Genomic DNA, 53544 nt, shown 5'->3' on the forward strand with positions numbered 1-53544 from the left:
GAAACTGACGGTTCTTCCCTCTTGCTGCCACAGGTCATCCTCGGAAATGCCCTGTCACCGAGATTATCGTGTCTCACTTGAGGGGTGCAGTCCAGTGCACTTAACTTCGGCTTCGCGAACTTCCTACTGTCTCCGCAGGCTTCGGTCCGCGCTTGCCCGGTTTCAAGGAACGCCGGGTCAGTCGTTCGAGGCCGGCGATGAAGCGATCGTTCCCGAGTGGCCGACCAATGCTCTCTGCGGCGCGCAACCGGGCGAACAGTTCTGTGTCCGGTTCGCCGTCGAGCAGATCGGCGAAGCGAGGGAAGCGCTCCCGGACTGGCGCCAGGGCGGTTACCCCGTCATCCTTGCCACGCAAATGGGCGCGCGCGCTCGACCAGCGCCAATCCTGCGCCCGTTCCGCCAGGCGCGCCCGCACAGGATTGAGTGACACGTAACGTAGCGCCGCCGCGAGATGCTCTTCGTCCATGGCGACGGCGCCGAACCTTCCTTGCCAGAAATGTCCGGTGCGCTTGCGCCGCGCCTGAATAGTGCCGGCGTAGACACGATGCAACCGCGCCAATGCGCGCCGCAGCCCGTCGGGGTCGGACGGCACCAGGATGAGGTGCACGTGATTTGGCATCAGGCACCAGGCCCAAACCTCGACCCCCGCCGCCCGACAATTCGCAGCGAGCAGATCGCGATAGAGCGCGTAGTCGTCGTCGCCGAAGAACGTGCGCGCCCGGCCATTGCCACGTTGAGTGACATGATGGGGATGTCCGGGGACGACGACACGAGCAAGACGGGCCATGCCGCATCATGCCCGCGAAACCGTCCGGCGTCAATTTAGTGCACTGTCACCGTAACACTTGCGAGGAAAGAACCGTCAGTTTCCGACGGCGTTTAAATTGAAGGCGATCAAGCGTGTCGAACGAGGCGACGGTGCGTGAATTGAGTGCACTGGGGTCAATGAGAAAGATCAAAGATAAGCCGAAACATTTCCACTTTGTTAGACGGCGAACCAAGCCGATCCTTGATCTGTTCGCGTGAGTATTGGGACAATGCCCAGCCAAGCGGCGCGTCCAGCGCTCCCGCTAGCGAGAAATGGTAGTAGCTATCTCCTGGCTGCAAGCTCTCCTTGAGTTGTCGGGCGGCGCTGATGCCGCTGATCGAGCGCGACTGCAACTCCACATCCAGAGTTCCGGGGTTCGAGACTGCTTTCGGCAACGGAAACAGAAACCGCCGCAATTGGAGCTTTCCGTTGTGACTTGAAATCCTGTGATACTCCGCGTCAAATGTTGGCCATCCGAAGCGCCAAATTGGCGTGAGATATTCTTTTCTCTTCTCCAAGACATCCTTACACTCGTCGACCCGGTCTGTTCGATCATCAATAAATCCGGCAGTCTCACAGTTTGGATCGCTTGTGATCTGAACAACGAGGATCCGCAGATTGATCTTTCTCTCGGCCGCTACGGCTTTGGCCTTGAGATAAGCGTCGCGCGCCGTGGCGGCGCCGAAATTATCGTAGAACCCCCCGTCAGCTACGCCCTCGTATGTCTTACAACCCGTATCAGGCGCATTGCTAGCAGTCTTGAACCATCCCCACTGTTCCACGAAAGGAAAGCGAGCACTGTTATTTGCCGCGGCGCTGAGGGGCAGGTCCACGTGCTCAGCGATGTTCACCTTACACGGGCCTTTTGCATTGAGCCAATCCTCGGTGTGCAAGTTGCTGATGGGCAGACGATCACCGCCAAAGACAGACGTCGTGTTGAGAACCAAGGAAAGTCCGCTTTCCTGATCGCGCCACAAGCGACCGAATGGAGAGGCAAAGGGGTTGGGACTATCGTCCGAGGCGGACCTGAGGGAACGCCATCGAGCCTCCAAAGTTTGTTCGAGCGCCACACTGCGAGGCGGAAGAATCGGAGCAAAAAAGTTTATCACGTCTCGCGTAACCATTGCGCCGATCAGTCCTGCCAGAAAATCCCGCTGATGGAATTTGTCTGCGCACGCTTCTAACGCCACAACCTGCTCGTCAATTGCACAATGTCCGGAGGGGCTCAGAAGCACTCGAAACAGCGAAAGCCCGACTGAGCCGCCCGACACGCCACTCGCGAGAAACAGATCGTTCCGGGCCCGTGGGACTTGATCGATAAGGTGCGTCAGAACCGTTGACGTCCAATAGCTGGCACGGATGCCGCCACCAGCTGCGGCAATAATGACAATCGTCTTCGATTGAGTGTCCTGCTGATCGATGACTTTTTGGAGCGTCGTCGCGAAGTCCGATCGCGGATTGTAGGCTGACGTTCCGCGGATAATATCGTCCGGCGGCAAAGGAAGTGCACAGCTCGTAAGAAGCTTCAACGCCGATAGTCCCAGGACGATCGGTAACAGGACAGAAAGCAACGTCTTGCGCGAGTTTTTTATCCAAGACGCGAGTTCCAGGATCAAGAGGAGCCAGCCCGACAATCCAAGCGACAAGATGAGTGCAGGACCGAGCCACTCGCCAAGCTCCGCAGGGACAGCGCCGATTGCCACGACAAGAACGAAGCCACCAATACCGGCGACAAATCGCCGACGCAGCAACACGCTGGTCAAAGCAGCGGCCAGCGCAAAGAGAGCAATTGTTGCCGCAACGGTGCCGATAACGCCAACGAAGTAACCAACACTATAGACATCGTCGGGGAGCAATAAAGCGAATGCTGTACTCGCAAACATCGCGGGCAGAAACGAGGTTCCGGCCGCCGCCGAGACCAAGTTGCGTTGGTCCTCGGTCAATCCGAAACGTCGAGGCCCACCTGGATTTCCATTCCAAAAGAGCGCCACGCCGCTTCCAAAGCATACGGCCGTCAGAATTCCAATCGCACCGCACAGACGGATAGCAGCCCAAACGTCGCCCTGAGTCGATCGCCAGATATCGAGGCCCTGATCCGTGAAAACCAAAACGTAAACAAATACGGTCGCGAACATACCGAGAAAGGGACATATGACGAGGAGAGATCGAAGCGTAGACACGAATGGGTCGGGTGGAGGAAATCCGATGGATTCGATTTCCAGTGTCGCGCCCCGAGTCGCATTAAATTCGACGCCAATGATGCGGCCGAGAAACCGCACTGCTTTTTTATCCAGCTCATAGTCGCGCTTGGGAGGACGGGTCGGCCCCTTGCCGTCTCGTGCAAGGAGGCTTTGAAGCAGCCAAAGAAGCTTTTTTGTCTGCTGGACATCGAGGTTGAACGTCTCGCGGAAGAATCCTTGACGAACAGCGATTGTGCTGTTGCGATCGTCTGGCTGAACGTTGCCAGGATCCTTTGGCACCTCAATTCTTTGGCCGGCGGCATCAACAATTTCGACAACGTATTGACGTCCGCCTCGACTGGGAAAAGACCCGGTTGCCACGGCGAGCTCCCTCAGGTTTCCGGACTCGTCAATGTGCTGCACTCGCTAGTGCTTAAAGCGGAACCTTTGACTGAAGCTATCTTGGCAGAGCAGAACATGCCTTCTGTCGATTGTCTGTGAAAGGCATCACAAGTGAGGGGGAATTCGCGCCAAGCGACGGAATTACGGTGCTGGACCGCAATTTCTAATTTCCGTAATTTCTAGATGCTGGTACTCCACGGCACCAGAACCTCGCGATAACCATTCGCGGTCCGCTCGATATGAGCAAGGGCCGGGAATGGGTAATGAAAACCCTGAACCAGCATCTTCTCCGCTACCAGCATATCGTAGATTCTGCGACGGGTGGCTTCGGCCATGACCGGGTCCTGATCGATCGCGGCGTGCCAGCTGGGATTTTCGACAAACAGCACCGGGATATGGGCGACGTCGCCCTGAACGAATACGCTCTTGCCGCCCGAGGACAGAACGAACGACGTGTGGCCAACGGAGTGCCCCGGTGTCGCAACAGCGGTGAGCCCTGGCACGACTTCGTTGCCCGGCACGACTTCGGTGCCGGCCTCGAATGGCGTCACTTTGCCGCCGAGCGCTCCGATGATCCGCCTTGTGTTCTTGAACAGCCCTTCAATCCGCCCCTTCGGAGCACGGCTCATCTCGCCGTCGTCCATCCAGTACTTGAGTTCGGCGGCCGGCACGAAAATCTCGGCGTTCGGAAACGCCGGCTCGTTGTCCGCGGTCAGCAGGCCATCCACATGGTCGACGTGGAAATGGGATATGACGACGGCATCGATATCCTTGCGATCGAGGCCCGCAGCCTTCAGGTTGGCCGCGAACTGGCCCGCGGTCCCCTTCGTGCGCTCAACCGCGGCATCTCCAAGACCGGTGTCGATCAGGATCAGCTTCGGGCCCGTGTTGACGACGATCGGCGTGAACGGGACGGTCAACCCATCCGTGTTACGAAACGCCGCTGTGAGAGCGGCCTTGACCTGATCGGTGCTGGCATTCGTCACGAAGCCTTCAACCGGAAACTTGAGCGCGCCATCCGAAATCACGCTGACCTCGAAATCCCCCACATGGTACCGATAGAAACCCGGGGCCTGCTGTCCGGCGATCGGGGCAGCAGCACGGGACGGCCCGGCAAATGGCAAACTCGTTGCAGCAGCCAGTGTCGCGCTGCCAGCCAACATTCCACGACGAGACACGAAGGTCATGACATCTCCAACATTTGCGGGCCAGGGGAGCCACCAAATACTGTAGATGAGCCTATTGGACTTGCAACGGCCCATCAGCGCACCTTCACGGCCTGGGTCATCGACCTCGAGTTACGGTGCAGTCCAGTGCACTCAACTCAAAATGTCAGCAGGAATGCCGATGAAGTGTCTTCGAATATACGCAACCCCGGACGGTGAATCTCACTTCGGTGAAGTGGAAATCCCCATGACGGCAAAGCTGACCGTCGCTCCTGGTGCTAAGCCGTTTCAAGTGTCCAAGCGCTATCCCGCGTCAAGCATGGAGTTTACTCAAATTCCTGCCGGTATGCGACAGGTTGATTGGCACACCGTTCCGGCGCGGGTATTGACTGTCAGACTGACCGGAGCGGTCGAATACGAGACGAGCGACGGCGAGGTGCGGCACGTCTCTGCGGGCGAGTTCGTGTTAGTGGAGGACACACACGGAAAGGGCCATCTGTCTCGTCACTCCTCAGACGAGCAAACCGTTCTTTGGATCAGGCTACCCGACGGCCTCGATTTGCCGCCCGCATAGTCCGCAGGGAGCGCTATCGCCCACGACGCTGAAAGTCTGCAAATGGCCTATCGTGGCATTACTGCGGTTGCACAAAGGCGGTCGGTATCGGGGCGAAGCGGATATCGCCGAAGATTTATGAGTACGTGCCTTAGGCTGCAATCCGCTGCTCGACGGGGGCCGTCAGGTGCTTGAGCACTTCTGCATGCTCCAGGTCGGGAACCGCGATGGCCGTGTGGCTGTAGATCGCATGGGTCCGTGATTTTGCGATTCTGTCCAGGACCTCGCTGCCTTTGATGACGTGGAGGCCCATGCCTTCCTCGGAGGGGAAGATCGCCAACACCACGTCATAGGCCGCGATGACGGCCCTGAGCGCTTCAGCCTTGTCTTCGGCGACATCGACAAACACGCGAACATCAGCTGCGAGTTCACGCAGCTCGTCAAAATCCAGCACTGTGGGGTACTCCAACGCAACGATACTGAAGAGAGATTGGAGGCGTTGGGTTACTGAAGTCTCAACAACGCACGCTCGGCCACAAGTTTCACGATGAGGTGACTCGTCAGGCGGGATAAAGCCGATCGGATGTTGTATTCAAGGCTGGAGGTAGAACTGATCTTGACAGGAGACACAGGCAACATGGTGGGCGACACGAACGTTCGGGCTGGCCAGTGCCATTGCGGCGCGGTGCGTTTCGAGGCGACGCTCAGCGACGGCTTCAATTCGATCCGCCGCTGCACCTGCTCTTACTGCCGGATGCGCGGCGCGGTCGTCGTCATGGCGGAGATGGGCGGGATCAAGTTTTTGCAGGGCGAGGATGCGCTGACGAGCTACCGCTTCCATACCGGATCGGCGCAGCACTTCTTCTGCTCTCGCTGCGGTATCTACACCCATCACCAACGGCGATCCGACCAGAGCCTGTATGCCGTCAACGTCGCCTGCCTGGACGGGGTCAGCCCATTCGATTTCGCCGAGGTGCCGGTCATGGATGGCGTCAATCATACCAACGACACCGGCAAGCCAACGCGTCGCGCAGGCACCCTCCGATTCATCCCGGCGGACTAACTCTCGCTGTCAGCCGACAACCGCCCGGCAAGGCTCTCGCCTGCAAGCGCACGCCAAAGCCCACCGCAGCGGAGCCTGCAAAGCACGGCGACGGTGGGAACATTTGGAGTGGAGAGGGGGATTCAGGCCCGCGTCGGCAAACCTGGCGATGCGCTCGAGAGCTACCGCGTCACTTATCAGGTCACTTCGTCATGTCACTTGGTCATGTCACTTGGCGTAGCCCTGAGAACGGAGCCACGCGATCTTGCGGTCTCCGTTGATCCAGTCGTCGGCATCGGCCTTGCTGACGAACCCTTTGATTTCGCGCTGTTCGCTATCGGGGTAATCAGCCAGTATTTTCCAGTCGCTGTCTGAAATGCGGACGGTTTTGAAGGTCACTTTTGTTTTAGCCATGCCGCACTATGCAGGAAATGCTCGCAAAAGACCACCGCCATCGGCGCGGAAGTGCGCGGCTCGCTTCGGAATCGCGTCAATCCGCTTTTGGTCAGATCGCCACGCCGATAAGGCCGGCGAAGACGGACAGGTTGATGATGGCTTCAATCAACGGCATGACCGGTCCTCAAAGAAAGACCCCGTGTCGGGGAGGCGAGCGCGGGGTCTTCCCACTGTGAGCAGGCGGCGTCTGCTCGCGAGATAAATGAATGCTGAACCCGTTCGTTCCTTACGTGGTGTCAAAAGCGGAAAGCGCTGGTGGACAGCGGGGCGTTCCGGCGGGAGCGCAAGCGGACAGTCAGTCCTCTTGCTCGGCTTCTTGCTCGGCCTCGCGTCGTCCCGGGCGGCTTTCCTCAGGGCTTCCCTGACGTCCTCGTCCACCGCCTGGTCGGCGTGGCGCTCGGCGTTCTCGGCCTGCCGCAAAAGGTCTTCCTTGCTCATGGTTCGGCCTGTCGTTTTCTCGATAAATCCATAATTTGTCTGCGCCGCCCGGGTTCCGCCTAGCTCTAGCGGCTTGCCTCTTTGTTCTCTTTTTGTTCTAATTCGGTCTCCACATTTCGGGGGCTGACCATGCCGGACCTGGACTTCATCAGGCGGGACATCGAGCACATGCGCATCCAGGCGGGGCGCCAGCGGAGAGAGATCCTGCAGCTTCAACGCGCGGGATCGGGACCGTCTCGGCCGAAGCCCTGCTGTCCCGGATGCAGGCCAGGATCGACGACCTCTGTGCGCAAAGGGACGCGCTGAAGAAGAGCCAGCCGAACCACAACCAGGGCCGGGTTCTCGGAGGCCGGACATGGTAGCGCTCCGCTGGTTCGACGATGAGCGCGAGCTGTCGCCCTTCCTGAAAGCCCTCGAGGATGTTCGACGCAAAGCCACGCGGGAAGGATGGTGCTATGCGCACGTCCAGGCCATCATCGTTTCGATCGACCAATATGCGGAAGCCGCGACGGGCAATCGGGAGTATTTCCTGAACAAGCCGTATTCAATCGGTGGTAGCAGGAAGGCCCGGAGACATTCCCTAAGGCTTTTCAAACTAATGCGGTTGCGGCAATTCGAAGCTCATCATTGGCGACGCTCGCACGGGACGTCGTCATGGGCGCGCGGTATTCCTGCGATCTTTATCCGGAAAAAAGACACGGAACTGAAGCCGAACTGCTGCTTGCGTTTTTGGCCTCGATAGGTTCTAAGCCCGGTTGCTTCATGACCGTAGGCATGAACAGCAGCGCGCCGGGTCGTTTTGCGGCGTCCCAGGCAGAGTTACATCGTAACTCGCGCGCATCCAATTCAGAGGACTTTAGACATGGCGAAGATGACCAAGACCCAGTTGATCGATGCAATCGCTGAGGGCACGCAGCTTTCGAAGAACGACGTGAAGACGGTCATCGAGTACATGGCGACTGTCGGGTACAAGGAGCTCAATGAGTCCGGCGAGTTCGTCATTCCCGGCTTCGTGAAGATGTCGGTCGTGAACAAGCCTGCGACCGAAGCCCGCATGGGCGTCAATCCTTTCACCAAGGAGCCGATGCAGTTCGCGGCCAAGCCCGCGAGCAAGTCGGTCAAGGCGTCGCCGCTGAAGGTCGCCAAGGACTCCGTCTGATCCGGCCATCGCGCGCCGTCTGCGTGCCGGGGGCACACAGGCAGGCGGCGCGATGTTCGCAAAGAAGCGAAAACCCCGCCCGGGGAAGGCGGGGTTTTCTGATGGGGGTGAAGCCTGGGGAAAGCTTCAATAATAAGACGCGCCAGCGCGAAAAAAGTTCACGGTCTGAAGACAAGATAGTGCTCGGCGATTGCGATCGCGAGCAGTCCCACGATGGCAGCGATCATCCACAGGAATCGCCGGCCGCTTTGTCCGGGCGCGCTCTGAGGCTTCCCGCAATAGGGACAGACGGCCAGGCCGATCGGGATTTCCTTTTCACAGAACTCGCAATTCATCGGCTGATCTCAGAGAAAAACCCCGCGCGGGGGCTGCGGGGTTCTTCAAAGCTGGCGGTCGCGTCGCGCAACCGACAGCACCACTGATTTCGGTTTGACAATGCGCAGACGGGGACGTCGTTCCAGTGCTGCCGCGGCGAACGCCACGACGCTCTCCTCAGCAAATGGCTCAAGAGAAAAACCCCGCGCTTTCGCACGGGGCTCTCTAGCTGACGACAACGGGATTTCAGCGCCTGGGCCGTCAGCCGTTCTTCTAACTTAAGGTTGAAAATCCAAAAAGCAACAGCGCCGCGGTGACGGAATATGTTCGTCAGGCGGCGCTGCCATATGACTGGGCGCTGAAAATCCCGAGCCTCCATGGGTCCTTGCAACGCCGAGAAGGTTCAAGGCGACGTGATGAGGAAATCTCGCAGGAGGGGCTGGACTTTATGTTCTCTTTTTGTTCCAATGAATTACCATGGAGGTGACTCATGACCATCGAGAAACAGCGCGAAGTGATCCGGCTCTGGAATCAACTTAGAAAGCTCGAGGGCCCGGCCGCAGAAGAACTCCGGATCCAGATCCTCGAATGCTTTTCGGAGAAGGGCAGCGCAAAACGCGCGGGCTCGAGAGCCGTCGCGGCCCGTCGACGACATGCGGCAGCACCTGCGTGTCCGCTCTAGCTCAGGCGGACTCGATCGGACTGCTTAGGAACAAGCGCCAGGCATCGGCGTTCGGCCTGCATGACATGCCCGCAATGCGCCAAGCCGATGACGGCGAGCTCGACCAACACCTTCCGGTGTGAGCCGTGCCGCGAGATCATCATCGTGTTCGCGGTCGTCTCGAAATTCCTGCCGCCATCAAGTGATCAGCCGCAGCTTCATCGATCATTAGGAATCGCTTCACGGTGATTTTCTCGACTCCGATTCGTTCTTCGAGAACGAAATGGAGTCGGATGCAGAACAAGTCGTGGCTGATAACGTCGACGCAGTTCGCGTGCCGTAAACAGCCGGCGTGATGGTTCGCGCAGTCCCGTTCTCTCCGTCACGACAACACTTGTCGGCTTCGATGTGAGTGGAAGCGCGTTCGCGGGATGCGAACCAGTTGTTAAGAGTCGCTCCGTGCCGATTTCTTCGATTCCGATTCGTTCTTTGAGAACGAAATGGAGTCGAAGCTGGAACAAAGCCGGTCAACGAACCGCAACAACGCTCTCGCTTCCATCTCGACGCTCGTCGTCGCCGGCGCTATCGTGGCCCGGACGGTGGGGGCATCATGAAGAACGGGCTCTACTCCATCCACATCCACATGCTCGACGGCGTGAAGGGCCGCGACAGCGGCGTGCTGGTGCTGCGGGATGGCGTGCTGCTCGGTGGCGGGCCGTATTTCTGGTCGCGCGGCTCCTACACGGTCGGCAACGGAACCTGGAAGGGCGAGCTTGCCACCAACCAGCATTCGCCGTTCGCCGATCCGCTGATCCGGCCGCTGTTCGCGGGAGCGGAAGCCACCAGCGGCTTTTCCGGGACGTTCAGCGAGGACGGAGCCGAGGTGTTCGGCACCGTGCTGGTCGCGGGCCATCGGAGCCTGGGTTTTCGCGCGACGCTGAAGCGGCTTGCCGAGATCTGAGGCGCGGGGCGCGCGCGCAAACTCCTAACGAAAGCCTGCGCGGATCGCGATAACCCTATTCGGTTAGGTTAAAAGCCCAATCGCGTTGCAGTCGCTCGCCATTGGGATAGGTGTCTGGCAAAGACAATCAAGAAAACCGCATTGCAAGAAAACCGCATTGCAAGAAACGATTTTGCCATGACCCCGTTTTTGGAACCGTCCTTTTATCAAGGCGACCGACAGACTTACCGGCGCGTCGCCGTCGTCGGCACGCTGTTTTGTCTCGCTTTCGTGGTGATCAGCTTTTCGCTGCGGCCGCAGGTCGAGGACACGCATGTCGCGGTCAAGGCCGACCGGCTGGTGCGCACTGCGGGCCAGGCGCCGCGCGCGAACTAGCGCTCGTCGCTGTAGATGTCGTCGCCGGCGGACGTCTGTCGGCACGAGGCGCCGCGGGTTGCAAGCGCCACGAAGCCGGCATAACCGGACAGGTTGAGCAGGACTTCAAGCCACGCGGGCATGTTGGGCCTCTTCTCGCGTGAAGGTGACCTCAACGTGCGCGCGAGGCGCTTGTTCCAAGCTTGCCAAAAGAAACGCCGCTCAGAGCGGGGAGGAGGGATCGAGCCGCCGGCCCAGCGTCGCGACCGACTCCGCGGACGGCGACTGCTTCAGGAACTCGGCGATGGCGCGGGCGAGCTCGCCGTCGCTCATCGGTGAAGGCGGTGGGCGCAGGGCGCCGACGCCAAAGTTGTGGACGATCTCGTCATAGTGCTGATCGCTCGTCTTGGGAACGAGCCTGCGGATGCGGGCCAGCAGAGCGGATAACGGCAATTTCTCCTCCTCGATCCTCCGCCCCCGGTTGGCAGCCATTTGCGTCTGCTGCCATTTTGTCCCGTGAAACTGAAAACCCCGCCAGCACCGCGGAGATGCTGACGGGGTCTTCGTGCTGTCGCCTCGACCCGGATGGCGGAGGCTTCCGCACTTGAAGATGCAATCACCGGCGCGCGGTTTCGTTCCCTCCGTCCCCGCATTTTTTCTACCGCTCGAGTTCCGCGCTTGCGCGCAACCATCGCAGGTCATCGACGTTGTCTCTTCAGATGCGAAGGAGGACAGCCATGAAGAAGACATTGGCAGTATTGGCCACCGTTGCGGCGGTTGGCGTGACCGCGATCGCGGCGCCGGCACCTGCCGCGGCGCGCGGCATCGGACCGGGCCTTGCATTCGGTCTGGCCGCCGGTGCGATCACCGCGGGTGCCATCGCGGCGTCCCATCCTTACGGCTACGGCTACTACGGCCCGGGCTATGGCTATTACGGTGGCCCCGCCTATTACGGCCCTGGCCCGTACGCCTATTATGGTGGCCCGTACTATCACCGCCACTATTACCGCCATTGGTAATGGCTGAATTGAAAAGCGGTAATGGCTGAATTGAAAAGCCCGGAGCGATGCTCCGGGCTTTTTCATGTGCGCATATCTGACGCGATATCTTACGGCCAGAGCGAGGGCCGTTCCACCTTGCGTGCGTTCTCGAGCGTCGACACGAAATACTCTTCGCGCTCGCGCTTGAACTTTTCCTGTGTGGCACGGAAGGCGGCAACGCGTGCGGCGATTTCATCTCGTTCGCGTGCCTTGCGTTCTTGATCTTCGGTCATGTCCATCTCCCCTGTGTTCACGCTTGGACTATGTTCACTACTGAACTCAAGCGCAGTCGCCGCATCGCGCTTGAGTCGCATTGGAGACATGCATTGACGCTTCTGATTGGGGCGTCAATGGGGAGGAGGCATTGCAGGATTGTGATAAGCGAAGGTCGGAAAAAATTGCCGACCGCATTGCGCATCACGGTGGATAAGAGCGTCAACAATCTTGTCGCTTGCCCATGTTGCAGCTAGCCGAAAAACAAATCGCCAAGACAAATCGCAAAGACAAATTGCAAAAGCAAATCGCAAAAGCGAGCGGGAGGCTGCGATGGCGAAGACCGATCGTGACTCGCTGAGCATCGAAGAGCTCGCCGAGCTGTCTGCCGGCAGGGCAGCGCAGACATCCCGCGGATGACGGCAACATCCGCTCCGGGCATGCTATAGAGCCGTGCCCGCGACCATGGATGGCTTGCCTATGATTGCATCAGATCTTCGCAGCGGCGTCGAACGGCTCGGCGACATGATCGCCGAAGCGAAGACCATCGTCCCGTTCACCGGCGCCGGCATCTCGACCGAATGCGGCATCCCGGACTTTCGCTCGCCGGGCGGACTCTGGACCCGCAATCGTCCGATCCCGTTCGACGAATTCGTCGCGAGCAAGGCAGCGCGGGACGAATCCTGGCGCCGCCGCTTTGCGATGGAAGACACGTTTGCGGCGGCAAAGCCCGGCCGTGGCCACCGCGCGCTCGCCTCGCTCCATCGCGCCGGCAAGGTTCCCGCGGTCATCACCCAGAACATCGACAATCTGCACCAGGCCTCGGGCTTCGCGCCCGATCGCGTGATTGAACTCCACGGCAATACCACTTATGCGCGTTGCATCGGATGTAGGCAGGCCTATCAGCTCGACTGGGTGAAGCGCCGCTTCGACCAGAATGATGGCGCCGCGCCCAACTGCACCGCATGCGATGAGCCGGTGAAAACCGCAACGATCTCATTCGGTCAGGCGATGCCCGAGGATGAGATGCAGCGCGCGACCGAGCTGTCGCAAGCCTGCGACCTCTTCATCGCGATCGGTTCCTCGCTCGTGGTGTGGCCCGCGGCGGGCTTTCCGATGATGGCGAAGAACGCCGGTGCGCGTTTGGTGATCATCAATCGCGAGCCGACCGAGCAGGACACCGTCGCCGACCTCGTGATCCGCCACGACATCGGCGAAACGCTCGGACCTTTCGTTGGCAATTGAGCCGTCGTCTTTGATTCGCGGCTGTGCAAGCTGTTCATAGGTTCCGGCGAATCTCTTTTTTATCTATGCCTCGCAACCGGGAGTGTTATCTTTTGATTCGAAAGATTCGCGTCGCGTCATATTGAGAAGGTTCTCGAAGGACGCGTGATTCGACGCCGCCACTGAGGCGGGTTGCATGGCATGTGTGGGGTCCGGGGTTATGGGGTCGTCGGACGGATTTGAGTCCAAGAAGCTGGGAGTTCCCGCAGCCGGCGAACACGGCGGCGGTCGCGATAGCGCGCTCAGTCCCTTCACCGGGCTTGGTGAGGCCAGCGCCAACCTCGTCGAGGTCCACGGCGTCATCAAATGGTTCGACGCCTCAAAGGGCTACGGCTTCATCGTTCCCGACAATGGCTGGCCCGACGTGCTCCTGCACGTTACCGTGCTTAGGCGCGACGGCTTCCAGACTGCCTACGAGGGCGCCCGCATCGTCGTCGAGTGCATTCAGCGCGCCAAGGGCTACCAGGCCTTCCGCGTGGTCTCGATGGACGAATCGACAGCGATCCACCCGGCACAGATGCTGCCGCCGCGGACCCATGTCACGGTCACCGCGACCAGCGGGCTCGAGCGGGCCCAGGTCAAGTGGTTCAACCGGCTGCGCGGCTTCGGCTTCCTGACCTGCGGGGAGGGCACCCCCGACATCTTCGTGCACATGGAGACGCTGCGCCGCTTTGGCATGACCGAATTGCGGCCCGGCCAGTATGTGCTGGTCCGCTTTGGACCGGGCTCCAAGGGCATGATGGCGGCCGAGATCCATCCCGAGACGGGATCGCCGGGATTGCAGTCGCACTAAGGCTGCTTACTCCCGCAATCGTGAGCAAGGGCGCGCGGTCAGGATCGTGCGCCTTTTCTGGCTTTTGTCGTGATCGCCGCGTAAGGATTGCCGCAGTCCCACGCCTTGAGCGCCGTTCCGAGTGCATCCCATGAAGCTTGATCGAAACACTGTCTGGTCCCTTGCCAGGGGCTGGCTTGCCGCCATCCTCGTCGTCGCCGGTTTCGCCATCGCAAGCACGCCTGTCCGTGCCGCCAGCTTCCAGCCGTTGGAGATCGTCACCAAGACCGGCGTGCAAGTATTTTCGGTGGAGATGGCGACCACGGACGAGGAAAAGCAGACCGGGCTGATGTACCGCAAGGAATTGGCCGACGGCAAAGGCATGCTGTTCGACTTCAATCCCGAGCAGGACGTGTCGATGTGGATGAAGAACACCTACGTCTCGCTCGACATGATCTTCATCCGCACCGACGGCCGCATCCTGCGCATCGCGGAAAACACCGAGCCGCTGTCGACCAAGATCATCTCGTCCCAGGGCCTTGCCCGGGCCGTTCTGGAGGTGCCGGCGGGCACGGCGCAGAAATACGGCATCCGCCCCGGCGACCGCGTCGGCCACCCGCTGTTCGGCAGCAAATAGGGCCGGCTTGCGGGGCCATTGTCGCCTTGCTGACGGCTTCGAAAGCTTGCTGGCGCCTTGGCAAGCTTGCTGGCGCCCTGGGAAGCGTGTATCGACGGGGCTCACCGGACATTCGGGGTATAGCGCAGCCTGGTAGCGCGGCAGTTTTGGGTACTGCAGGTCGTTGGTTCGAATCCAGCTGCCCCGACCAAATCATAGCATTATCAATGGCTTAGCAGTCTCGCTTTTTGGCGCGGTAGTGCCAAGGTGGCCTTCGGGTGGCTTTTTAATTTTCGGTTGGTCTTATCGCATTCTCAATCAAGGCCTTTTGCCAAGCGAGGACTTCGTCGAGAAAGAAGCCGACCCGCATCGGTGCTATTGAATACATCTTTGGAAATGTACCGAGCTTCACCTTCCGCTCGATTGTGGCCCGGCTTACCGGGATCCTCTTCAAGACATCCTTGATCGAAATCATTTGTCGAACCTCCGAGGCTGGGCTCGATGGTGCTGGTTCTGCTCGTTTCATTTGCGCTCGCTTCATCCGCGTCTCCGATCTGAACGGCCGCGTTTCGCAGCCGACTCGCTGCCGACATCGGGCCGGCCTCCGCGCTGAGACTCACAATCTCGGCGTGACGACGAGACAAACCCGCCCGAATTAATATGTCGACTATGGACCGTGGTTTTATAAACAACAAAATGTTCGCTTCCGTGAATGGACGGACGGGGACTCGTTGCCTGGAATTTGCGGAGACATCGCGTCGATCGCGGCCTCTCTCAGGAGAAGCTCGCCGTGGACGCGCAGGTGGATCGCACTTACGTCAGCAGCTTGGAACGGGGGATCGAGAACCCCACTGTGTTGGTACTCGATAGACTTGCAGCGGCACTTTCAATTCCCATTTCGGAGCTGTTTCGAATGCCATTGCGGGGCGAGCGACCTCCCAAGCCGCTTTCCGGTGGGCGCCGCTCAAAGCAAAAGGGCCGGAGCGCGAAAGCGTGAAACGCAAATATTGCAATATGCAACAGGGATTTCGTCTTCAACGCATTGAGTTGATTGTAAATTGTCCAATTTCACGGTTGCGAATCCGTTGCTGATAACGCTGCGCTCGTCCTGCCACGACGTTCCCCAACGGCTGCGGGATCGGTACGCTGCACCAACGCTCAATCTCAAGGAGTTGTGGGTATGGCTCTGACGATCATCTGCGTGACTGGACCCGGCCGTACGGGCAAGAGCAGCATCATCAAGGAATTCACCGAGAGACATCTCAAGTACAAGAGAGACGGGGGCGACGTTCTCGGCATATTTCCAATGCCGCGACGGAAATACGCCATCGGCGTTTCCGGAAGCGGGGACGCCCTCAAATTCATCCTTCGAGGCGAGGAGTTCGTGACTCGCTACGATGGACTCAGAGCGATGATTGTCGCCAGCCGATCAGAGGGAGAGACCATTCAAGAGGTGAGGCGGTTCGCGAAGGCTAAGAAGGCGTCTCTCTATGAGATCGAGACGACGAAACTCGCCGAGAGTCGGCAGCACGCTGCGATATTGAAGAACGTCGCGAGGATCAAGCGACTTCTGCCTCGTTGAACATCCGCGCGGGACATTTTTGATCCTGCCGGCGTTCCGCCGAGAATTAGGTGTCGTCGCCCAGGTCAGTGCGGACGGGATATCCCCGACGTTTCGCTTCCTTCAGGTAATCAATGATTGACTGCGGGAGCGGTCGCTTTTCGCCGCGCCTGCGCCGTCGGGTTGCTTCAATCTCCTCCTTCCGGATCACTGCTGCCTCGTGGCTAAGGCCGAACATTGTCTTGATGTCCTCCACCGATGCCCCCTCCGGGATGAGGTGCTCAGGCGCAAGGATGCGGGGAGCCAACCGGCGAGCTTCCGACTCTTGAGAGACGATGCGCTTCACTGAGACCTCAACGGCCGACTTCACGGGGCTGCGGTTCAGGTGCCCCTTGTGTTTGAGCAGATAGTGGGACAGTTCGTGGGAGACCGTCATTCGCGCGCGCGGTTCTCCTCGCTGCATAGCAACGAAGACGCTTTCCCGCATGCTGATCTCGATGTCGTCTGAGTACCACTGCGCTTCCGCATCGGGCATTTCTTCGTCAGGCACGCGCCTGTAGCCGAAGCCGGGGTCGACATGTTTGAGCTTGGAGATGATCGTCATCATGTCCGGCTTAATCTGGTACTCGAGGCCGACCTTCCGGAGAAACGTCCGTGCAATGTCCTCAAGCTCTTCGTCGGTCTTGTGCATCGGTAATATCCCCACAGGCATAATACCCCTTATGGTAGGAGGTGGCGGTTCCCACCACGAAATCAAGGGTCACAAGAAATTTATATAAGTAAGCGCTACTGACCGATCTCTGGAAATTGCCCGCGGCGTCCTCGTCGCGTTCGACCTAAGACTAGATCGACTCGCAGATCGGCGCTCAAGAGATGAAGCCCGACGAAGCCGCTCAGAGCATGAAGTCGTTCGACGATAAGAAGCGTCAGGAGACGATCAAGGGCTTCTACTTGCACAAAATGAATTCATTCGTGCAGCAGCTCAAGGTGCCCAACCGTGAAGCCGGCACTCACCAGGAAGTCTCGATCAACACATACGCGATCGACAAATAACCGGCCACCTGACGATCACGACGGCGACAGCGCGCGGCGCGACCGAGATCAAGGGTAACTGCGCCCGCTAGAGCCGGGTCACCATACGCAGCAACTGGTTGGCGAAGCAGATCATGTCGACGACCTCGCGCGGCTCGTCAAACTTGACCTCCTCGTGCGCCGCCGGATTGCGGAAGATCGAGAACGCGCCGGTGAACAGTTCGCGCGTCGCCGCGCGCTCCTTCTTGTCGGCGCCCTTCATCAGCGGTCCGCCCGGTCCGAACGCCTTGTTCATCAGATCGACGCCGCTCTCGCCGGCCAGGCTCGCGTCCTTCGCGCGGACCCGCACCTCGACCTCCTTGAAGGCGCGGAACACGGCGGTGTCGTAGTCGCCACGCACGAACAGCGGCTTGACCTGCGCCATCACGATTGGATCAAGCCCGTCCGGAAACATGGATTCCTTCTTCCAGGCGTCGAAGTTCGTCTCCTGGGCGACGCGACGGCCGGCGCGCGTCACGAAGAAGCCGTGGCCGTGGATGTCGTTCGGACGGTGCGCTATGAATCCCTCGCGCGCGAGCCAGCCCCACGCCTCCATGAAGCGCTCGGCGATCTGACCGTTTTCGACCATCAGCATGAAGTTGAAGCGGTGCGTCTCCGCCTGCGGGCGGGCCATGTAGCGCAGCATGTGCACCCCAGGTCCTCGGGCTCCATCGTCAGGATCTGCTCCCGCGGCGGAAAGTTGCGCATGAAGGAATCGATTTGGTCCTGGTTAGCCATCGGCCCTCAGCGTTTGGGACAGGGCCACGACTTGGTCAGGGCCTCGGCGAACATGATCGGCGGCAGGCCGTCGCGTTTCGCCGGGTTGTCCTTGAGGTAGGCGCAGAACACGTCGGTCACTTGCTCGATCGTCGCGCGCCGCGGCATGCAGTATCCGACGACGCGCTGCAGGGCGAAGTCCACCTGGGCGTCGTTCTTCGGCATGTCCTTGCTGAAGTTGCGCGTGTCGTCGATGACGGCGGCGGCGTGGGCGGCGGAGTCGTGGAGGCCGGCCACATAGCTGAAGGCGGCGCGACGGTCGTTGCGGCACCAGTCGTAGACGTCGTTGCCGGAGTAGAACGCGGTCGGCGGGACCTCGGCGGCCAGCGCCGGCGGCGCGAGGCAGACCGCGATCAACGCTGCGGCAGCGGCCCTCATCGCTTGGCTTTCTTCTTCGCCGGCTTGGGTTCGGTCGGGACGAACACGCCTGTCTTGGCCCAGTCGGTGCCGATGCGGTTGACCTTGCAACCCGCCTTCTCAAGCCGATTGGCGAAGTCGTTGCGGCTGTCGAAGTCCTCGCCGAGCGCCGGGATGTGGCGGCCGAACACGTCGGAGAACGGCTTGATGCGGCCGATGCGCACCATGACGGTCTTCTCGACGTGACGGGCCATCGCCATGCCGGCCTCGAACAGCACGTTGGGGCGTGCCTGTCCCTGCGGTTTGCCTTCGCTGTTGCGCTCGTCGGGACCGACGAATTGGTCCTTGAGCTGCACAAGATCGTCGGGCGACAGCATCACGACCACGGCCTGCGCCTGGTCCATGACCTCGTCGATGACGTTCCCGACGTAGGGATTGTTGCCCTTGGCGGCCGCAAGCGCCTGCTGCCATTCCTGCGGGGCCAGGCCGAGCGCGCGGAGGAAGTCGAACATGGACTTGCGCAGCGCTCCGTCGCGGCCGTGGACCACGAACACCGTGTTGTCCTTGGTCCGGCGCTTCTTCGCCGGCTTGAGTTTCGAAGACGCTGCTCGGCGCCTGGGAGCGGCGCGCTCGACCACCTCGCCGTCCGGATCGGTTGGGTCGTATTCCCGGCCGACGCTGCCACGGCGGAGTGCACCCCGGATCTCGCCACGCTCCTCCGGCGTTGAGAAGCGATGGACGTTGATGTCGTTGCGCATCGCCAGCACCAGGGCGGCGAGATGCCGGTCGAGCGCGGTCTCGTTGGAGATCCGTTGGATGCGCGGATAGACGGCCTTCACGCCAATCCCTAGCTTGTCGGCAATACGCTCAATCAGGGCTTGGTTGATCTTCGCCAACTCAGGCTGCCTTCTTCTTGCGGGGCTTGCGGCCGCCCTTCTTCTTCGCCCGGAAGCGCGCGAGCCGGACGTAGCCCTCCGTCACGCCGATCAGCGCGGCGATGTCGCGGTCCGAGAACCCGACGTTGCCGAGGCGAATCGAGGCGTCGTCGGCCTCCATGTCCTTGACCACCAACAGGCCCAGAAGGGCGGCGATCTTGTCGAGCGCCGGCGTCGCCTGCTGCCGTTCGCCCTCAGCGGCGAGCGCGCGCCTTTTTCTTGCTGCCTTTTTTGCCATTACCCTTCGCCTTCGATTGGTTGTAGCGGGCGACGCGGACGGATTCCGCGGTCGACCCCGCCGCCTCCGCCGCGTCCTTCGTCGGCAATCCCAGGCCCTCTAGGAACTTCACCTTGTCGAGGACCTCCTTGTACTTGGCGGGCTCGCGGTCGGTCGCACGGTCGAGCGCCAGCCTGGCCAGGCTGCGTCCGATCACGGGGAGCCACGTCGCGTATTCCGAGTCCTCTTCGGCCATAGGTATACCTGCGGTTGAGCGAATCGCAGAAAGGGTGACGGTCGCCGGTTCCGGAGTCTAGAGTTCCATGTCCGGAAAAGCGGGCTATCCATGGAAAAGTGACTCTGATTCAGTGAGTTAAGTCCATATTTCTGGACTACATCTCCGATCGGCGAAGCGCCGGGCTGCGCGACCCACCTTCCATTCGATTGCGCTTCTGGAGCGCTAAGATTGGCAGAGGTCACGTTTGCGCGTTTGGCCAGTCCGGCCGCAAACATCACGGCCGCTGGTTGCCGCGTTTAATTTGCATCTTGCCAACACGTGCTGCTCAAACACGACTTGATTCCGGAGCCGGAGAAGCTGCGCAGCAAAGTCCCCGTGAGCCCGCAGCGCTGAAGATCTATAAGGCCACCCGGGGTGGCCAACTTGCGAGACTGTTTGCATTCCGGTGAACGTGGTGAAGAGGTGGAACTTAACAACTTCAATGACCTACCTGTTTCAGCTCGTTTCAACATCGCCACCAGAATGCAAATGCAAACGTTTTGGGTACTGCAGGTCGTTGGTTCGAATCCAGCTGCCCCGACCAGTCCCGACGTTGATGTCCTCAGCCTCGGTGTCCTCAGCCTCTCGCGGCGCAACCTGGCCTCAGGACAGCACCCAGTTTGCCAGGCGCCAGGCGAGCCAGCCGAGGGCGCAGATCCAGCCGACCATCGCGATCGCCGCGATCCCGAGCCAGCAAAGCGCAAACAGCGATGTTCCGGGCTCTTGTGCCTCAGGCAGTTTCTCGGTCGTCTCAACGTGGCTCACAGCAGCTCCCTGCGTTGTGGCGTGCTGTTCATTGGTCTCCACTTGCTGCTGATAATTCACCGGCCCCCCCTCCACCTCACGGGGACGTGAGACGCTTCGGCTGGCCATGCCGACGCGCGCTTGCGTCCGCTCTGAACAGTCGGGAAGAACCTGCAACTCGTTGCAACACAATTGGTTGCTGCCGGCTGGCCGGAAATCGATGGCGGCGGACGCGTACCCGTCTCAGCGCCCACGGGCACGCACACCCTTTGCGAGTGTGCTTCCCGAGTGACACCTCGAATCCAGAAAGAATGGTAGGTGTTGCGAAACCACTTCCGGGGGAAATCAGCCAATGAAAAAATTGCCACTCGCGATCGCCATTCTGGCGATGAGCGCCAGCAGCGCGTTTTCCGCCGATCTCGCCGCACGGCCCTACACCAAGGCGCTGCCGATGATCGCCACCATCTATGACTGGAGCGGCTTCTACATCGGCATCAACGGCGGCGGCGGCTCCGCCCACACCTGCTGGGATCTGGTCGGTTTCGGCGCGGAAGGATGCCACAGTGCAACAGGCGGTACCGTCGGCGGCCAGGTTGGCTATCGCTGGCAGTCGGCCAACTGGGTGTTCGGCCTCGAGGGGCAGGGCAACTGGGCCGACTTCTCGGGCAGCAATACCACGCCGGTCGGCGGTAACCCGCTTGGCGGCGGAAGCATCCGGACCCGGATCGATGCGTTCGGGCTTGTCACCGGCCAGGTTGGCTATGCCTGGAACAACGTCCTTGCCTACGTTAAGGGCGGCGCCGCGGTCGTAGGCGACAAGTACGACGCGATCTTCGCCGGTGTCGTGGTCGATACCGCCAAGGGAACGCGCTGGGGCGGCACGGTTGGCGCCGGCCTCGAGTTCGGTTTTGCGCCGAACTGGTCGGTGGGCGTCGAATACGACCACATTTTCCTCGATAGCCAGAACACCACGCTGACGGCGGGTCCGGGCGGTGCCGCCGTCGGCACCATTCATGTTCGCCAGGACGTCGACATGGGCCTGGTGCGCCTGAACTATCGTTTCGGCGGCCCGGTGATCGCGAAGTACTGAGTTGAGCGGGGCGGCGGTGCCAACGCCGGCCGCCCCGGCCAATCAGTCCTCACTGCTCGCACTGATATTTCGTCGCGGTCATGACGCCTGTTTCTGGCGTGTGCCGCGTTGAAGGAGAGGGTGGCGCGCGCAAATTGTGCCGCGCCCGGGGTCTTCTTCAGGCGAGGTTATCATGTCGATCAGTGCAATTGCTTCGTCCTCCGCAGCGGTGACGGCGACCCCGTCCACATCAGCGACGTCGTCCGCAGCGTCTTCGTCGACGTCGGCAACATCATCAACGTCCGCGACGTCGTCGACATCAGCGACCTCGTCGACCTCAGCAACGTCCTCCTCGCAATCGGCGGGTGGAAGTTCTGGCTCCGGAGGCGGCGGCAGCTCGTCCAAGAGCATCGTCAGCGAGGTCTCGACCACCTCCAACGGGATGACGACGACGACGATCACCTATTCCGACGGGACCACCGAGGTGCAGACATCGCCGGCCAACTCGCAAGCCAGTCAAGGCAATCAGTCGGGACAGACCTACAATTCGCAAGGCGCGCTTAGCGCCAACGCCAACAGCGCTTCGGCCGCGAGCAGCGGCGTCTGAATGGCAATCAATCGCTGACACCAAAGGCAGCTCAAACGCTGCGCCGAACCCTCAGCGATTGTTCTTCGTGAAGCGCGATTTCTGCGATTCTTGCTGGAGTTAAAGCAGTCAACCGGCGCAGAATTAGCAAAGCTTCATCGAACCTTTGGGGGTCGCCGCAGACATATGGATGTTGGGGATTTCAGCGCCCAATGCCTAAACGGACGCCGCCAAGCGATGATACTCCGCTTGCGCGGCGTTGCGCTTTTTAACCGACTGCCCGCTCAGTTCAGGGCGTACCAACCGGCCGGGAATGGGATCAGCGGCCAGACCCGATAATTGTCGTTGGCGCCTTTTGGCAATTTAGCGGTGGCCGGCTTTGCAACCGGCGTCGGGGGCGGCGAAACGACCGCCAGATGTAAATATCCACATTGCAAATTCATGATCATCAACCTGCGCAGTCAATTCTTTTAAAAATCAGTCTGAGTTCGAAATCACCCAGCACGCTCCCTGCAAACGGCGCGCTCATTCTCAAATCGCGCACGCATCATAGGAAAGATAGGCAAGCGTTTCAACCGGCGAGGCGGCTTTGTGCGCGACAAGTAAGGTTGATCGGTTAGGTTAAGCGCGATCCGTCGTTGCAGCCGTTTTCGCGGCTGTTATCAATCCAGTCCGGCACGCGACGATGGGCGATCAGCAGGCTTACACAAGATCACATTCGTCGCGGCCTTCGTTTCGCGCGAGTTGTCTGTCATGACTTTCGATCTCACGTCCAAAACTCTCAGTCCGCGGTCGAATTGGACCGAGATCTGGCACCTCTGGACCGTGATCGTGCCGCGCCGTTCGATCAACGGGCGGCTCGTCTACGGCAAGGTCTGGCGCCGCCACGACGGCCGCGACTGGATCTACAAGAAGTTCACCGAGTACGACGGCGAAGCGGCGGCCTGAGCTTGCGCCGCTGCCGCCTGGCTCACGCGGCCTTCTCTCAAGCGGCCTTCTCTCAAGCGGCCTTCTCTCAAGCCGCCTTCTCTCAAGCAGCCTTCTCTCAAGCAGCCTTGGCCGCCGTCGCCGCCGGTTTGGCCGGCGGTGGCTTCAGCGGCTTGTCCTGCCGCTTCGACCACGAAATGTAGTAGGCCACCGTCGTCATGATCGCGATGCCGGCGATGCTGACGAAGAGCTGCGCGAACACCGAGCCCGAGCTCATCGACAGCTCGAAATGGCCGACGAATGACAGGAAGACGCCGACGCAGAACACGGCGAGCGACTGCTGGCCGCACACGATGACGGGATCGAACACTTTCCACTCGAGGCCTGGCCAGTCTTTCGGCAAGAAGCGGATCACGAGGATGACGATCACGACGAAGTGGATGAAGCGGTAGGGCGCAAGGTTGGTCTTGTCATTCGGGTTGAACGCCGAGAACAGCCATTCCGGGAACATCGCGGCGAGGCTCGGGAAGCGGCCCGCCATGGTCATGATCAGTGCGAACAGGAGATAGCCGAAACACAGATAGATCGTGATCGGCGAGTTGATCAGCTTCCCCGATCGCCGTGCGCCGCCCATTGCGCACCAGGCGCCGAACACGAACAGCACCTGCCAGCAATACGGGTTGAAATACCATTGGCCGGCCGGATAGGCGTTCAGATTCCAGCCGAAGTGCCGTGCGGAGAGCCACAGGATAATGGAGACCACCATCGTCAGGTCCGGCTTGCGCAGCATGAACCACAGCACCGGTGGAAACAATCCCATCAGCACGATGTAGAGCGGCAGCACGTCGAGGTTGAGCGGCTTGAAGCGCAGGAACAGGCCCTGCCGCAGCGTCTCGGTGGCGTTGTCGACGAGGCCGGCGACGTTGAACTCGTTGATCATCTCGGAATCGCCGAAGCGCAGCGCCAGATAGCTGATCGAGGCGATGTAGATCACGAACAGGATGATGTGGGCGACGTAGAGCTGCCAGACGCGCTTGGTGAGGCGGGTGGCGCCGACCATGAAGCCGCGCTCCAGCATCATCCGCGCATAGACGAAGGAGGCGGTGTAGCCGGAGATGAAGACGAAGAGGTCGGCGGCGTCGGAAAAGCCGTAGTTGCGGGTCGTGATCCAGTTCACGATGTTGTCGGGGATGTGGTCGAGGAAGATCGCCCAGTTCGCGACGCCACGAAACAGGTCGAGCCTGAGGTCACGGCCTTTTTCAGGGAGCGTGGCGTTGATGTTCAGGAAGGCCATGCGACGGGAGCTTTCGAAGGGGACGGATACGCCGAAGTCTGCGAGGCAGTATCGCCGGGCGGGGTCCCGGCGCGGAGGGCGGGTACGCGATTGTCACGGTGCAGCATAATGACTATACCCGTCGGCGAGGTACCGGGGGGCCGGAATCACCGATCAGTTCCCGAAAAGTGTCTCTATACTATGCCCGCGGTTTCCACCAACTGCTACCGTGACGCATCGAAATCGAACGAAAAGACGAAGAGGGCCGGACAGCCAATGACCGCACGCATTTTCAAGCCCGCCAAGAACGCGATGCAATCGGGCCGGTCCAAGACCAAGGAATGGCAGCTGGATTACGAGCCGGAGCAGCCGCGCGCAGTCGAGCCGCTGATGGGCTGGACGTCGTCGGGTGACATGAAGCAGCAGATCACGCTGCGCTTCCACACCAAGGACGAGGCGGTCGCCTATTGCGAGCGCAAGGGCATCGCCTACCAGGTGATCGAGCCGCAGGAATCGCTACGCCGGCCGGTTGCCTACGCCGACAATTTCTCGTTCCGCCGCGGCGAGCCCTGGACGCATTGAGCCTGTCCATATCGGAGTGAATCGTCATGCCCGGGCTTGTCCCGGGCATCCACGTTCTTCGTGCTGCGTGGCTAGGCGTGGATGGCCGGGACAAGCCCGGCCATGACGACCGGAGAGCTATCGGCTGCCTAAGTCCCCTTGGAGCCCTTGGCACTCATTCCGTCGCGTGCTTCGCTCTCGCGAGGCATGACGGGATCATGACGAGGTGGGTATGGGCGGGCGTCTCCAGCTCGACGGCATCGATCTAAGGATCTTATCCGAGCTTCAGCAGGACGGGCGCGTCCGCAACAACGAGCTGGCGCTTCGCGTCGGCGTCTCCGCGCCCAATTGCCTGAGGCGGCTGAAATCCCTGTTCAGCCGCGGCGTGATCCGGGCGATCCGCGCCGTCATCGACGAGCGGCTGCTCGGCTATGAGGTGGTGTCGTTCGTCGCGATCCAGCTCGGCAGCCAGGCCCAGCCGGTGCTGGAGGCCTTTGAGAGCTCGATCACCGCGATCCCGCGCATTCAGCAGTGCTGGCGGATTTCGGGCGACACCGACTATCTGCTGAAATGCGTGGCGCCGAGCGTCGAGAGCATGCGCCAGCAACTCCTGCATTTCGCCGCGATGCCGAATGTGAAGAACGTCCGCAGCTTCCCGGTGCTGGGCGTCGCCAAGGACGTGCCGTTGCCGGTGCAGGAGGCCGCGGCGGCGGGGTAGGGGCCGCTGGCCTCGCCTTGTTCCTGAAAATTCGAAATGTTGGAGGTGGCGTGTCGCCAAGCCGATTCGGATAATGTCATAAAAGCTTAGTAACTCACCTAACTGTGACATGTGATTTAAACAGTCCTGCAATGCACTGAGCCGTGATTGTGGGGTGCGGTGCCGAGCCTACATCCGAACTGTGAACCCTTGGCGTGCGTCGCATGCCGCGGACTCTTTTGTGGGATCCTGAAGCAGGAAAAGACACCATGACCTCGACCTCGAAGACGTTTGTCGCATCGGCTGCGACGCTGTTTGCCTCTGCGTTTCTGATCATGACCGCTCCGGCTGCGAAAGCTGACGATTTCTGCATCACCAACGGCGCCCAGGCCGCCCACGGCTGCGGCTACCCGACGATGGAAGCTTGCCGGGCGGCGTCTGCTGGTATGGGCGGCTCGTGCTCGCAGAGCGGTGGCGCAAAGACCACGAACGATGCTCTCGCGTTCCAGCCCAAGCAGACGCGGTCGCGCACCAAGCTTCGCTCCGGCGCGCAGACCAACTCGAACTAACGCCTGAAATCGAGACCGGTTTCGCGACTTTGCGGCCTCCGGGTTTGATCCCGGGGGCCGTCAATTTATGACAACCAGGCGACAGCACGCTCGTGCGCGCCCTAGCGATACCTGCCGCGAAACTCGCGTGGGCTAGCGCCGGTCCAGCTGCGGAAAGCGCGGGAGAAACTCTTTTCGTTGCGGAAGCCGGCGATCTCCGCGATCCGCTTGATCGGCACCCGTCCGCGCATCAGCTCCTGCTTGGCGAGTTCGAGCTTCGCTTCCTCCTTCAGATCGCGCAGCGAGGTCGCTTCCTCGCGCAAGCGGCGGTGCATGGTGCGGGTGGAGAGCGCCAGCTCGCTTGCGACATCCTCCGCGCCGAGAATGCGTCCGCGCGCATCACGCAGCACACGCCGGACACGCTCGACCAGCAGGCGGTCGCGGCGATAGGGCAGCACGGTCAGGCGCAGCGCGCCCTTGAGCATGTTGTCAAGATCGGTCGCGCTGCGGGTCAGCGGCAGCGAGAGATAATGCTTGTCGAAGACGATGCGGGCGCCGTCAGTATCGAAGCGGACGGATTTGCAGAAGATGGTGGGGTAGACCGAGACGTGTTCGGGCTCGGAGTAAGGGAATTCCGCCGCGCGGAGCGCGATTGCGGAATCCACGGCCCAGCAGGAGAAGCCGAGGATGTAGCGGAGCAGGGTGACGAGACAAAACTCGCGGAATGGTCCGAGGTCGCGTGCCTCGCGAATGGAAATGGTGGCAGTCTCCTCGCCGATCGCAAGCTCGAACAGCACGTCCTCGGTGAGCAGGCGGTGATGCCGGCACCAGCGCTTGAGGGCGACTTCGAGATTGGGGGCGGTGATCGAGGCGCGGCACAGCATGCCGTAGGTGCCCCAGGGCAACCGGCGCGAGAACCAGCCGAGCGCCTCGTCGTCGAGCTCGCGCATGGCATGGCCGGCCAGCGCCTCGAACTGGGCGGCCGTCACCCGTCCATCCATCGATTTGACCAGGTCCGGAAGGACCTGCCCCCTGGCCAGTGCATCGGCCGGATCCCGCCCGTAGCGGGAATAAGCGGCGACCACACCGCGGACAAAGGCGGCGGGCGTCATGGCGCGGCGGGGCGTCGCGGTCGCGGCTTGAAACGGCATGGAAAATCCTCGCCAAACTTGGCGGAAAATGCAACCTTTTCGACCGCTACGGCACCCGGGCGAGGATAGGTTCGGGGTCGACAAGAATTCGGAGGAATCGCCTTGAACATCCCGAGCATCGATTTCGATCTGGGCGAAGACATCAGCATGCTGCGCGACACCGTGCGCGCTTTCGTGGAGGCGGAGGTGGCGCCGCGCGCCGCCGAGGTCGAGAAGGCCAATCTGTTCCCGGCCGATCTCTGGAAGCGCTTCGGCGACCTTGGCCTGCTCGGCATGACCGCGCCGGAGCAATATGGCGGCTCCAACATGGGCTATCTCGCCCACATCGTCGCCATGGAGGAGATTTCGCGCGGCTCGGCCGCGGTCGGGCTCTCCTACGGCGCCCATTCCAACCTCTGCGTCAACCAGATCCGCCGCAACGGCAACGACACGCAGCGGCAGCGCTATTTGCCGAAGCTGATCTCCGGTGAGTATGTCGGCGCGCTCGCGATGTCCGAGCCCAACGCCGGATCGGACGTGGTGTCGATAAAGCTGCGCGCGGACAAGCGCGGCGACCGCTACGTGCTCAACGGCTCCAAGATGTGGATCAGCAATGGCGGCGATGCCGACGTGCTGGTGGTCTATGCCAAGACCGATCCGGAGGCCGGCCCGCGCGGCATGACCGCCTTCCTCATCGAGAAGGGCTTCAAGGGTTTCACCCACGGCCCGCATCTCGACAAGCTCGGCATGCGCGGCTCCAACACCTATCCCTTGTTCTTCGACGACTGCGAAGTGCCCGAAGAAAACGTGCTCGCCGGCGTGGGCGAGGGCGTCAAGGTGCTGATGTCCGGCCTCGACTATGAGCGCGCGGTGCTCTCCGGCGGCCCGCTCGGGATCATGGCGGCCTGTATGGACGCGGTGGTCCCCTACATGCACGAACGAAAACAGTTCGGCCAGCCGATCGGCGACTTCCAGCTGATGCAGGGCAAGCTCGCCGACATGTATGCGACCTGGCAGGCCACGCGCGCCTATGTCTACGCGGTGGGGAAGGCCTGCGACCGCGCCAACCACGCCCGCAGTTTGCGCAAGGACGCGGCTGCCGCGATCCTCTACTCCGCCGAGAAGGCGACGTGGATGGCGGGCGAGGCGATCCAGGCGCTCGGCGGCGTCGGCTACACCAACGAGTTTCCGGTTGGGCGGCTGTGGCGCGACGCCAAGCTCTACGAGATCGGCGCCGGCACCTCGGAGGTCCGCCGCATGCTGATTGGCCGCGAGCTGATGGCCGAAACCGCTTAAGCTTTCACGCAATTGGAATTGCCGCGAGATGGGTTCAACCTGTCGCGGTCTCTCACCACGTCACCAGAAACGCGGGACCACATGCCGCTCCATTCCAGTATCGATCCGTCGTCGTCAGATTTTGGGCGCAACGCTGAAGCCATGCGCGCGCTCGTCGCCGACTTACGCGAAAAACTGAGCCAGGTCGCCGGCGGCGGCGGTGAGGCGTCACGCAACCGGCACACCGCGCGCGGCAAGATGCTGGCGCGCGAGCGCGTCGATCTCCTGATCGATCCCGGCACCGCGTTCATGGAGCTGTCACCGCTCGCGGCCTATGGCCTCTATGGCGGCGACGTGCATTCGGCGAGTGTGGTGACCGGGGTCGGGCGCATCTCGGGCCGGGAATGCGTGATCGTGGCCAACGACGCCACCATCAAGGGCGGCACCTATTATCCGATGACGGTGAAGAAGCATCTGCGCGCGCAGGACGTGGCTCGGCAGAACAACCTTCCTTGCGTCTACATGGTCGATTCCGGCGGCGCCTTCCTGCCGCTCCAGGACGAGATCTTTCCGGACGAGCGGCATTTCGGCCGCATCTTCTACAACCAGGCGCAGATGTCGTCGCAGGGCATCCCGCAGATCGCGATCGTGATGGGCTCCTGCACCGCCGGCGGCGCCTATGTGCCGGCAATGTCGGACGAGAGCATCATCGTGCGCAATCAAGGCACCATCTTCCTCGGCGGCCCTCCGCTGGTGAAGGCCGCCACCGGCGAGGTCGTGACTGCGGAGGAGCTCGGCGGCGCGGACGTGCATTCGCGTCAGTCCGGCGTCACCGATCATTATGCCCAGAACGATGCCCATGCGATCGGCATCGCGCGGCGCATCGTCGGCACGCTAAAACCATCGACGCGGCCGAACCTCAACATGCACAAGCCGCGCGAGCCGCTGTTCGCGGCGGAGGAGATTTACGGCGTGGTGCCCGTCGACGGCAGAAAGCCGTTCGACGTGCGCGACATCATCGCGCGCATCGTCGACGGCTCCGAGTTCGGCGAGTTCAAGAAGCTCTATGGCACGACGCTGGTTTGCGGCTTCGCCCATATCTGGGGTTTTCCGGTCGGCATCATCGCCAACAACGGCATCCTGTTCAGCGAGAGCTCGCTGAAGGGCGCGCATTTCATCGAGCTGTGCTGCCAGCGCGGCATTCCGCTGGTGTTCCTCCAGAACATCACGGGCTTCATGGTCGGCAAGAAATACGAGGCCGGCGGCATCGCGCGTGATGGTGCCAAGCTGGTGACGGCGGTCGCGACCGCCTCGGTGCCGAAATTCACCGTCGTGATCGGCGGCTCCTACGGCGCCGGCAATTACGGCATGTGCGGCCGCGCCTACTCACCACGTTTCCTCTGGATGTGGCCGAATGCGCGCATCTCGGTGATGGGCGGCGAGCAGGCCTCGATGGTGCTGAGCCAGGTGCGGCGCGACAATGTCGAGGCCAAGGGCGATAGTTGGTCCAAGGACGAGGAAGATAAATTCCGGGCGCCCATCCGCGCCCAATATGAAAGCCAGGGGCACCCATACTATGCGACCGCGCGGCTGTGGGACGACGGCGTGATCGACCCGGCCGATACGCGGCTGGTGCTCGGCCTCGGCCTCTCGGCGGCGTCGAATGCGCCGATCGAGCCTACGAAATTCGGCCTGTTCAGGATGTGATGCGATGGACCGCTCAAAACTCTACCGGCGTTTCCGCACGCTCCTGATCGCCAACCGCGGCGAGATCGCCTGCCGTGTCGTCCGCACCGCGCGCGCCATGGGTTTGCGCACGGTCGCGGTCTATTCCGAGGCCGACCGCGACGCGATGCATGTCGCGCTCGCCGACGAGGCCGTGCTGCTCGGACCTGCCCGGGCGCGCGACAGCTATCTCAATGTCGAGCGGCTGATCGAGGCCGCGCGAAAGACCGGCGCCGAGGCCGTGCATCCGGGCTACGGCTTCCTGTCCGAGAATGCGGAGTTCGCGCAGGCGTGTTTCGATGCTGGGCTGGTGTTTGTCGGCCCGACCGCCGAGATGATGAATGCGATGGGCTCGAAGTCTGGCTCGAAAGCGCTGATGGAAAAGGCCGGCGTGCCGCTGGTGCCCGGTTATCACGGCGAGGCCCAGGACGACGCGACGCTGTCGAAGGCGGCCGAGAAGGTGGGCTTTCCAATTCTGGTGAAGGCCTCCGCCGGCGGTGGCGGCCGCGGCATGCGGATCGCGCGCTCGGCGGCCGAGCTCGGGCCCGCCATCGTCAGCGCCAAGCGCGAGGCCAAGGCCGCGTTCGGCGATGACCGCATGCTGATCGAGAAATATGTCGACAACCCCCGCCACATCGAGGTGCAGGTGATCGGCGACAGCCACGGCAATCTCGTGTCGTTGTTCGAGCGTGAATGCACATTGCAGCGGCGGCACCAGAAGGTGATCGAGGAGGCGCCGTCGCCGACGCTGAACGCCGCGCAACGCGAAACCGTCTGCGCCGCCGCGCGAAAAGCAGCGGGCGCGGTGAACTATGTCGGCGCCGGCACAATCGAGTTCGTCTCCGACGGCAAGGACGTGTTCTTCATCGAGATGAACACGCGCCTCCAGGTCGAGCATCCCGTGACCGAGCTGATCACCGGGATCGATCTCGTCGAGTGGCAATTGCGGGTCGCCTTCGGCGAGAATCTGCCGCTCAAACAGGACGAGATCCGCCTCAACGGCCACGCCGTCGAGGCGCGCGTCTACGCCGAAAATCCGACCAAGAATTTCATGCCGTCGGTCGGAAAGATCTCGACCTGGCGCTTGCCGGCGGAAGGTGGGGGCCTGCGCATCGATGCCGGTTATCGCGAGGGCGATGCAGTCTCGCCCTATTACGACGCGATGCTGGCCAAGATGATCGCCTGGGCGCCGACGCGGGATGTCGCGATCGAGCGGCTGAACCGTGGGCTGGAGGACTCCGACGTCCGCGGTATCGTCACGAATATCCCGTTCCTGTCGGCGCTGATCACGCATCCAAAGGTGCGGGCGAACGCGATCGATACCGGCTTCATCGAGCGCGAGTTAACGGCGTTGACCTCGGGAGCGCCGGCGCCGTCTGAACTCGAGCTCTGCGCCGCGGTGGCCGCGATCGTCAACGACGAGCGGCAAGCTGCCCAAACGGAAGCGAACTCGCCGTGGCAGACCTTTGGCTGGATGCCCGTCGGTCGGCGCCAGCGCGGCTTTGCGTTCAGAGTTGGTCACGGGCCGGAGCAGAAGATCGCGCTGAACTATGGCAGCGGCCCGTCGACGCTCGTGATCGGCGAACGCGAGCTGGCGTTCGCAATTGCGCCGAAGGAGGGCGGTTTCGATCTGACGCTCGACGGCGTCAAATCGCAGGTCGTGGCCGTGATCGACGGCCATGAGCTGTATCTGCGCACGCGCAACGGCCGCTTCGATCTGCATTGGGTCGATCCGTTCGGCGGCGAGACCGAGGAGCAGGCCGGCGCGGACAAGATTGCGGCACCCTTGCCGGGCACGGTCGTCGCCGTGCTGGCCGAGGTGGGCGCAGCGCTCGAGAAGGGCGCGCTGATCCTGACGCTGGAGGTGATGAAGATGGAGCAGACGCTGCGGGCGCCCTATGCCGGCGTTCTGAAGTCGATCAAATGCAAGGTCGGCGACATCGTGCAGGAAGGCGTCGAGCTCGCCGTGGTCGAGCCGTCGGGTGAGTGACATGAGCGACCAGGTTCGCATCGTCGAAATGGGGCCACGCGACGGCCTCCAGAACGAGAAGATTCCAGTCAGCGTCGAAGCCCGCATCGCCTTTATCGAGGCGCTGGTCGCGGCCGGCTTGCACACCGTCGAAGTCGGCGCCTTCGTCTCGCCCAAGGCGATCCCGCAAATGGCGAGCTCGGATGCGGTGCTGCGCGGCGTGAGCCATTTGAAGCGCGCCGAATTCCACGTGCTGGTGCCGAACGAGAAGGGCTATGACGCCGCGCTCGCGGCGGGTGCGAAAGTGGTCTCTGTGTTTGCCGCAGCTTCCGAGGGCTTTTCGCGCGCCAATATCAATTGCACGGTGGCGGAATCCATCGAGCGCTTCAGGCCGGTGCTGGCGCGCGCCAAGGCGGACGGCGTCAAGGTGCGCGGCTATATCTCCTGCGTGCTGGGCTGTCCGTTCGACGGCGAGATCAAGCCGAAAGCCGTTGCCGATCTCGCCAAGACGTTATGGGATCTCGGCTGTTACGAAATCTCGCTCGGCGACACCATCGGCGTCGGCACGCCTGATAAGGCCAAGGAGATGCTGCGCGCGGTTGCCGCCAACATTTCCGCCGCCAATCTCGCGATGCATTTCCACGACACCTACGGCCAGGCGCTCGCCAATCTCTATGCCGGCCTGGAGGAGGGCATCCGCGTCATCGATGCCGCCACCGGCGGTCTCGGCGGCTGTCCCTACGCGCCCGGTGCGACTGGCAATGTCGCGACCGAGGATGTGGTCTACATGCTTGAGGGCATGGGGATCAGGACTGGCGTGGATATGGAGAAGCTGCTGGCGGCCACGAACGAGATGAGTGGCGTGCTCGGCAAGCCACCCGTGAGCCGCGTCGCATCCGCGCTGAATGCGAAAAAGAAGCGCGCAACTTTGTAGCTCTCGTAGGGTGGATAAAGGCGCATAGCGCCGTGCCCACCATCGCTCGGCGATCGCAAGCTTTATGGTGGGCACGCTTCGCTTTGCCCACCCTACGGCAGTTCTACCTGCTCCCGTCTGCCCCCATCACCAGGTCCGGCAGTGCGGTCGAGATCTCCGGTACGAAGCACAGCAGCAGCACTGCGGCCATCATCAGCAGCACGAACGGCAGCGTGCCCCAGATCACCTCGCTCAGGGGAATATCGGGCGCGACGTTGCGGATGACGAAGATGTTGAGGCCGACCGGCGGGTGGATCAGCCCCATCTCCATGACGATGGTCATGACGACACCGAACCAGATGATGTCGAAGTTCGCGGCCCGCAACGGCGGCAGGATGATCGGCGCCGTCATCAGGATGATCGAGACCGGCGGCAGGAAGAAGCCGAGCACCACAACCATCACGAGGATCGAAAACAGCAGGCCCCAGCGCGGCAGATGCATCGCGACGACGGATTCGGCGGCCGACTGCGAGATGTGCAGATAGCTCATCACGTAGGAGTAGAGCAGCGACATGCCGATGATCATCATCAGCATGGTCGATTCCCGGATCGTCGACTTCATGATGGGCGCAAGGTCGCTCGGCCGCCACACGCCGTAGATCATCGCGATCAGCGCCAGCGCCAAAAGACCGCCGAGGCCGGCGGTTTCCGACGGCGTGGCATAGCCGCCATAGAGCGCGGCCATGACGCCGGTCAGCAGCAAGACGAAGGGCATGACGCGCGGCAGCACGCTGAAGCGCTCGGCGAGCGTGTACTCGTCGCGGGCCAGGATCGCCGCTTCGGGACCGCCGTTCTTGTAGGCCGCTTCGGCGGCGGCATATTCCTGGCGAAAGCGGATCACCGCATAGCCGCCGAACAGGGACACCAGCAGCAGGCCGGGCCCGATGCCGGCGAGGAAGAGGCGCCCAAGCGATTTTTCCGCTGCGACGGCAAACAGGATCATGGTGATCGAGGGCGGCAGCAGAATGCCGAGCGTGCCGCCGGCGGCGATGATGCCGGCAGCAAAGCCACCGGAATAACCGCGCTTGCGCATCTCGGGGATGCCGGCCGAGCCGATCGCCGAGCAGGTTGCAGGCGAGGAGCCCGCCATCGCTGCGAACAGCGCGCAGGCGAAGACGTTGGCGACGCCCAAGCCACCAGGCACGCGATGCAACCAGGCGTGCAGGGCCGAATACAGATCCTGGCCGGCACGCGACTTGCCGATCGCAGCCCCCTTCAGGATGAAGAGCGGGATCGACAGCAGCGTGATCGAGGCCATTTCCTCGTAGACGTTCTGTGTCACCGTATCCAGCGAAGCGGCGGGCATGTAGATGCCCATGAACACGACCGCGACGGCGCCGAGCGCAAAAGCAATGGGCATGCCCGAGAACATCACGAGCAGCGTCGCGAGCCCGTAAGAAAGGCCGATACCGAAAACGCTCATGGCCGCCGGCTTCCTGCGAAGGGCAGCGCAAGCTGCACGAGGATCTGGACGCACAGCAAGCTCATGCCGAGCGCCATCAGCGAATAGGGAATGGCGAGCGGCGGCGACCACATCGAGTTCGAGACCTGGCCGTCGACATAGGCCTCGTGCGCCAGCGTCCACGACTTCCAGGCGAAGAACGTACAGAACAGAAACGTCACGGCGTCGACGAACCACAGCCGGATCCGGTTCGCGAGCGGCGACAGCAGCCCGACGAAGGCCTCGATGCCGATATGGCCGCGGTTCTGCTGCACATAGGCGGCCGTCATGAAGGTCGCGCCGACCAGCAGGAACACGGCAGCCTCGTCCTGCCAGTAATTGGCGGCGTGGAACAGCGCGCGGCTGAGCACGCTGTAGCTCAGGATGGCGCAGGCCGCGATCAGCGCGAGCGCTGCGAACACGACGATGATGCGGTTGAGGACGGCGAGGCCGCGATCGAGCGCTGCCGCAAGGCCTTGGCCTGCGGCAACGCTCGTCTGGTCGTCACGATCCGAAAGCGGACCGTGCATCATGCTGCGACGTCGGAGGCGAGCTTGAGCAGGTTCGCCGCGGTCGCGGTCTTGGCACCGTAATCCTTCCAGGCGGTGTCGCGGGCGATGTCGCGCCACTTGCCGACGGTCGCGGCATCGAGCGCGCTGACCTTGGCGCCGGCCTTCTCATAGACCTTGGCGACCTCGACATCGTCGTCCTGCGCGCCCTTGCGGCCGAAGGCTTCGAGCTCCTCGCCGACCGCGAGCAGGATGTCCTGCTGGTTCTTCGGCAGCTTGTCGAAGATCGCCTTCGACATCATCAGCGGCTCGAGCATGAACCAGTAGGAGGCGCCGGCGCCCGAGGTCAGCGACTTCGCGACCTCTTCGAGGCGGAACGAGATCAGGCTGGTGGAGGAGGTGATGCCGGCGTCGCAGGCGCCGGTCTGCATCGCCGCGTAGATCTCGTTCGACGGCACCGACAGGACCGAGGCGCCCGCGGTCTGGAGCACCATGTCCATCTCGCGCGAGCCACCGCGCACCTTCATGCCCTTGGCGTCCTCAGGCGACACGATCGGCTTGGAGCGGCTGGCGACGCCGCCGGCCTGCCATACCCAGCTGAGCAGGATGATGCCCTTGTCGGCGAGGAAGTCGGAGAGCGCCTTGCCGACCGGCTCCTTCTTCCAGCGCATGCCCTGATCATAGGTGGTGACGAGGCCGGGCATCAGGCCGATATTGGTCTCCGGCAATTCGCCGCCGGCGTAAGGCATCGGGTAGAGGCTGATGTCGAGCGCGCCCTTGCGCATCGCGGAGAACTGCGCGTTGGTCTTGATCAGCGAGGAATTCGGATAGATCTCCGCGGCGATGTCGCCGTTGCTGCGCTTGGCGACTTCAGCCGCGAACATGCGGCAAAGCCGGTCGCGGAAATCGCCCTTGTCGATCGTGCCGCCCGGGAATTGGTGCGAGATCTTCAGCGTGGTCGCGGCGTGCGCGGTGCCGATGCCGAAGCGGAGAATGGCGGGTGCGGCGACGGCGGTCGCAATCAGGTGGCGGCGCGTGAACATGGATGATCCCCTTGGACGGTTCTTGTTTGACGTAATCGGGTTTTGAGGCCGGCCTCAGGGCCCATCCTAGCCGGTATTCCACCCGATATTCTCTCATCTGATAGTTCGAGATCGAATGCGGCTGCAAGTCGCGTTATTGCTGCGCCGCACACGGTTTGACCTGTTCCAGGCATTAACACGACTGCTGCCGTCAGGTGACCATCGTGCAGGGCGGCTGACCAGCCGCGAAAAAATCCGCAACACGGCGTAACAAGCGTGGGCATCGATCCGTCGAGAATGAGGAGCGGCATTCGTCGCTGGCAAACGTCACCTCGAAGGAAGATGAACCATGACCATTCGCACCCGCATCGCGCTCGGCATTTCGGCTGCCGTCCTCTCGCTCGGCCTCGCGCTCGCGCCGGCCGCCTATGCCCAGGACAAGATGGGCAAGGACGACGGCATGATGAAAAAGGACACGATGTCCAAGGACGGCATGAAGAAGGACACCATGTCCAAGGACGACGGCATGAAGAAGGACACGATGTCGAAGGACGGAATGAAGAAAGACGACGGGATGATGAAGAAGAATTGATCTCGCACCGTCATGCCGGGGCGCCTCGACGAGGCGAGCCCGGCGTTTCGCGATCCAGATGAGGTCCATCGCCTGTCATTGGGCCGCGCTTTCGCGCGGCCTTGGCAAGACCGTCCCGTCGTGAGGCGTGAACCGAGGCGTGCCTCAGTTCAATTTCAGTTGAACGCTACTTGTGAACGTTACTTGCGCTTGGCCTTGCGGGCGGCGTAGCGGGCGTCCCGCTTGGCCTTTTGCTCGGCCTCCATCTCAGCCGCCTTTGCTGCCGCTTCTTCGGCTTCGCGCGCGATCCGAGCAGCTTCCAGCGCTGCGACTTCTTCCTCGCGGCGCTTCTGCTCGGCCTTTTCCGCCTCGCGCGCAGCCTTTGCCTCGGCGCGCTTGGCCGCGAGAGCCTCACGCTCGGCACGCTTCGCCGCGACGCTCGGGTCGTCCGGCCCTGGCTGCGACTTGAACTTGTTCAAAAGGTTTTTGCGTGCGTCCTGCGCCGCCTTTTGCCGGTCTGTAAAGCCTGGTTCCCTAAATCCACTCACGGGCCTTGCCTTCCTCGCTTTCAATCCTACATCACTGGCTGTTGGTACGTCGGCTGGGCATAGCAGGCACCACGCGACGCAGATGCGTGTACATCCACGCGCGCCGCAATGCCACCCATAATCGCAGCCGACCAGGTAGACGAAAATTCGCTGGACCAGCAGATCATTCGTAGCCCGGAAAAACTGCCGAATTGTGATGTCCCTCATAAGGACCCACGACGGCGGCGCTTAGCGTCGGCCCCGATACGATACGATACGAGACGGAGCACGGGCATGATTTTTTTCCGGCTGAGCCTGAAGGCCCTTGCAATCACTGTTGCCGCGGTGGCGGTGGCGGGCGCTGTGTCGCTGCTCGCCCGACCGCAGCCGATCGAGAGCGCCGTCCTGGGTGCGGACTGGGAATGCACCCGGACCGCGTTCGTGCTCACGAGCTGCGCACCGCGGGTCCAGCAGGCGACCCCCGCGGTCGAAACCTCGCGCAAGGATGCGATCCGGCCGACCCGGGGCTGAACCGGAGCGGCTTGGCGCGATGTGACGCGACGTCGCAGAGGTGATAAGCCATCTCACCCGCGCGACCAGGTAGCCATGTCCGAGTCCAAGCCCGAACCGGGCGAGAAGCCCAAATCCCCGCTAAAACCTCAATCCGGCGACAACCGCCGCGGCGCCATTGCAGGGTTGATCATTGCCGCCGTGATTCTCGGTGTCGGCCTGTGGCTCGCCCGCGACCTCACCGCCGCCAGCAAGATGCAGGATTGCCTGATGTCGGGGCGCACCAACTGCAATGTAATCGAGCCCGCCCGCTAGGCAGGCGCATTGTCGAGACTCGTCCGGACGAAAAATTGCCGTGATCTTAATCATTTGTAATGGGACATAGCAGACCCGGCAGGTCAGTCTTGGCAGGTCAGTTATGTCGGCCGGCATCAGCCAGCGCTATCCGAATCGTCTATCGCGCGTGGACCACGGCCATCGAGAAAGTAGGGGGTAGGCACTAATGAGTGCGTCCAGCCGCATGAAGATCATCATTCCCATGGTTTCGGCCATGTCCTTGCTGGCGCTCGCGGCGCAAGCGCAGGACGCGGGTCCGCCGAAGGGCGCTGGCCAACCGCCGGGGCAGGGCGCAAGCGCGCCCCCCCAGAACAATCAGAACATGCGCAAGGGCCCGCCGCAGCAGGCGGCGCACCCCGCGCCTCCGCCAGGCGGCCAGGGCGGCCAGGCCCACATGGGTCCCGCTCCGCATGGTGGTTCTAGTGGTCCTGGCGGTCCGCCCCCGGGACGCTATGTGGATGTGGCGCGCGGCCCCGCGCAGGCGCGCGACTGGGGCGGACACGCCTATCGCGGCAACCTTGCCTGGGACGGCGGGCGCTGGCGCCATGAGGTCCACAACGGCCGCTCCGGCTGGTGGTGGGACGTCGGCGGCGTCTGGTACTATTATCCGCAGCGGATGGACGGGCCGCCTGCCTACATCTCCGAAGACTATATCGACGACGTGCCGGTGGCTTACGCGCCGCCGGGACCGCCGGTCGCCTATGAGCCGCCGCCCCCGCCGCCTGCACCCGATCCCGGCGCGAGCGCGCTGGGTGGGGCCATCGTCGGCGGCGTGCTTGGCGGCCTGATTTCGGGCAGGGCCTCGGGAGCTGCCGCAGGCGCCGTGATCGGCGGCGCCACCGGCGCAATCGCTGGCGCTACGGCGGCCTCGCGTCCCGGCTACTACGTCGCCGAGGGCGTTTGTTACTACCGCTACCCAAGCGGCCAGTATGTGCAGGCCGATCCACGGGCCTGCTACTGACTGAGCACCTGAGCGCGATCTGAAGCGCAGGACCTAAAGTAAATGAGGCGGGCCCCGTGCCCGCCCTCATTTGTTTTACGCGCCGCGAACGCGCCGCGGCATCCTTGCGGCGACGCACAACAACTTCCTCAAATTTTCGCTGGCGCTCCCCCCTTATCGCGCGCTTGATCAAAGAAAAAATCGAAACGCGAGTCGCGGGGACAAGAACATGCTGGATGCGATCCAGATCAGCTTGGCGCTCTGGGCCATTATCGTGTGCGGGGGGATCAAGGCGGTGCAATTCGTGCACTACCTGCTCTAGCGCTCGACCGGAAACGACGGCGCCGCGGTTTTCCGAAGGGATCAGGCGCAAGCCTGCGACGTCCCGATGGTGTCGCCCTCTAGGAGACGAGCCAGCTCAGGAATGCGATCGCTGCCCAGACCAGGGCGCCGATCCAGGCCGTCATCGCGATGATGATGGTTGCGAGAAGAGCGAGCCCGTGCAGGTCGGCCTTGCGCCGTGATGCCGCCGCGTCAGCCCGTGTCGCGGCTTCGGCTTCTTGTGTCATGAGGGGAACGGCCATCCATCCGGTCTCGCGTTCAGCGGTGCACTGAGGCGCTGTTTAGCCGACGCGCCGGGCCCCGGCTGTGATGCAATTCACAGATCCATCGGAATGAGATCTGCGCCTCACCGCTTTGTGCGCGAGGCATTCAGAACGATTGCGCGGCCAGGCGCTTACCCCTTCTGTTAGCAAGCGATCAGAAGGAGTATTCTATGAAATTGGCCGCAATCACCTTGGGCCTGGCACTGGCGATCTCGTCGACGGCCGCTTTCGCGCAGGGCGCAGGCGGCTCCGCCGGAGGCGGTGCATCGGCAGGGGCTTCCGGCAGCGTCGGCACGGGCGGCGTTTCATCCGGCACGACGGGAACCACAACCGGCACAGGCACGGGCGCCGCGACCGGTGCCACTGGCGGGATGAACACGACCATCAATCCGTCCGGCAACACGCTGCTGCCAAGCGGCCAGAACCCATCGCAACCGGCTTCGCCCCCGAACCCCGCGACGGGCCGCTGAGGCCGGTTCACACGAATTGAGGGGAATACGAAGACCGGCGCGATCGTTGCGCCGGTCTTCTGCTGCGCACGTTCGTTTCGTCGTTGGCGCAATTCGCAATTGGTGTGAGCGTCGAGAGGCCGGTTCGGGCCGCTTTGAAACCGCGAGTGCAACTCAATTTGAGTCACAATTTTAGCGTGTCGATATCGCCTGCGACAACGCCTCGTTCTCCGCATTCATACGGACAAAATTGCCACGCGCTTGTCCAGATCGGCCGGTTAGAGTCGGCCTCATGTGTAGCAAGTACGACCCACAGCACGAAGCCGCAGCTGCGATGAAGCTGGCGGCGGCGTCCGAAGGCGCCGACCGGCAAAGACTCATCGAAATCGCGCTCGCCTGGCATCAGCTCGCGCGCGAACGGCGCGACGACGAACGGACGGATTAGGCCCCTCCGACAAAACTCAGCGCGGGCGCATGTGAGAGCCGGCCTGCGGCTTCCGTCAAACGCCGCGATCGATGCCGACCGGTTGCAGTCCGTGCCCGTGGCCTTGGACGCATGGTCGATCCGCGGTCGAGCGGTGCGTCTGGTCGCTTCCGCGCACCCACGCCTGAACGGCGAAGGCCAGTTGATGCTGGCTCGCCGCGGCATTCGCAATGGAAGCTTGCGCCACTTCAAGGCGTTTTGCGATCCCGCCGGCGTTGACGTCGACGGTCGCGTCGATCGCCAAAAAAGACATCGCGGTAACGGCAACTGCGGATGCGATGGCGATTCTTGTCCAGTCGGATAACGGCATCACAGAATCCTTCGACGCCTCTTCTGCATGCGCAATAGGTGGGGCTCTCCCGTCTCCTGGATAGGCCCGCGCACGCGTTCTTGAAGTGCGACAGATTTGCGAAGGCGTTGAAGGCTGGCGATCCCGGCAGGAATCGAACCTGCAACCCTCAGAGTAGAAATCTGATGCTCTATCCAGTTGAGCTACGGGACCTTCTGGTGCCGGCTTCGGCTACCACCTGCCGGTCTTCTATCACGCCAAATATGAAAAATCCGCAGCCCCGCCAAGCCTGAACCGAACCGTTTTCCCCCCGAAAGCGACAAAGCGGAGCGGCGGAGTGCGTTTGACCGGGCCGGCGACGCGGCGGCAAGCCGTGTCGTGCCCAAGAATCCGGTTCAAGACATGCTTTGCCGGTAGATCTTTTCCGTGACCGCCGCTTCCTTGCGGCGGTCCTTCGGCGGCTTTGGGCTTGCCTCGCCATGGCGAATGCGACGTTTTGCACCTCCGGTTCCATCGCCTTGAGTCCGTCACCTTTCCGCGCACTTTATCGCCACCGCGGCGTTTGTCCGCGTTTCCGGGAGTCCATCATGATCGGTCTGGTCCGCGCCGTTACACTCTGCGCCACGCTGGCGTTCGGCCTTGCGGCCGCGCAAGGAGCGGACAAGGCGTTCAAGCGCGACGATCTCGCCGATTCCGCGATCAGGCTGGAGGCCCAGATCAAGAGCGAGGCGGGGCCGGTCGCCAAGACCGGCGCGACGCTGCGCACCGATGCCGACGCCGCCTTCCGGCGCAACGATTTCCGCACCGGGCTGTCGATCCTCGGCCAGGTCGCCGCGACCACGCCTGAGGACGCCGGCAACTGGCTGCGGCTCGCCAAGGTCATCTTCCAGATCACGCCGAAGGGCTCAAGCGAGCAGACTTTCCTCTTGGAGCGCGCCTCGACCGCCGCCTACATCGCCTATCAGCGGGCCGGCAACCCGGGCGAGGAGGCCGATGCGCTCGCGGTGCTCGGCAAGTCGCTGGCCGAACGAAAGCTATGGCGGCCGGCGCTGGATGCGCTGCGGCTGTCACTCGACATACGCGAGGTCGCCGACGTCCGCGGCCAATATGAGAAGCTGCGCGACGAGCACGGTTTTCGGCTGCTCGACTATACCGTGGACTCGGACTCGGCGAGCCCGCGCGCCTGCTTCCAGTTCTCGGAAGAGCTCGCCAAGCGCACCGATTTCGCGCCGTTCCTGGCGCTCGCGGGCCAGGACAAGCCGGCGCTGTCGGCCGAAGGCAAGCAACTCTGCGTCGACGGGCTGAAGCACGGCGAGCGCTACAACATCAATCTGCGCGCCGGCCTGCCGTCCACCGTCAAGGAGGGACTGCCGAAATCGGCCGAGTTCAACATCTATGTGCGCGACCGGAAACCCTTCGTGCGCTTTACCAGTCGCGCCTATGTGCTGCCGAAGACCGGCCAGCGCGGCATTCCCGTGGTCAGCGTCAACACGCCCGCGGTCAACATCAATGTGTTCCGGATCGGCGACCGCAATCTGATCAACACGGTGGTCGACAGCGATTTCCAGAAGGCGCTGTCGAAGTACCAGCTCAGCGATCTCGGCGACGAGCGCGGCGTCAAGGTTTGGTCCGGCGAGCTCGCGACGGCGATGACGCTGAATCAGGACGTCACCACCGCATTTCCGGTTGATCAGGCGCTGGGCGAGCTCCAGCCCGGCGTCTATGTGATGACGGCCGCGGCCAAGGGCCCGGGCTCGGACGACGACTCCCAGCTCGCGACGCAATGGTTCATCGTCTCCGACCTCGGGGTAACAGCCTATTCCGGGAATGACGGCATCCACGTCTTCGTCAATTCGCTGGCCTCGACCGATCCCGTCGGGAAGGCCGAGGTGCGGCTGGTTGCCCGCAACAACGAGATTTTGGCGACCCGCAAGACCGACGACTCTGGCCACGTCCTGTTCGAGGCGGGCCTCGCGCGCGGCGAGGGCGGCCTGTCGCCGGCGATGCTGACCGTCACGGGCGAGAAGGCCGACTACGCCTTCCTCAGCCTGAAGACTTCAGCGTTCGATCTGTCCGATCGCGGCGTGGCAGGACGCGCGGTGCCAGCTGGCGCCGATGCCTTCGTCTATGCCGAACGCGGCGTCTACCGCTCGAGCGAGACCGTCTATCTCACCGCGCTGCTCCGCGACGGGCAAGGCAATGCCGTCACCAGCGGACCGCTGACGCTGGTCATCGAGCGCCCGGACGGCGTTGAATTCCGCCGCGCCGTGCTGTCCGACCAGGGCGCCGGTGGCCGCACGCTGTCCGTGCCGCTCAACTCGGCCGTTCCGACCGGAACCTGGCGCGTGCGCGCTTTCACCGACCCGAAGGGTTCTTCGGTCGGCGAGACCACCTTCATGGTCGAGGATTATGTCCCCGATAGAATCGAATTCGAACTGTCTGCCAAGGACAAGCTGATCAAAGCTAACGCTCCTGTAGAGCTTAAGGCCGACGGTCATTTCCTCTATGGCGCGCCGGCCTCGGGCCTCCAGCTCGAGGGCGATATGCTAATTGCGCCCGCGTCTGAACGTCCGGGCTTTGCCGGATACCAGTTCGGCGTCGCCGATGAGGAGACCACCTCGAACGAGCGCGCGCCGCTGGAGAACCTGCCTCAGGCGGACGCCAATGGCGTTGCCACCTTCCCGGTGACGCTGGACAAGCAGCCGGCCTCGACGCGTCCGCAGGAGGCACAGATCTTCGTCCGCATGGTCGAGACCGGCGGCCGCGCTGTCGAGCGCAAGCTGGTGCTGCCGGTTGCGCCCGCCGCCGCCATGATCGGCATCAAGCCGCTATTCGGCGACAGGAACGTGGCTGAAGGCGACAAGGCCGAGTTCGACATCGTGTTCGTCTCGCCCGACGGCAAGCAGCTCGCCCGCGCTGGCCTGCGCTATGAGCTCCTGAAGATGGAGTCGCGTTACCAATGGTATCGCCAGAACAACTACTGGGATTACGAGCCGGTCAAGTCGACCTCGCGCGTCGCCGACGGTGACGTCACCATCGCGGCCGACAAGCCGTCGCGCGTTTCACTTACGCCTCCGCCCGGACGCTACCGACTCGACGTGAAGGCGAACGATGCCGACGGCCCGGTGACCTCGGTGCAGTTCGACGTCGGCTGGTATTCTGACGGCAGCGCCGATACGCCGGACCTGTTGGAAACCTCGATCGACAAGCCGCAATACGCTTCCGGCGACACAATGACGGTGTCGGTCAACGTCCGCACTGCCGGCAAGCTCACCATCAATGTGCTCGGTGACCGCCTGCTGACGACGCAGACGATTGATGTCAAGGAAGGCACCGCGCAGGTGAAGCTTTCGGTCGGCAAGGACTGGGGCACCGGCGCCTATGTGGTGGCGACGCTGCGCCGACCGCTCGACGCCGCCGCGCAGCGCATGCCGGGCCGCGCGATCGGGCTGAAATGGTTCGGCATCGACAAGCAGGCCCGGACGCTGGCCGTGAAGCTGACGCCGCCGGCGCTGGTCCGGCCGAATGGGACGCTGAAAATCCCGGTCAAGCTCGACGGGCTCAATCCGGGCGAGGACGCCAAGGTCGTGATCGCGGCGGTCGATGTCGGCATCCTCAACCTCACCAACTACAAGCCGCCGGCACCGGACGATTATTATCTCGGCCAGCGCCGCCTGAGCGCGGAGATCCGCGATCTCTACGGGCAGCTCATCGACGGCATGTCGGGCACGCGCGGCCAGATCAAGTCCGGCGGCGATGCCGGTGCGGCCGAGCTTCAGGGCTCGCCGCCCGCGCAAAAGCCGCTGGCGCTCTATTCGGGCATCGTCACGGTTGCCGCTGATGGCACTGCCGAAGTGAGCTTCGATATTCCGGAGTTCGCCGGCACCGCGCGCGTGATGGCAGTTGCGTGGACCGCGACAAAACTCGGCCGCGCCAACACCGACGTGGTGATCCGCGACCCCGTGGTGCTGACCACGACCCTGCCGCGCTTCCTGCTCAATGGCGACCATGGCACGGCCAATCTCGAGATCGACAATGTCGAGGGGCAGGCCGGCGACTACGTCATCAACGTGAAGACGGGCGGCCCGGTGAAGATGACCGGCGATCCCGCAACCACGGTGAAGCTCGCCGCCAAGCAGCGCAACTCGTTCTCGCTGGCGCTCGACGCAACCGCGGCAGGGCAGGCGACGCTTGACGTCGACATCAAGGGGCCGAATGGGCTGGTGCTCGCGCGCCACTATGCGCTCGACGTCAAGGCGGCGACACAGGTGCTGGCGCGACGCTCGATCCGGACGCTGGCGAAGGGCGAGAGCCTGACGCTGACCTCGGACATGTTCTCCGATCTCGTGCCGGGGACCGGCAGCGTCTCGGTCTCGGCAAGCTCGTCGACCGCGCTCGATGCGGCGACCATCCTCAAGGCGCTCGACCGGTATCCGTATGGCTGCTCGGAGCAGATCACGAGCCGCGCCATGCCGCTGCTCTATGTCAACGATCTCGCGGCCGGCGCGCATCTCGCCATGGACACCGAGGTCGACCAGCGCATTCGTGATGCGATCGAGCGGCTCTTGGCGCGTCAGGGCTCCAACGGCTCGTTCGGCCTGTGGTCGGCCGGCGGCGACGATGCCTGGCTCGACGCCTACGTGACGGACTTCCTGACCCGGGCCCGTGAAAAGGGCTTTGTGGTGCCGGACGTGCTGTTCAAGAACGCGCTCGACCGCGTCCGCAACTCCGTCGTCAACAGCAACGAGCCGGAGAAGGACGGTGGGCGCGATCTCGCCTACGGCCTCTACGTGCTCGCCCGCAATGGCGCGGCGCCGATCGGCGATCTCCGCTATCTCGCCGACACCAAGCTGGGCAACCTCGCCACGCCGATTGCGAAGTCGCAACTCGCGGCGGCGCTGGCGCTGGTCGGCGACCGCAACCGCGCGGAACGGGTCTATGGTGCTGCCCTGGACAGCCTCGCGCCAAAGCCCGTGCTGGAGTTCGGCCGCACTGACTATGGCTCGCAGCTCCGCGATGCCGCGGCGCTCGTTTCGCTTGCCAGCGAAGGCAATGCGCCGAAGGCGACGTTGACGCAGGCCGTCTTGCGGGTCGAGACCGCGCGCGGACTGACGCCTTACACCTCCACGCAGGAGAATGCGTGGCTGGTGCTGGCAGCGCGGGCGTTGGCCAAGGAGAACCTCTCGATCGAGGTCGACGGCCAGCCGATCAAGACCGCGCTCTATCGCAGCTACAAGGCCGCGACCCTGGACGGCAAGCCGCTGAAGATCACCAACACCGGCGATGCGCCGGTGCAGGCAGTGGTGTCGGTGTCCGGCTCGCCGGTGACGCCCGAGCCGGCCGCGTCCAACGGCTTCAAGATCGAGCGCAATTACTTCGCGCTCGACGGCAAGCCCGCCGACGTCAGCAAGGTCAAGCAGAACGACCGCTTTGCAGTGGTGCTGAAGATCACCGAGGCCAAACCGGAGTACGGCCACATCATGGTGTCCGACTATCTGCCGGCGGGCCTCGAGATCGACAATCCAAAACTGGTGTCGTCGGGCGACAGCGGCACGCTCGACTGGATCGAGGACGGCCAGGAGCCGGAGGATACAGAATTCCGCGACGACCGCTTCACCGCTGCCGTCGACCGGGCCTCGGATTCCAAGTCGGTCTTCACCGTCGCCTACATCGTGCGCGCGGTCTCGCCCGGCAAATACGTGCTGCCGCAGGCCTATGTCGAGGACATGTACAATCCCTCGCGATATGGGCGGACCGGCACGGGGAACGTTGAGGTGCGGGCGGCGAAGTGAGTGATGGCGGGAAACTGAGCTGGATCGTATGAGCAAGGCGGAGCCACAGACTCAGTCGTCATGCCCGGGCAAAAGCGCGAAGCGCGTCTTCGCGCAGATGTCCCGGGCATCCACGGACTTTGGTGCCGCGAGCAAGGACGTGGATGGCCGGGACAAGCCCGGCCATGACGGAGCGAGGGGCAGGGGCTTTCGTATCCTGTCGGTAGCAGTGTTCGCTTTCATCCTCGCCATCGGCGGCTTCGTTGCCTGGGTCTACTCTCTCTGCCCGCTGCCCCTCGACGAGTCGCGCGCAGTCTCGACCACGATCGTCGATCGCAACGGCAAGCTGCTGCGCGCATACGCCATGGCCGACGGCCGCTGGCGGCTGCCGGTCGAGACAAAAGCGAATGTCGATCCGACCTATCTGAAGCTGCTGCTCGCCTATGAGGATCAGCGCTTCTACGCCCATGACGGTATCGACCCGTTCGCGCTGGGCCGCGCCGCGGTGCAGTTGGCGACCCGCGGGCACATCGTGTCGGGCGGATCGACCATCACCATGCAGCTGGCGCGGCTGATGGAGCCACGGCGGCAGCGCTCGCTCTACGCAAAATTGCGGCAGATCGTCCGCGCGATCGAGATCGAGCGAACGCTGAGCAAAGAGCAGATCCTCGACCTCTATCTCGCGCTCGCGCCTTACGGCGGCAATCTCGAAGGCATCCGTGCGGCATCCATCGCCTATCTCGGCAAGGAGCCCAAACGGCTGTCGCTGCCGGAAGCCGCGCTGCTGGTGGCGCTGCCGCAGTCGCCGGAGACGCGCAGGCTCGACCGCTATCCCGAGGCCGCGCGCAAGGCCCGCGATCGCGTACTCGATCGCATGGTCGAGGAGCACCAGGTCAGCGCTGACGATGCGAAGCAGGCCAAGGCTGTGCCGGTGCCAAAACTGCGCAAGCCGATGCCGATCCTGGCGCCCCATGCCTCCGACACGGCGCTTGCGACGGTGAAGGATACGCCGGTCATCAAGCTGACGCTCGATGCCAACCTCCAGAAAGTGCTGGAGCCGCTGGCGCATGACCGCGCCCTCGCGCTTGGGCCCAGCATCTCGGTCGGCATCATCGTCGTCGACAATGATAGCGGCGATGTGCTCGCCCGCGTCGGCTCGGCCGATTACTTCGACGAGCGCCGGGCCGGGCAGGTCGACATGACCCGCGCCATCCGCTCGCCGGGCTCGACGTTGAAACCGTTCATCTACGGGCTCGCCTTCGAGGATGGCTTCGTCCATCCCGACAGCCTGATCGACGACCGCCCGGTCCGCTTCGGCTCCTACGCGCCGGAGAATTTCGACATGACGTTCCAGGGCACGGTGCCGGTGAAGAAGGCGCTGCAGATGTCGCTGAACGTGCCGGCCATCGTGCTGCTCGACCGCGTCGGCGCGAGCCGGCTGGCATCGCGGCTGCGCCAGGCCGGCGGCAATCTGGTCCTGCCCAAGGACGAGGCGCCCGGGCTCGCCATGGGGCTCGGCGGCGTCGGCATAACGCTCCAGGACCTCGCCCAGCTCTATGCCGGTCTCGCCCGGCTGGGTACAACCAAGCCGCTGCGTGAGGTCGTGGCAGGCAAGGACGACCGTGAGCCGCTGAGGCTACTGGATCAGGTCGCGGCCTGGCATGTCGGCAACGTGCTGCTGGGCACGCCGCCACCGGAAAACGCCGCTCATAACCGCATCGCCTTCAAAACCGGCACCTCCTACGGTTATCGCGATGCCTGGTCGGTCGGGTTCGACGGCCGCATGACCATCGGGGTCTGGGTCGGCCGGCCCGACGGGGCGCCGGCTCCCGGCCTGATCGGCCGCGTGGCCGCGGCGCCCATCCTGTTCGATGCCTTCGCCCGGACTGGCAAAACGCTGACCCCGCTGCCGAAGCCGCCAAAGGGAACCCTGGTGGCCAGCAACGCCAAGCTGCCGTTGCCACTGAAGCGGTTCCGCCCGGTCGGGGAGCTCGTCCGGGCCGGCGGCGAGCAAGCTCTGCACATCCAGTTCCCGCTCAACGGTTCCCGGATCGATGTCGATCGCGCCGGCGGGCCTGAGGCCGCCGTGATGCCGGTGAAGGTCGCTGGCGGGGTTCTGCCGATGACAGTCATGGTCAACGGCACGGCACTCGGCGAGATCGATGGCAGGCGCCAACGCCTGATCGAACCGCCTGGCCCCGGCTTTGCGCGGCTCACCGTGATCGACGCCACGGGCGCCGCGGACACAGTTGTCATTCGAATTCAATGACCCCGGCTCAAGCGGTTGTGGCGATGGCGGTTTCAGCGTAAGCGGAACCAAATGTCCGAGACCTATCCCAGCCCCCGTTTTGGAGCGCCGCGCGAGCCGAAATCGCCCGTGAATCCGGGCAGCCGGCTCGTGCTGATGCTCGACATCGTCACGGCCAGCCACGCCAGGGCGGTCGCCTTTCTGGTGCTGTGCGCGCTGCTGCTGTTCCTGCCGGGCTTCTTCACGATTCCGCCTGTCGACCGCGACGAGGCACGCTTTGCGCAGGCGACCAAGCAGATGGTCGAGAGCGGCGACTATGTCGACATCCGCTTCCAGGAGGACGTCCGTTACAAGAAGCCGGTCGGCATCTACTGGCTGCAATCGGCCGCGGTCGAAATTGCCACGGCGCTCAAATTGCCGAAGGCGGAGTTGCGGATCTGGGTCTATCGGCTGCCATCGCTGATCGGCGCGATCGGCGCGGTGCTCATGACCTATTGGGCGGCACTCGGATTCGTCACGCGGCGCGCTGCGGTGCTGGCCGCGCTCCTGATGTGCGCCTCCGTGCTGCTCGGAGTCGAGGCACGGCTTGCGAAAACCGACGCGATGCTGCTGTTCTGCGTGGTCGCCGCGATGGGCGCGATGGCGCGGGCCTATCTGTCCTGGCAGCGCGCCGAGGACGAGACCCATCCGCCCTGGAGCTGGCCCGCGATCTTCTGGACAGCGCTTGCCGTCGGCATCCTGATCAAGGGCCCGCTGATCCTGATGTTTGCAGGGCTGACCGTGGTCGCGCTCGCGATCCAGGACCGCGATGCCTCCTGGCTGTGGAAGCTGCGCCCGGTCTGGGGCCTGATGTGGATGCTGGTCCTGGTGCTGCCCTGGTTCATCGCGATCTTCTGGCGGGCGGGCGATGCCTTCTTCGCCGATTCCGTCGGCGGCGACATGCTGAGCAAGATCGGCGCGCAGGAATCCCACGGGGCGCCGCCCGGAGTTTACCTGGCGCTGTTCTGGATCACCTTCTGGCCGGGGGCGCCGCTTGCGGCGATGGCGGCGCCGGCGGTGTGGCGCGCGCGGCGCGAGCCCGGCGCGCAGTTCCTGCTGGCCTGGCTGATCCCGTCCTGGATCGTGTTCGAGGCGGTGCTGACCAAGCTGCCGCATTACGTGCTGCCGCTCTATCCGGCGATCGCGATCCTCACCGCTGGCGCGCTGGAGCGGCGCGTGCTGTCGCGGTCATGGCTGATGCGCGGCTCGGCCTGGTGGTTCGCGATCCCTGCGGCCGGCTCGATCGTCGCAGTGGTCGGCGCGGTCACGCTGACACGGCAGCCGGCCTTCGTGGCCTGGCCGTTCATCGCAGCCTCGCTGATCTTCGGCCTGTTCGCCTGGTGGCTCTACGACAACAACCGCGCCGAGCGTTCGCTCCTCAACGCGCTGGTCGCGGCGCTGATGCTGGCGGTCGTGGTCTACGGCATCGTGCTGCCGTCGCTGACGCCGCTGTTTCCGAGCATCGAGGTCGCGCGGGCGCTACGCAGCGTCACCTGCGTCGGGCCGAAGGCGGCGTCTGCCGGCTATCACGAGCCGAGCCTCGTCTTCCTGACCGGCACCCAGACACTGCTGACAGACGGTTCTGGCGCGGCGGATTTCCTCAGGCAGGGGAGCTGCCGCTTCGCGCTGATCGAGCAGCGTACGGAACGCAGCTTCGTGCAGCGCGCCGAGGCGATCGGACTGCGCTACAAGGTCGGCGCGCGCATCGACGGCTATAATTTCTCGCAAGGCCGTGCGATTTCGATCTCGATCTTCCGCTCCGAAGGCACCGAGTAGGATGCCGGCCTCGACCGACATTGCGCCGCGCGCGGGTTATCCCGCGCAAATGCTCTCGGTCTCGTGGGGGGCGCTGGCGCAGCTCGTGCGCACGCCCTCGCATTCGCGCCGCGCTGAGGCTGCGCGAAAGCTGGCGCGGCATTCGTTGTGGCTCAGCGTGGCGGGGGTGGCGGTGGTCATCGCCCTGATGCTTGCCTTCGATCAGACCGAGATTCAGGCGATGCCGGCGCGCGGCACGCCCGGCCTGTGGCCGATCCGCATCCTCACCGATTTCGGCAAGGATGAGAATGTGCTCTCCGTGCTAGGGGTTGCGCTGGTGACCTTGGCGCTCGTCGCCGCGGGGCTTCACGGCACACGCCGCGCGCTGCTGCTCGGTCTCGGAACGCGGCTCCAGTTCATGTTTCTGTCTGTTGCCCTGTCCGTGTTCGTCGGTGAGATCCTGAAATACCTCATCGGCCGCGGACGTCCGTTCGTCGGCGGCAAGGCCAATCCGTTCAATTTTATCCCGTTCGATGGAACGGGGGCTTATTCCAGCCTGCCGTCGGGCCATGCCGTGACGGTGTTCGCCTTGGCGTTTGCGGTCTCGGCACTGTGGCCGCGCCTGCGGGTGTTCATGTTTACCTACGCCATCGTGATCATGCTGACCCGTCTGGTGCTGCTCGCGCATCACCCGAGCGACGTCGTGGCCGGCGCGCTGGTCGGCATGGTCGGCGCCATGGCGGTGCGCTACTGGTTTGCGGCCCGGAGGCTTGGCTTTGCCATCCGCGCCGATGGCACCATTGTGGCTCTTCCGGGACCGGTCACGGGACGGCTCAAAAGGGTTGCCCGCGGGGCATCCGCCCCATAAAAGCGGCTGCCTGCCGGGGCCGCCGGTTCCCCAGGGTGCGGGCCAATTCCAACCACGAGCTTTCGATTTGTCGTCGTCCCAGCCTTCGGTTTCCATCGTCGTTCCCGTGCGCAACGAAGCCGATAACATCGCGCCCCTGATCGAGGAGATCAGCGCGGCGCTCGACGGCCGCTGGGACTACGAGATCATCTACGTCAATGACGGCTCGACGGATGCGACCGGCGAGCGGCTCGGCACCATCATGACGCGGCGGGACAATCTGCGGCAGCTTCTCCATGCCAGGTCAGGCGGTCAGTCGGCCGCGGTGCGGAGCGGCGTTCGTGCCGCGCGCGGCGCGATCGTGGCGACGCTCGACGGCGACGGCCAGAACAATCCAGCCTTCCTGCCGGACCTGATTGCGGCGGTCGAGAAGGGCCCGCGCGTCGGGCTCGCCGCCGGCCAGCGGGTCGGGCGCAAGGACACCGGCTTCAAGAAACTCCAGTCGCGTATCGCCAACGGCGTGCGCGGATCGATCCTGAAGGACGGCACGCGCGACACCGGTTGCGGGTTGAAGGCGTTCCGGCGCGACGTATTCCTGATGCTGCCTTATTTCGACGGGCTGCATCGCTTCCTGCCCGCGCTGGTGCGCCGTGAGGGCTACGAGATCGCCTATGTCGACGTGATCGACCGGCCGCGCCATTCCGGCGTGTCAAACTACGGCTTCTTCGACCGGCTGTGGATCGGGATCATGGATCTCGCCGGCGTGTGGTGGCTGATCCGCCGCAAGAAGCCGACACCAGATGTGACTGAGGTAAACGCGTGATCATCCAATACGGCCAGGCGCTGAGCAATTATTTCTACGACGTCTTCGTCGCCAAGTTCGACTTCTGGCTCGCGTTCGGCTTGATCGCGCAACTGTTCTTTACCGCACGTTTCCTGGTGCAGTGGATTGCAAGCGAACGCGCCGGAAACAGCGTGGTACCGATAGCGTTCTGGTTCTGCTCGATGGGCGGCGGCCTGATGACACTGGTCTACGGCGTGGTGAAGCGCGAGCCTGTGATCATCATGGGACAGCTGTTTGCGACCATCATCTATCTCCGCAACATCATGCTGATCGTGAAGAACCGCGGCAGCGCATCGAAAACGCTGGATCGCTGAGGTCGACTGACCGTCAGCGCGGCAACGCCGACGCCGCACCTGATGCGGGCAGGGCGGCCGCATCCGCCTCGCTTCTGCGATGGGGCTCGCCCGCCGCATCCAGCACTGGATAGGCGACCGAGCAGATGTGCGAGTGGATACGGCGCAAATCGCGCAGCACGTCGAGATGTAGCGACGTGGTCTCGATGGTCTCTGGACGGCCTTCGCGCAGGCGGTCGAGATGGCGCTCGATCGCGGCAAGCTCGGTGTTCTTCAGTGCCGTCTTCTCGACGAGGAGCTTGCGGGCCTCGTTGGCGTCGCCGGACATGAACACGCCGAAGGCGATCCGCAGCGACTCCATCGTGCGCTTGTGGAAGGCGGCGAGCTCGTCGGCGCCTTCGGCCGAGAACTGGAAGCGGCGCTTGATCTTCTTGGTGGCAAGCTCGCTCAGATTCTTGTCGATGATGTCGCCGATATGCTCGAGGTTGATGGCGAAGGAGATGATCTCCATCGCGCGCCGGCCCTCGCTCTCGTCGAGGCTGCCGCGGGTCAGTTTCGTGACGTAGAGCTTGATGGCCTCGTCGAGGCTATCGACGACATTGTCCATCTTCGAGACCTGGTCGACCAGCGTGCGGTCGCCGGTCATCATCGCGGCCATCACCTTTCGCAGCATGACCTCGACGAGGTCGCCCATGCGCAGCGCCTCGCGGGCGGCATCGGCAAGCGCCAGTGACGGGGTCTCCAGCGCGGTCTCGTCGAGATAGCGCGGCCGGGCCGGGTCGGCCTCCTGGACGCGATCTGGCAGGAGCCGGGTCAACAGGCGCGACATGGTGTCGAGCAGACCGATGAAGACCACGGCCGTTCCAACGTTGAAGGCGATGTGGAAGGCGGCCGTCATCCTGGCGAGATCCGGCTGCCAGGCATGCATGTGCCCGGCGATCACGTTCAGGAACGGCAAGACGAGGACGATCC

At 63.1% G+C, this 53544-nt stretch carries 63 protein-coding genes and 2 tRNA genes (1 of these 65 only partly in view); 38 read left to right on the plus strand and 27 right to left on the minus strand.

The genetic code is table 11. The annotated features are described in order from the left end of the window. Nucleotides 1–100: 100 nt before the first annotated feature. The 3 genes from ABIB73_RS00005 to ABIB73_RS00015 form a co-directional block, all read right to left on the minus strand. The gene (locus ABIB73_RS00005; protein WP_354220197.1) at nt 101–787 is read right to left on the minus strand and encodes a transposase; all 687 of its coding nucleotides are present in this window, start codon (nt 785–787) and stop codon (nt 101–103) included. Between the two features lie 155 nt (nt 788–942). Beyond that, nucleotides 943–3369, minus strand: a complete 2427-nt coding sequence (locus tag ABIB73_RS00010; protein WP_354220198.1) for a hypothetical protein — start codon at nt 3367–3369, stop codon at nt 943–945. 200 nt (nt 3370–3569) lie between these two features. Next, nucleotides 3570–4577, minus strand: coding sequence for an MBL fold metallo-hydrolase (locus ABIB73_RS00015; protein WP_354220199.1), 1008 nt, complete (start codon nt 4575–4577; stop codon nt 3570–3572). A 160-nt stretch (nt 4578–4737) separates the two neighbouring features. On the opposite strand from ABIB73_RS00015, the gene ABIB73_RS00020 reads away from it, so the two are divergent. After that, the gene (locus ABIB73_RS00020; protein WP_354220201.1) at nt 4738–5130 is read left to right on the plus strand and encodes a cupin domain-containing protein; all 393 of its coding nucleotides are present in this window, start codon (nt 4738–4740) and stop codon (nt 5128–5130) included. 130 nt (nt 5131–5260) lie between these two features. Here ABIB73_RS00020 and ABIB73_RS00025 read toward each other — a convergent pair whose 3' ends face one another. Continuing rightward, nucleotides 5261–5563, minus strand: a complete 303-nt coding sequence (locus tag ABIB73_RS00025; RefSeq protein ID WP_354220203.1) for a hypothetical protein — start codon at nt 5561–5563, stop codon at nt 5261–5263. Nucleotides 5564–5746: 183 nt separating this feature from the next. Between ABIB73_RS00025 and ABIB73_RS00030 the strand changes: the two genes are divergently transcribed. After that, entirely contained in the window at nt 5747–6172 is a 426-nt protein-coding gene (locus ABIB73_RS00030) for a GFA family protein (protein ID WP_354220205.1), read from the plus strand. Nucleotides 6173–6379: 207 nt separating this feature from the next. Here ABIB73_RS00030 and ABIB73_RS00035 read toward each other — a convergent pair whose 3' ends face one another. Beyond that, nucleotides 6380–6565, minus strand: coding sequence for a hypothetical protein (locus ABIB73_RS00035; protein ID WP_354220207.1), 186 nt, complete (start codon nt 6563–6565; stop codon nt 6380–6382). Nucleotides 6566–7400: 835 nt separating this feature from the next. Between ABIB73_RS00035 and ABIB73_RS00040 the strand changes: the two genes are divergently transcribed. From ABIB73_RS00040 to ABIB73_RS00065, 6 genes are all read left to right on the plus strand, one after another. Then, entirely contained in the window at nt 7401–7787 is a 387-nt protein-coding gene (locus ABIB73_RS00040; protein WP_354220209.1) for a hypothetical protein, read from the plus strand. 120 nt (nt 7788–7907) lie between these two features. Beyond that, nucleotides 7908–8204: an HU family DNA-binding protein gene (locus ABIB73_RS00045; RefSeq protein WP_354220211.1), complete on the plus strand. Its 297-nt coding sequence runs from the start codon at nt 7908–7910 to the stop codon at nt 8202–8204. A 101-nt stretch (nt 8205–8305) separates the two neighbouring features. After that, nucleotides 8306–8626, plus strand: a complete 321-nt coding sequence (locus ABIB73_RS00050) for a hypothetical protein (RefSeq protein ID WP_354220213.1) — start codon at nt 8306–8308, stop codon at nt 8624–8626. A 383-nt stretch (nt 8627–9009) separates the two neighbouring features. After that, nucleotides 9010–9201, plus strand: coding sequence for a hypothetical protein (locus tag ABIB73_RS00055; protein WP_354222602.1), 192 nt, complete (start codon nt 9010–9012; stop codon nt 9199–9201). 589 nt (nt 9202–9790) lie between these two features. Continuing rightward, a complete protein-coding gene (locus tag ABIB73_RS00060; protein ID WP_354220215.1) occupies nt 9791–10141 on the plus strand; it encodes a GrlR family regulatory protein in 351 nt (116 codons plus the stop codon). A gap of 177 nt (nt 10142–10318) precedes the next feature. Then, nucleotides 10319–10516, plus strand: coding sequence for a hypothetical protein (locus tag ABIB73_RS00065; protein WP_354220217.1), 198 nt, complete (start codon nt 10319–10321; stop codon nt 10514–10516). Here ABIB73_RS00065 and ABIB73_RS00070 read toward each other — a convergent pair. After that, complete coding sequence (locus ABIB73_RS00070) at nt 10513–10638, minus strand: hypothetical protein (RefSeq protein ID WP_354220219.1); 126 nt, start codon at nt 10636–10638, stop codon at nt 10513–10515. The genes ABIB73_RS00065 and ABIB73_RS00070 overlap by 4 nt on opposite strands. 79 nt (nt 10639–10717) lie before the next feature. Then, a complete protein-coding gene (locus tag ABIB73_RS00075) occupies nt 10718–10987 on the minus strand; it encodes a hypothetical protein (RefSeq protein WP_354220221.1) in 270 nt (89 codons plus the stop codon). 245 nt (nt 10988–11232) lie between these two features. On the opposite strand from ABIB73_RS00075, the gene ABIB73_RS00080 reads away from it, so the two are divergent. Continuing rightward, nucleotides 11233–11514, plus strand: a complete 282-nt coding sequence (locus ABIB73_RS00080; RefSeq protein ID WP_354220223.1) for a hypothetical protein — start codon at nt 11233–11235, stop codon at nt 11512–11514. 89 nt (nt 11515–11603) lie between these two features. Here ABIB73_RS00080 and ABIB73_RS00085 read toward each other — a convergent pair whose 3' ends face one another. Then, nucleotides 11604–11768 carry a hypothetical protein gene (locus tag ABIB73_RS00085; protein WP_354220225.1) on the minus strand — a complete coding sequence of 55 codons (165 nt, stop codon included), beginning with the start codon at nt 11766–11768 and terminating at the stop codon, nt 11604–11606. Nucleotides 11769–12228: 460 nt separating this feature from the next. Between ABIB73_RS00085 and ABIB73_RS00090 the strand changes: the two genes are divergently transcribed. The 4 genes from ABIB73_RS00090 to ABIB73_RS00105 all read left to right on the plus strand — a co-directional run bounded on the left by ABIB73_RS00090 (nt 12229) and on the right by ABIB73_RS00105 (nt 14631). Then, nucleotides 12229–12993: an SIR2 family NAD-dependent protein deacylase gene (locus tag ABIB73_RS00090; RefSeq protein ID WP_354220227.1), complete on the plus strand. Its 765-nt coding sequence runs from the start codon at nt 12229–12231 to the stop codon at nt 12991–12993. 199 nt (nt 12994–13192) lie between these two features. Continuing rightward, nucleotides 13193–13825 (plus strand): cold-shock protein, encoded by a 633-nt coding sequence (locus tag ABIB73_RS00095; RefSeq protein WP_045007223.1) that lies wholly within the window; start codon nt 13193–13195, stop codon nt 13823–13825. 130 nt (nt 13826–13955) lie between these two features. After that, entirely contained in the window at nt 13956–14441 is a 486-nt protein-coding gene (locus tag ABIB73_RS00100) for a DUF192 domain-containing protein (protein ID WP_354220229.1), read from the plus strand. A 113-nt stretch (nt 14442–14554) separates the two neighbouring features. After that, nucleotides 14555–14631, plus strand: a tRNA-Pro gene (locus ABIB73_RS00105). A gap of 75 nt (nt 14632–14706) precedes the next feature. On the opposite strand, the gene ABIB73_RS00110 is transcribed toward ABIB73_RS00105, so the two are convergent. Next, on the minus strand, nt 14707–14961 hold the full coding sequence (locus ABIB73_RS00110) for a helix-turn-helix transcriptional regulator (RefSeq protein WP_354220231.1): 255 nt from the start codon (nt 14959–14961) through the stop codon (nt 14707–14709). Nucleotides 14962–15132: 171 nt separating this feature from the next. On the opposite strand from ABIB73_RS00110, the gene ABIB73_RS00115 reads away from it, so the two are divergent. Both ABIB73_RS00115 and ABIB73_RS00120 read left to right on the plus strand, forming a co-directional pair. Continuing rightward, the gene (locus tag ABIB73_RS00115; RefSeq protein WP_354220233.1) at nt 15133–15417 is read left to right on the plus strand and encodes a helix-turn-helix transcriptional regulator; all 285 of its coding nucleotides are present in this window, start codon (nt 15133–15135) and stop codon (nt 15415–15417) included. Between the two features lie 183 nt (nt 15418–15600). Continuing rightward, nucleotides 15601–16002, plus strand: coding sequence for a hypothetical protein (locus tag ABIB73_RS00120; protein ID WP_354220235.1), 402 nt, complete (start codon nt 15601–15603; stop codon nt 16000–16002). A gap of 46 nt (nt 16003–16048) precedes the next feature. On the opposite strand, the gene ABIB73_RS00125 is transcribed toward ABIB73_RS00120, so the two are convergent. Further along, the gene (locus tag ABIB73_RS00125) at nt 16049–16672 is read right to left on the minus strand and encodes an ImmA/IrrE family metallo-endopeptidase (protein ID WP_354220237.1); all 624 of its coding nucleotides are present in this window, start codon (nt 16670–16672) and stop codon (nt 16049–16051) included. 182 nt (nt 16673–16854) lie between these two features. Between ABIB73_RS00125 and ABIB73_RS00130 the strand changes: the two genes are divergently transcribed. Then, nucleotides 16855–17034 (plus strand): hypothetical protein, encoded by a 180-nt coding sequence (locus ABIB73_RS00130; protein WP_354220239.1) that lies wholly within the window; start codon nt 16855–16857, stop codon nt 17032–17034. Nucleotides 17035–17101: 67 nt separating this feature from the next. Here the strand turns inward: ABIB73_RS00130 and ABIB73_RS00135 are convergent, their stop codons facing one another. From ABIB73_RS00135 to ABIB73_RS00160, 6 genes are all read right to left on the minus strand, one after another. Beyond that, the gene (locus ABIB73_RS00135; protein ID WP_354220241.1) at nt 17102–17698 is read right to left on the minus strand and encodes a TIGR02391 family protein; all 597 of its coding nucleotides are present in this window, start codon (nt 17696–17698) and stop codon (nt 17102–17104) included. A 98-nt stretch (nt 17699–17796) separates the two neighbouring features. Next, on the minus strand, nt 17797–18207 hold the full coding sequence (locus ABIB73_RS00140) for a Rap1a/Tai family immunity protein (protein ID WP_354220243.1): 411 nt from the start codon (nt 18205–18207) through the stop codon (nt 17797–17799). Then, nucleotides 18204–19082 carry a TIR domain-containing protein gene (locus tag ABIB73_RS00145; RefSeq protein ID WP_354220245.1) on the minus strand — a complete coding sequence of 293 codons (879 nt, stop codon included), beginning with the start codon at nt 19080–19082 and terminating at the stop codon, nt 18204–18206. Before ABIB73_RS00145 ends, ABIB73_RS00140 begins: the two co-directional genes overlap by 4 nt. Nucleotide 19083: 1 nt before the next feature. Further along, complete coding sequence (locus ABIB73_RS00150; protein WP_354220247.1) at nt 19084–19359, minus strand: hypothetical protein; 276 nt, start codon at nt 19357–19359, stop codon at nt 19084–19086. Further along, on the minus strand, nt 19316–19594 hold the full coding sequence (locus ABIB73_RS00155) for a hypothetical protein (protein ID WP_354220249.1): 279 nt from the start codon (nt 19592–19594) through the stop codon (nt 19316–19318). Before ABIB73_RS00155 ends, ABIB73_RS00150 begins: the two co-directional genes overlap by 44 nt. A 624-nt stretch (nt 19595–20218) precedes the next feature. Next, entirely contained in the window at nt 20219–20380 is a 162-nt protein-coding gene (locus ABIB73_RS00160) for an RNA-binding protein (RefSeq protein ID WP_354220251.1), read from the minus strand. Nucleotides 20381–20711: 331 nt separating this feature from the next. On the opposite strand from ABIB73_RS00160, the gene ABIB73_RS00165 reads away from it, so the two are divergent. Continuing rightward, nucleotides 20712–21449: an outer membrane protein gene (locus tag ABIB73_RS00165; protein WP_354220253.1), complete on the plus strand. Its 738-nt coding sequence runs from the start codon at nt 20712–20714 to the stop codon at nt 21447–21449. Between the two features lie 78 nt (nt 21450–21527). On the opposite strand, the gene ABIB73_RS00170 is transcribed toward ABIB73_RS00165, so the two are convergent. Further along, nucleotides 21528–21890 (minus strand): hypothetical protein, encoded by a 363-nt coding sequence (locus ABIB73_RS00170; RefSeq protein ID WP_354220255.1) that lies wholly within the window; start codon nt 21888–21890, stop codon nt 21528–21530. A gap of 877 nt (nt 21891–22767) precedes the next feature. On the opposite strand from ABIB73_RS00170, the gene ABIB73_RS00175 reads away from it, so the two are divergent. Then, nucleotides 22768–22962 carry a hypothetical protein gene (locus ABIB73_RS00175; RefSeq protein ID WP_354220257.1) on the plus strand — a complete coding sequence of 65 codons (195 nt, stop codon included), beginning with the start codon at nt 22768–22770 and terminating at the stop codon, nt 22960–22962. A gap of 97 nt (nt 22963–23059) precedes the next feature. Here the strand turns inward: ABIB73_RS00175 and ABIB73_RS00180 are convergent, their stop codons facing one another. Beyond that, on the minus strand, nt 23060–24235 hold the full coding sequence (locus ABIB73_RS00180; protein ID WP_354220259.1) for an OpgC domain-containing protein: 1176 nt from the start codon (nt 24233–24235) through the stop codon (nt 23060–23062). A gap of 255 nt (nt 24236–24490) precedes the next feature. Between ABIB73_RS00180 and ABIB73_RS00185 the strand changes: the two genes are divergently transcribed. The 3 genes from ABIB73_RS00185 to ABIB73_RS00195 all read left to right on the plus strand — a co-directional run bounded on the left by ABIB73_RS00185 (nt 24491) and on the right by ABIB73_RS00195 (nt 26041). Next, entirely contained in the window at nt 24491–24796 is a 306-nt protein-coding gene (locus tag ABIB73_RS00185) for an ETC complex I subunit (protein ID WP_354220261.1), read from the plus strand. A 211-nt stretch (nt 24797–25007) separates the two neighbouring features. Further along, entirely contained in the window at nt 25008–25493 is a 486-nt protein-coding gene (locus ABIB73_RS00190; protein ID WP_354220263.1) for an Lrp/AsnC family transcriptional regulator, read from the plus strand. Nucleotides 25494–25741: 248 nt separating this feature from the next. Next, nucleotides 25742–26041, plus strand: coding sequence for a DUF3551 domain-containing protein (locus ABIB73_RS00195; RefSeq protein ID WP_354220265.1), 300 nt, complete (start codon nt 25742–25744; stop codon nt 26039–26041). Between the two features lie 101 nt (nt 26042–26142). On the opposite strand, the gene ABIB73_RS00200 is transcribed toward ABIB73_RS00195, so the two are convergent. Beyond that, on the minus strand, nt 26143–27171 hold the full coding sequence (locus tag ABIB73_RS00200; RefSeq protein ID WP_354220267.1) for an AraC family transcriptional regulator: 1029 nt from the start codon (nt 27169–27171) through the stop codon (nt 26143–26145). A 147-nt stretch (nt 27172–27318) separates the two neighbouring features. Between ABIB73_RS00200 and ABIB73_RS00205 the strand changes: the two genes are divergently transcribed. The 4 genes from ABIB73_RS00205 to ABIB73_RS00220 all read left to right on the plus strand — a co-directional run bounded on the left by ABIB73_RS00205 (nt 27319) and on the right by ABIB73_RS00220 (nt 33053). Further along, entirely contained in the window at nt 27319–28446 is a 1128-nt protein-coding gene (locus ABIB73_RS00205) for an isovaleryl-CoA dehydrogenase (protein ID WP_502918395.1), read from the plus strand. Nucleotides 28447–28527: 81 nt separating this feature from the next. Further along, nucleotides 28528–30132, plus strand: a complete 1605-nt coding sequence (locus ABIB73_RS00210) for a carboxyl transferase domain-containing protein (RefSeq protein ID WP_354220271.1) — start codon at nt 28528–28530, stop codon at nt 30130–30132. 4 nt (nt 30133–30136) lie between these two features. Beyond that, nucleotides 30137–32140, plus strand: coding sequence for an acetyl-CoA carboxylase biotin carboxylase subunit (locus tag ABIB73_RS00215; RefSeq protein ID WP_354220273.1), 2004 nt, complete (start codon nt 30137–30139; stop codon nt 32138–32140). Between the two features lies 1 nt (nt 32141). Next, the gene (locus ABIB73_RS00220; protein ID WP_354220275.1) at nt 32142–33053 is read left to right on the plus strand and encodes a hydroxymethylglutaryl-CoA lyase; all 912 of its coding nucleotides are present in this window, start codon (nt 32142–32144) and stop codon (nt 33051–33053) included. A gap of 103 nt (nt 33054–33156) precedes the next feature. Here ABIB73_RS00220 and ABIB73_RS00225 read toward each other — a convergent pair whose 3' ends face one another. The 3 genes from ABIB73_RS00225 to ABIB73_RS00235 are packed head-to-tail and all read right to left on the minus strand — an operon-like array spanning nt 33157 to nt 36085. Next, nucleotides 33157–34515, minus strand: a complete 1359-nt coding sequence (locus ABIB73_RS00225) for a TRAP transporter large permease (RefSeq protein ID WP_354220277.1) — start codon at nt 34513–34515, stop codon at nt 33157–33159. Next, the gene (locus tag ABIB73_RS00230; RefSeq protein WP_354220279.1) at nt 34512–35066 is read right to left on the minus strand and encodes a TRAP transporter small permease; all 555 of its coding nucleotides are present in this window, start codon (nt 35064–35066) and stop codon (nt 34512–34514) included. Before ABIB73_RS00230 ends, ABIB73_RS00225 begins: the two co-directional genes overlap by 4 nt. Further along, on the minus strand, nt 35063–36085 hold the full coding sequence (locus ABIB73_RS00235; protein ID WP_354220281.1) for a TRAP transporter substrate-binding protein: 1023 nt from the start codon (nt 36083–36085) through the stop codon (nt 35063–35065). The genes ABIB73_RS00230 and ABIB73_RS00235 overlap by 4 nt, the downstream gene beginning before the upstream one ends. 115 nt (nt 36086–36200) lie before the next feature. Here ABIB73_RS00235 and ABIB73_RS00240 point away from each other — a divergent pair, with 115 nt between their 5' ends. Together ABIB73_RS00240 and ABIB73_RS00245 are read left to right on the plus strand one after the other, a co-directional pair. Beyond that, nucleotides 36201–36335, plus strand: coding sequence for a hypothetical protein (locus tag ABIB73_RS00240; protein ID WP_354220283.1), 135 nt, complete (start codon nt 36201–36203; stop codon nt 36333–36335). 78 nt (nt 36336–36413) lie between these two features. After that, the gene (locus ABIB73_RS00245) at nt 36414–36656 is read left to right on the plus strand and encodes a pentapeptide MXKDX repeat protein (protein WP_354220285.1); all 243 of its coding nucleotides are present in this window, start codon (nt 36414–36416) and stop codon (nt 36654–36656) included. Between the two features lie 179 nt (nt 36657–36835). Here ABIB73_RS00245 and ABIB73_RS00250 read toward each other — a convergent pair whose 3' ends face one another. Beyond that, entirely contained in the window at nt 36836–37183 is a 348-nt protein-coding gene (locus ABIB73_RS00250) for a DUF6481 family protein (protein ID WP_354222499.1), read from the minus strand. A gap of 273 nt (nt 37184–37456) precedes the next feature. Between ABIB73_RS00250 and ABIB73_RS00255 the strand changes: the two genes are divergently transcribed. The 3 genes from ABIB73_RS00255 (at nt 37457) to ABIB73_RS00265 (ending at nt 38969) form a co-directional block, all read left to right on the plus strand. After that, nucleotides 37457–37693, plus strand: a complete 237-nt coding sequence (locus tag ABIB73_RS00255; protein ID WP_354220287.1) for a hypothetical protein — start codon at nt 37457–37459, stop codon at nt 37691–37693. 75 nt (nt 37694–37768) lie between these two features. After that, nucleotides 37769–37987, plus strand: a complete 219-nt coding sequence (locus ABIB73_RS00260; RefSeq protein WP_354220289.1) for a hypothetical protein — start codon at nt 37769–37771, stop codon at nt 37985–37987. A gap of 187 nt (nt 37988–38174) precedes the next feature. Next, nucleotides 38175–38969, plus strand: coding sequence for a hypothetical protein (locus tag ABIB73_RS00265; RefSeq protein WP_354220291.1), 795 nt, complete (start codon nt 38175–38177; stop codon nt 38967–38969). 380 nt (nt 38970–39349) lie between these two features. On the opposite strand, the gene ABIB73_RS00270 is transcribed toward ABIB73_RS00265, so the two are convergent. After that, complete coding sequence (locus ABIB73_RS00270) at nt 39350–39532, minus strand: hypothetical protein (RefSeq protein ID WP_354220293.1); 183 nt, start codon at nt 39530–39532, stop codon at nt 39350–39352. Nucleotides 39533–39723: 191 nt separating this feature from the next. Between ABIB73_RS00270 and ABIB73_RS00275 the strand changes: the two genes are divergently transcribed. Beyond that, nucleotides 39724–40023: a hypothetical protein gene (locus ABIB73_RS00275; RefSeq protein WP_354220295.1), complete on the plus strand. Its 300-nt coding sequence runs from the start codon at nt 39724–39726 to the stop codon at nt 40021–40023. Between the two features lie 271 nt (nt 40024–40294). After that, nucleotides 40295–40447, plus strand: a complete 153-nt coding sequence (locus ABIB73_RS00280) for a hypothetical protein (protein ID WP_354220297.1) — start codon at nt 40295–40297, stop codon at nt 40445–40447. A gap of 55 nt (nt 40448–40502) precedes the next feature. Here the strand turns inward: ABIB73_RS00280 and ABIB73_RS00285 are convergent, their stop codons facing one another. Together ABIB73_RS00285 and ABIB73_RS00290 are read right to left on the minus strand one after the other, a co-directional pair. After that, nucleotides 40503–40730 (minus strand): hypothetical protein, encoded by a 228-nt coding sequence (locus tag ABIB73_RS00285; protein ID WP_354220299.1) that lies wholly within the window; start codon nt 40728–40730, stop codon nt 40503–40505. Nucleotides 40731–40911: 181 nt separating this feature from the next. After that, nucleotides 40912–40988, minus strand: a tRNA-Arg gene (locus ABIB73_RS00290). Between the two features lie 374 nt (nt 40989–41362). Between ABIB73_RS00290 and ABIB73_RS00295 the strand changes: the two genes are divergently transcribed. From ABIB73_RS00295 to ABIB73_RS00320, 6 genes are all read left to right on the plus strand, one after another. Beyond that, nucleotides 41363–46567 (plus strand): alpha-2-macroglobulin family protein, encoded by a 5205-nt coding sequence (locus ABIB73_RS00295; RefSeq protein WP_354220301.1) that lies wholly within the window; start codon nt 41363–41365, stop codon nt 46565–46567. 139 nt (nt 46568–46706) lie between these two features. Then, complete coding sequence (gene pbpC / locus ABIB73_RS00300) at nt 46707–48815, plus strand: penicillin-binding protein 1C (protein ID WP_502918375.1); 2109 nt, start codon at nt 46707–46709, stop codon at nt 48813–48815. A 51-nt stretch (nt 48816–48866) separates the two neighbouring features. Continuing rightward, on the plus strand, nt 48867–50609 hold the full coding sequence (locus ABIB73_RS00305; protein ID WP_354220305.1) for an ArnT family glycosyltransferase: 1743 nt from the start codon (nt 48867–48869) through the stop codon (nt 50607–50609). A gap of 1 nt (nt 50610) precedes the next feature. After that, nucleotides 50611–51456 carry a phosphatase PAP2 family protein gene (locus ABIB73_RS00310; RefSeq protein WP_354220307.1) on the plus strand — a complete coding sequence of 282 codons (846 nt, stop codon included), beginning with the start codon at nt 50611–50613 and terminating at the stop codon, nt 51454–51456. A 67-nt stretch (nt 51457–51523) separates the two neighbouring features. Next, nucleotides 51524–52258 (plus strand): glycosyltransferase family 2 protein, encoded by a 735-nt coding sequence (locus ABIB73_RS00315; protein WP_354220309.1) that lies wholly within the window; start codon nt 51524–51526, stop codon nt 52256–52258. Then, entirely contained in the window at nt 52255–52593 is a 339-nt protein-coding gene (locus ABIB73_RS00320) for a lipid-A-disaccharide synthase N-terminal domain-containing protein (RefSeq protein WP_354220311.1), read from the plus strand. The genes ABIB73_RS00315 and ABIB73_RS00320 overlap by 4 nt, the downstream gene beginning before the upstream one ends. A 13-nt stretch (nt 52594–52606) precedes the next feature. Here the strand turns inward: ABIB73_RS00320 and ABIB73_RS00325 are convergent, their stop codons facing one another. Next, nucleotides 52607–53544, minus strand: the 3' portion of a protein-coding gene (locus tag ABIB73_RS00325; RefSeq protein WP_354220313.1) for a Na/Pi cotransporter family protein. It continues 754 nt past the right edge of the window; only the last 938 of its 1692 coding nucleotides appear in the window; the start codon falls outside the window, past its right edge — the gene reads right to left on this strand; it ends in the stop codon at nt 52607–52609.

The organism is Bradyrhizobium sp. F1.4.3 (assembly GCF_040548375.1).
Taxonomy (GTDB): Bacteria; Pseudomonadota; Alphaproteobacteria; order Rhizobiales; family Xanthobacteraceae; genus Bradyrhizobium.

What these genes read in the sequence shown, in the direction of transcription:
- ABIB73_RS00005 (WP_354220197.1), bottom strand. Translation starts at nt 787, where the DNA reads ATGGCCCGTCTTGCTCGTGTCGTCGTCCCCGGACATCCCCATCATGTC.
- ABIB73_RS00015 (WP_354220199.1), bottom strand. Translation starts at nt 4,577, where the DNA reads ATGACCTTCGTGTCTCGTCGTGGAATGTTGGCTGGCAGCGCGACACTG.
- ABIB73_RS00020 (WP_354220201.1), top strand. Translation starts at nt 4,738, where the DNA reads ATGAAGTGTCTTCGAATATACGCAACCCCGGACGGTGAATCTCACTTC.
- ABIB73_RS00030 (WP_354220205.1), top strand. Translation starts at nt 5,747, where the DNA reads ATGGTGGGCGACACGAACGTTCGGGCTGGCCAGTGCCATTGCGGCGCG.
- ABIB73_RS00035 (WP_354220207.1), bottom strand. Translation starts at nt 6,565, where the DNA reads ATGGCTAAAACAAAAGTGACCTTCAAAACCGTCCGCATTTCAGACAGC.
- ABIB73_RS00040 (WP_354220209.1), top strand. Translation starts at nt 7,401, where the DNA reads ATGGTAGCGCTCCGCTGGTTCGACGATGAGCGCGAGCTGTCGCCCTTC.
- ABIB73_RS00045 (WP_354220211.1), top strand. Translation starts at nt 7,908, where the DNA reads ATGGCGAAGATGACCAAGACCCAGTTGATCGATGCAATCGCTGAGGGC.
- ABIB73_RS00050 (WP_354220213.1), top strand. Translation starts at nt 8,306, where the DNA reads ATGGGGGTGAAGCCTGGGGAAAGCTTCAATAATAAGACGCGCCAGCGC.
- ABIB73_RS00055 (WP_354222602.1), top strand. Translation starts at nt 9,010, where the DNA reads ATGACCATCGAGAAACAGCGCGAAGTGATCCGGCTCTGGAATCAACTT.
- ABIB73_RS00060 (WP_354220215.1), top strand. Translation starts at nt 9,791, where the DNA reads ATGAAGAACGGGCTCTACTCCATCCACATCCACATGCTCGACGGCGTG.
- ABIB73_RS00065 (WP_354220217.1), top strand. Translation starts at nt 10,319, where the DNA reads ATGACCCCGTTTTTGGAACCGTCCTTTTATCAAGGCGACCGACAGACT.
- ABIB73_RS00070 (WP_354220219.1), bottom strand. Translation starts at nt 10,638, where the DNA reads ATGCCCGCGTGGCTTGAAGTCCTGCTCAACCTGTCCGGTTATGCCGGC.
- ABIB73_RS00075 (WP_354220221.1), bottom strand. Translation starts at nt 10,987, where the DNA reads ATGGCTGCCAACCGGGGGCGGAGGATCGAGGAGGAGAAATTGCCGTTA.
- ABIB73_RS00080 (WP_354220223.1), top strand. Translation starts at nt 11,233, where the DNA reads ATGAAGAAGACATTGGCAGTATTGGCCACCGTTGCGGCGGTTGGCGTG.
- ABIB73_RS00085 (WP_354220225.1), bottom strand. Translation starts at nt 11,768, where the DNA reads ATGACCGAAGATCAAGAACGCAAGGCACGCGAACGAGATGAAATCGCC.
- ABIB73_RS00090 (WP_354220227.1), top strand. Translation starts at nt 12,229, where the DNA reads ATGATTGCATCAGATCTTCGCAGCGGCGTCGAACGGCTCGGCGACATG.
- ABIB73_RS00095 (WP_045007223.1), top strand. Translation starts at nt 13,193, where the DNA reads ATGGGGTCGTCGGACGGATTTGAGTCCAAGAAGCTGGGAGTTCCCGCA.
- ABIB73_RS00100 (WP_354220229.1), top strand. Translation starts at nt 13,956, where the DNA reads ATGAAGCTTGATCGAAACACTGTCTGGTCCCTTGCCAGGGGCTGGCTT.
- ABIB73_RS00110 (WP_354220231.1), bottom strand. Translation starts at nt 14,961, where the DNA reads ATGAAGCGAGCGCAAATGAAACGAGCAGAACCAGCACCATCGAGCCCA.
- ABIB73_RS00115 (WP_354220233.1), top strand. Translation starts at nt 15,133, where the DNA reads ATGGACGGACGGGGACTCGTTGCCTGGAATTTGCGGAGACATCGCGTC.
- ABIB73_RS00120 (WP_354220235.1), top strand. Translation starts at nt 15,601, where the DNA reads ATGGCTCTGACGATCATCTGCGTGACTGGACCCGGCCGTACGGGCAAG.
- ABIB73_RS00125 (WP_354220237.1), bottom strand. Translation starts at nt 16,672, where the DNA reads ATGCACAAGACCGACGAAGAGCTTGAGGACATTGCACGGACGTTTCTC.
- ABIB73_RS00130 (WP_354220239.1), top strand. Translation starts at nt 16,855, where the DNA reads ATGAAGCCCGACGAAGCCGCTCAGAGCATGAAGTCGTTCGACGATAAG.
- ABIB73_RS00135 (WP_354220241.1), bottom strand. Translation starts at nt 17,698, where the DNA reads ATGCTGCGCTACATGGCCCGCCCGCAGGCGGAGACGCACCGCTTCAAC.
- ABIB73_RS00140 (WP_354220243.1), bottom strand. Translation starts at nt 18,207, where the DNA reads ATGAGGGCCGCTGCCGCAGCGTTGATCGCGGTCTGCCTCGCGCCGCCG.
- ABIB73_RS00150 (WP_354220247.1), bottom strand. Translation starts at nt 19,359, where the DNA reads ATGGCAAAAAAGGCAGCAAGAAAAAGGCGCGCGCTCGCCGCTGAGGGC.
- ABIB73_RS00155 (WP_354220249.1), bottom strand. Translation starts at nt 19,594, where the DNA reads ATGGCCGAAGAGGACTCGGAATACGCGACGTGGCTCCCCGTGATCGGA.
- ABIB73_RS00165 (WP_354220253.1), top strand. Translation starts at nt 20,712, where the DNA reads ATGAAAAAATTGCCACTCGCGATCGCCATTCTGGCGATGAGCGCCAGC.
- ABIB73_RS00175 (WP_354220257.1), top strand. Translation starts at nt 22,768, where the DNA reads ATGACTTTCGATCTCACGTCCAAAACTCTCAGTCCGCGGTCGAATTGG.
- ABIB73_RS00180 (WP_354220259.1), bottom strand. Translation starts at nt 24,235, where the DNA reads ATGGCCTTCCTGAACATCAACGCCACGCTCCCTGAAAAAGGCCGTGAC.
- ABIB73_RS00185 (WP_354220261.1), top strand. Translation starts at nt 24,491, where the DNA reads ATGACCGCACGCATTTTCAAGCCCGCCAAGAACGCGATGCAATCGGGC.
- ABIB73_RS00190 (WP_354220263.1), top strand. Translation starts at nt 25,008, where the DNA reads ATGGGCGGGCGTCTCCAGCTCGACGGCATCGATCTAAGGATCTTATCC.
- ABIB73_RS00195 (WP_354220265.1), top strand. Translation starts at nt 25,742, where the DNA reads ATGACCTCGACCTCGAAGACGTTTGTCGCATCGGCTGCGACGCTGTTT.
- ABIB73_RS00200 (WP_354220267.1), bottom strand. Translation starts at nt 27,171, where the DNA reads ATGCCGTTTCAAGCCGCGACCGCGACGCCCCGCCGCGCCATGACGCCC.
- ABIB73_RS00205 (WP_502918395.1), top strand. Translation starts at nt 27,319, where the DNA reads ATGCTGCGCGACACCGTGCGCGCTTTCGTGGAGGCGGAGGTGGCGCCG.
- ABIB73_RS00210 (WP_354220271.1), top strand. Translation starts at nt 28,528, where the DNA reads ATGCCGCTCCATTCCAGTATCGATCCGTCGTCGTCAGATTTTGGGCGC.
- ABIB73_RS00215 (WP_354220273.1), top strand. Translation starts at nt 30,137, where the DNA reads ATGGACCGCTCAAAACTCTACCGGCGTTTCCGCACGCTCCTGATCGCC.
- ABIB73_RS00220 (WP_354220275.1), top strand. Translation starts at nt 32,142, where the DNA reads ATGAGCGACCAGGTTCGCATCGTCGAAATGGGGCCACGCGACGGCCTC.
- ABIB73_RS00225 (WP_354220277.1), bottom strand. Translation starts at nt 34,515, where the DNA reads ATGAGCGTTTTCGGTATCGGCCTTTCTTACGGGCTCGCGACGCTGCTC.
- ABIB73_RS00230 (WP_354220279.1), bottom strand. Translation starts at nt 35,066, where the DNA reads ATGATGCACGGTCCGCTTTCGGATCGTGACGACCAGACGAGCGTTGCC.
- ABIB73_RS00235 (WP_354220281.1), bottom strand. Translation starts at nt 36,085, where the DNA reads ATGTTCACGCGCCGCCACCTGATTGCGACCGCCGTCGCCGCACCCGCC.
- ABIB73_RS00240 (WP_354220283.1), top strand. Translation starts at nt 36,201, where the DNA reads ATGCGGCTGCAAGTCGCGTTATTGCTGCGCCGCACACGGTTTGACCTG.
- ABIB73_RS00245 (WP_354220285.1), top strand. Translation starts at nt 36,414, where the DNA reads ATGACCATTCGCACCCGCATCGCGCTCGGCATTTCGGCTGCCGTCCTC.
- ABIB73_RS00255 (WP_354220287.1), top strand. Translation starts at nt 37,457, where the DNA reads ATGATTTTTTTCCGGCTGAGCCTGAAGGCCCTTGCAATCACTGTTGCC.
- ABIB73_RS00260 (WP_354220289.1), top strand. Translation starts at nt 37,769, where the DNA reads ATGTCCGAGTCCAAGCCCGAACCGGGCGAGAAGCCCAAATCCCCGCTA.
- ABIB73_RS00265 (WP_354220291.1), top strand. Translation starts at nt 38,175, where the DNA reads ATGAGTGCGTCCAGCCGCATGAAGATCATCATTCCCATGGTTTCGGCC.
- ABIB73_RS00270 (WP_354220293.1), bottom strand. Translation starts at nt 39,532, where the DNA reads ATGGCCGTTCCCCTCATGACACAAGAAGCCGAAGCCGCGACACGGGCT.
- ABIB73_RS00275 (WP_354220295.1), top strand. Translation starts at nt 39,724, where the DNA reads ATGAAATTGGCCGCAATCACCTTGGGCCTGGCACTGGCGATCTCGTCG.
- ABIB73_RS00280 (WP_354220297.1), top strand. Translation starts at nt 40,295, where the DNA reads ATGTGTAGCAAGTACGACCCACAGCACGAAGCCGCAGCTGCGATGAAG.
- ABIB73_RS00295 (WP_354220301.1), top strand. Translation starts at nt 41,363, where the DNA reads ATGATCGGTCTGGTCCGCGCCGTTACACTCTGCGCCACGCTGGCGTTC.
- ABIB73_RS00305 (WP_354220305.1), top strand. Translation starts at nt 48,867, where the DNA reads ATGTCCGAGACCTATCCCAGCCCCCGTTTTGGAGCGCCGCGCGAGCCG.
- ABIB73_RS00310 (WP_354220307.1), top strand. Translation starts at nt 50,611, where the DNA reads ATGCCGGCCTCGACCGACATTGCGCCGCGCGCGGGTTATCCCGCGCAA.